The sequence below is a fragment of the Pseudomonas nitroreducens TX1 genome, from assembly GCF_000313755.1.
Classification (GTDB): domain Bacteria; phylum Pseudomonadota; class Gammaproteobacteria; order Pseudomonadales; family Pseudomonadaceae; genus Pseudomonas; species Pseudomonas nitroreducens_A.
Genome location: NZ_AMZB01000112.1, coordinates 1 through 57,671, shown reverse-complemented (window position 1 = coordinate 57,671; position 57,671 = coordinate 1). Strand labels below are relative to the sequence as shown.

Annotated in this window: 49 protein-coding genes (1 of these 49 running past the window's edge); 25 read left to right on the top strand and 24 right to left on the bottom strand. The window is 65.6% G+C overall.

All coding sequences use genetic code 11. The features are described from left to right. Window positions 1–70 carry the 5' portion of a LysR family transcriptional regulator gene (locus tag C167_RS0114770; protein ID WP_017519048.1) on the bottom strand. It extends 866 nt beyond the left edge of the window, so 70 of the gene's 936 nt are visible here — the first part of the coding sequence; its start codon is at window positions 68–70; the stop codon falls past the left edge of the window. 294 nt (window positions 71–364) lie between these two features. On the opposite strand from C167_RS0114770, the gene C167_RS0114765 reads away from it, so the two are divergent. From C167_RS0114765 to C167_RS0114750, 4 genes are read left to right on the top strand one after another with little or no spacing between them, the layout of a single operon-like run. Continuing rightward, window positions 365–1,873 carry an efflux transporter outer membrane subunit gene (locus C167_RS0114765; RefSeq protein WP_017519047.1) on the top strand — a complete coding sequence of 503 codons (1,509 nt, stop codon included), beginning with the start codon at window positions 365–367 and terminating at the stop codon, window positions 1,871–1,873. A 1-nt stretch (window position 1,874) separates the two neighbouring features. Beyond that, window positions 1,875–4,076: an FUSC family protein gene (locus C167_RS0114760; RefSeq protein ID WP_026079061.1), complete on the top strand. Its 2,202-nt coding sequence runs from the start codon at window positions 1,875–1,877 to the stop codon at window positions 4,074–4,076. A 1-nt stretch (window position 4,077) separates the two neighbouring features. Further along, window positions 4,078–4,278 (top strand): DUF1656 domain-containing protein, encoded by a 201-nt coding sequence (locus C167_RS0114755; RefSeq protein WP_026079060.1) that lies wholly within the window; start codon window positions 4,078–4,080, stop codon window positions 4,276–4,278. A 13-nt stretch (window positions 4,279–4,291) separates the two neighbouring features. Continuing rightward, window positions 4,292–5,197, top strand: a complete 906-nt coding sequence (locus C167_RS0114750; RefSeq protein ID WP_017519044.1) for an HlyD family secretion protein — start codon at window positions 4,292–4,294, stop codon at window positions 5,195–5,197. 406 nt (window positions 5,198–5,603) lie between these two features. On the opposite strand, the gene C167_RS0114745 is transcribed toward C167_RS0114750, so the two are convergent. From C167_RS0114745 to C167_RS0114650, 20 genes are all read right to left on the bottom strand, one after another. Beyond that, entirely contained in the window at window positions 5,604–5,855 is a 252-nt protein-coding gene (locus tag C167_RS0114745; RefSeq protein ID WP_017519043.1) for a hypothetical protein, read from the bottom strand. 31 nt (window positions 5,856–5,886) lie between these two features. Further along, on the bottom strand, window positions 5,887–6,774 hold the full coding sequence (locus C167_RS0114740; protein WP_017519042.1) for a TIGR01459 family HAD-type hydrolase: 888 nt from the start codon (window positions 6,772–6,774) through the stop codon (window positions 5,887–5,889). Window positions 6,775–6,848: 74 nt separating this feature from the next. Continuing rightward, window positions 6,849–7,499, bottom strand: coding sequence for a tyrosine-protein phosphatase (locus C167_RS32600; protein WP_017519041.1), 651 nt, complete (start codon window positions 7,497–7,499; stop codon window positions 6,849–6,851). 84 nt (window positions 7,500–7,583) lie between these two features. After that, complete coding sequence (locus tag C167_RS32595) at window positions 7,584–7,970, bottom strand: hypothetical protein (protein WP_017519040.1); 387 nt, start codon at window positions 7,968–7,970, stop codon at window positions 7,584–7,586. After that, entirely contained in the window at window positions 7,970–8,800 is an 831-nt protein-coding gene (locus C167_RS0114725) for an SDR family oxidoreductase (RefSeq protein WP_017519039.1), read from the bottom strand. Before C167_RS0114725 ends, C167_RS32595 begins: the two co-directional genes overlap by 1 nt. A gap of 61 nt (window positions 8,801–8,861) precedes the next feature. Then, entirely contained in the window at window positions 8,862–9,326 is a 465-nt protein-coding gene (locus C167_RS0114720) for a hypothetical protein (RefSeq protein WP_017519038.1), read from the bottom strand. 170 nt (window positions 9,327–9,496) lie between these two features. After that, the gene (locus C167_RS0114715; RefSeq protein ID WP_017519037.1) at window positions 9,497–10,939 is read right to left on the bottom strand and encodes a mannose-1-phosphate guanylyltransferase/mannose-6-phosphate isomerase; all 1,443 of its coding nucleotides are present in this window, start codon (window positions 10,937–10,939) and stop codon (window positions 9,497–9,499) included. A gap of 342 nt (window positions 10,940–11,281) precedes the next feature. Next, window positions 11,282–11,962, bottom strand: a complete 681-nt coding sequence (locus C167_RS0114710; protein WP_416774541.1) for an alginate O-acetyltransferase AlgF — start codon at window positions 11,960–11,962, stop codon at window positions 11,282–11,284. Window positions 11,963–12,025: 63 nt separating this feature from the next. Beyond that, window positions 12,026–13,213: an alginate O-acetyltransferase gene (locus tag C167_RS0114705; protein ID WP_017519035.1), complete on the bottom strand. Its 1,188-nt coding sequence runs from the start codon at window positions 13,211–13,213 to the stop codon at window positions 12,026–12,028. An 11-nt stretch (window positions 13,214–13,224) separates the two neighbouring features. After that, window positions 13,225–14,787 carry an MBOAT family O-acyltransferase gene (locus C167_RS0114700; protein WP_017519034.1) on the bottom strand — a complete coding sequence of 521 codons (1,563 nt, stop codon included), beginning with the start codon at window positions 14,785–14,787 and terminating at the stop codon, window positions 13,225–13,227. Between the two features lie 343 nt (window positions 14,788–15,130). Continuing rightward, a complete protein-coding gene (locus C167_RS0114695) occupies window positions 15,131–16,246 on the bottom strand; it encodes a mannuronate-specific alginate lyase (RefSeq protein WP_026079057.1) in 1,116 nt (371 codons plus the stop codon). Window positions 16,247–16,426: 180 nt separating this feature from the next. Next, on the bottom strand, window positions 16,427–17,839 hold the full coding sequence (locus tag C167_RS0114690) for an alginate O-acetyltransferase (protein WP_017519032.1): 1,413 nt from the start codon (window positions 17,837–17,839) through the stop codon (window positions 16,427–16,429). A 13-nt stretch (window positions 17,840–17,852) separates the two neighbouring features. Then, window positions 17,853–19,529: a mannuronan 5-epimerase AlgG gene (gene algG, locus C167_RS0114685; RefSeq protein WP_017519031.1), complete on the bottom strand. Its 1,677-nt coding sequence runs from the start codon at window positions 19,527–19,529 to the stop codon at window positions 17,853–17,855. A gap of 104 nt (window positions 19,530–19,633) precedes the next feature. Beyond that, on the bottom strand, window positions 19,634–21,067 hold the full coding sequence (locus tag C167_RS0114680) for an alginate export family protein (protein ID WP_037006159.1): 1,434 nt from the start codon (window positions 21,065–21,067) through the stop codon (window positions 19,634–19,636). A 101-nt stretch (window positions 21,068–21,168) separates the two neighbouring features. After that, window positions 21,169–22,566, bottom strand: coding sequence for an alginate biosynthesis TPR repeat lipoprotein AlgK (algK, locus tag C167_RS0114675; protein ID WP_026079055.1), 1,398 nt, complete (start codon window positions 22,564–22,566; stop codon window positions 21,169–21,171). A 13-nt stretch (window positions 22,567–22,579) separates the two neighbouring features. Next, a complete protein-coding gene (locus C167_RS0114670; protein WP_017519028.1) occupies window positions 22,580–23,752 on the bottom strand; it encodes an alginate biosynthesis protein Alg44 in 1,173 nt (390 codons plus the stop codon). 53 nt (window positions 23,753–23,805) lie between these two features. Next, entirely contained in the window at window positions 23,806–25,287 is a 1,482-nt protein-coding gene (alg8, locus tag C167_RS0114665; RefSeq protein ID WP_017519027.1) for a mannuronan synthase, read from the bottom strand. Window positions 25,288–25,518: 231 nt separating this feature from the next. Continuing rightward, complete coding sequence (gene algD / locus C167_RS0114660) at window positions 25,519–26,829, bottom strand: GDP-mannose 6-dehydrogenase (RefSeq protein ID WP_026079054.1); 1,311 nt, start codon at window positions 26,827–26,829, stop codon at window positions 25,519–25,521. A gap of 1,050 nt (window positions 26,830–27,879) precedes the next feature. Further along, the gene (yaaA, locus tag C167_RS0114655; RefSeq protein ID WP_017519025.1) at window positions 27,880–28,659 is read right to left on the bottom strand and encodes a peroxide stress protein YaaA; all 780 of its coding nucleotides are present in this window, start codon (window positions 28,657–28,659) and stop codon (window positions 27,880–27,882) included. Window positions 28,660–28,716: 57 nt separating this feature from the next. After that, complete coding sequence (locus C167_RS0114650) at window positions 28,717–29,673, bottom strand: LysR family transcriptional regulator (RefSeq protein WP_017519024.1); 957 nt, start codon at window positions 29,671–29,673, stop codon at window positions 28,717–28,719. 172 nt (window positions 29,674–29,845) lie between these two features. On the opposite strand from C167_RS0114650, the gene C167_RS0114645 reads away from it, so the two are divergent. The 12 genes from C167_RS0114645 to ubiT all read left to right on the top strand — a co-directional run bounded on the left by C167_RS0114645 (window position 29,846) and on the right by ubiT (window position 41,009). Further along, a complete protein-coding gene (locus tag C167_RS0114645; RefSeq protein WP_017519023.1) occupies window positions 29,846–31,135 on the top strand; it encodes an MFS transporter in 1,290 nt (429 codons plus the stop codon). 16 nt (window positions 31,136–31,151) lie between these two features. Then, window positions 31,152–32,381 carry a Zn-dependent hydrolase gene (locus C167_RS0114640; RefSeq protein ID WP_017519022.1) on the top strand — a complete coding sequence of 410 codons (1,230 nt, stop codon included), beginning with the start codon at window positions 31,152–31,154 and terminating at the stop codon, window positions 32,379–32,381. 11 nt (window positions 32,382–32,392) lie between these two features. Further along, window positions 32,393–33,409 carry a histone deacetylase family protein gene (locus tag C167_RS0114635; protein ID WP_017519021.1) on the top strand — a complete coding sequence of 339 codons (1,017 nt, stop codon included), beginning with the start codon at window positions 32,393–32,395 and terminating at the stop codon, window positions 33,407–33,409. A 328-nt stretch (window positions 33,410–33,737) separates the two neighbouring features. Beyond that, entirely contained in the window at window positions 33,738–35,129 is a 1,392-nt protein-coding gene (locus tag C167_RS0114630) for a PhoH family protein (RefSeq protein ID WP_017519020.1), read from the top strand. 358 nt (window positions 35,130–35,487) lie between these two features. Beyond that, window positions 35,488–35,979 carry a cyclic pyranopterin monophosphate synthase MoaC gene (gene moaC, locus C167_RS0114625; protein ID WP_017519019.1) on the top strand — a complete coding sequence of 164 codons (492 nt, stop codon included), beginning with the start codon at window positions 35,488–35,490 and terminating at the stop codon, window positions 35,977–35,979. Continuing rightward, window positions 35,976–36,224, top strand: coding sequence for a MoaD/ThiS family protein (locus tag C167_RS0114620; RefSeq protein ID WP_017519018.1), 249 nt, complete (start codon window positions 35,976–35,978; stop codon window positions 36,222–36,224). Before moaC ends, C167_RS0114620 begins: the two co-directional genes overlap by 4 nt. 4 nt (window positions 36,225–36,228) lie before the next feature. Continuing rightward, the gene (gene moaE, locus C167_RS0114615; RefSeq protein WP_017519017.1) at window positions 36,229–36,681 is read left to right on the top strand and encodes a molybdopterin synthase catalytic subunit MoaE; all 453 of its coding nucleotides are present in this window, start codon (window positions 36,229–36,231) and stop codon (window positions 36,679–36,681) included. 122 nt (window positions 36,682–36,803) lie between these two features. Beyond that, complete coding sequence (moaB, locus tag C167_RS0114610) at window positions 36,804–37,358, top strand: molybdenum cofactor biosynthesis protein B (RefSeq protein WP_017519016.1); 555 nt, start codon at window positions 36,804–36,806, stop codon at window positions 37,356–37,358. Further along, a complete protein-coding gene (gene glp / locus C167_RS0114605; protein ID WP_017519015.1) occupies window positions 37,355–38,590 on the top strand; it encodes a gephyrin-like molybdotransferase Glp in 1,236 nt (411 codons plus the stop codon). The genes moaB and glp overlap by 4 nt, the downstream gene beginning before the upstream one ends. 55 nt (window positions 38,591–38,645) lie before the next feature. Then, entirely contained in the window at window positions 38,646–39,641 is a 996-nt protein-coding gene (gene ubiU / locus C167_RS0114600; RefSeq protein ID WP_026079053.1) for a ubiquinone anaerobic biosynthesis protein UbiU, read from the top strand. A 10-nt stretch (window positions 39,642–39,651) separates the two neighbouring features. Next, window positions 39,652–40,542, top strand: coding sequence for a U32 family peptidase (locus C167_RS0114595; RefSeq protein WP_017519013.1), 891 nt, complete (start codon window positions 39,652–39,654; stop codon window positions 40,540–40,542). Then, the gene (gene ubiT, locus C167_RS0114590) at window positions 40,536–41,009 is read left to right on the top strand and encodes a ubiquinone anaerobic biosynthesis accessory factor UbiT (RefSeq protein ID WP_017519012.1); all 474 of its coding nucleotides are present in this window, start codon (window positions 40,536–40,538) and stop codon (window positions 41,007–41,009) included. Before C167_RS0114595 ends, ubiT begins: the two co-directional genes overlap by 7 nt. Before the next feature lie 51 nt (window positions 41,010–41,060). On the opposite strand, the gene C167_RS0114585 is transcribed toward ubiT, so the two are convergent. From C167_RS0114585 to C167_RS0114575, 3 genes are all read right to left on the bottom strand, one after another. After that, a complete protein-coding gene (locus tag C167_RS0114585) occupies window positions 41,061–41,429 on the bottom strand; it encodes a putative zinc-binding protein (RefSeq protein WP_017519011.1) in 369 nt (122 codons plus the stop codon). Between the two features lie 186 nt (window positions 41,430–41,615). After that, entirely contained in the window at window positions 41,616–42,269 is a 654-nt protein-coding gene (narL, locus tag C167_RS0114580; RefSeq protein WP_017519010.1) for a two-component system response regulator NarL, read from the bottom strand. Continuing rightward, window positions 42,266–44,128: a histidine kinase gene (locus tag C167_RS0114575; protein WP_026079052.1), complete on the bottom strand. Its 1,863-nt coding sequence runs from the start codon at window positions 44,126–44,128 to the stop codon at window positions 42,266–42,268. The genes narL and C167_RS0114575 overlap by 4 nt, the downstream gene beginning before the upstream one ends. 173 nt (window positions 44,129–44,301) lie before the next feature. Here C167_RS0114575 and C167_RS0114570 point away from each other — a divergent pair, with 173 nt between their 5' ends. The 9 genes from C167_RS0114570 to C167_RS0114530 all read left to right on the top strand — a co-directional run bounded on the left by C167_RS0114570 (window position 44,302) and on the right by C167_RS0114530 (window position 57,589). Beyond that, the gene (locus tag C167_RS0114570) at window positions 44,302–45,603 is read left to right on the top strand and encodes a nitrate/nitrite transporter (protein ID WP_017519008.1); all 1,302 of its coding nucleotides are present in this window, start codon (window positions 44,302–44,304) and stop codon (window positions 45,601–45,603) included. Window positions 45,604–45,615: 12 nt separating this feature from the next. Next, a complete protein-coding gene (locus C167_RS0114565) occupies window positions 45,616–47,022 on the top strand; it encodes a NarK family nitrate/nitrite MFS transporter (protein WP_017519007.1) in 1,407 nt (468 codons plus the stop codon). Between the two features lie 147 nt (window positions 47,023–47,169). Continuing rightward, window positions 47,170–50,949, top strand: coding sequence for a nitrate reductase subunit alpha (locus C167_RS0114560; RefSeq protein ID WP_017519006.1), 3,780 nt, complete (start codon window positions 47,170–47,172; stop codon window positions 50,947–50,949). An 11-nt stretch (window positions 50,950–50,960) separates the two neighbouring features. Next, window positions 50,961–52,508, top strand: a complete 1,548-nt coding sequence (gene narH, locus C167_RS0114555) for a nitrate reductase subunit beta (protein WP_017519005.1) — start codon at window positions 50,961–50,963, stop codon at window positions 52,506–52,508. Window positions 52,509–52,513: 5 nt separating this feature from the next. Continuing rightward, window positions 52,514–53,254 carry a nitrate reductase molybdenum cofactor assembly chaperone gene (narJ, locus tag C167_RS0114550; protein WP_017519004.1) on the top strand — a complete coding sequence of 247 codons (741 nt, stop codon included), beginning with the start codon at window positions 52,514–52,516 and terminating at the stop codon, window positions 53,252–53,254. A gap of 2 nt (window positions 53,255–53,256) precedes the next feature. Continuing rightward, window positions 53,257–53,943, top strand: a complete 687-nt coding sequence (narI, locus tag C167_RS0114545) for a respiratory nitrate reductase subunit gamma (protein ID WP_017519003.1) — start codon at window positions 53,257–53,259, stop codon at window positions 53,941–53,943. Between the two features lie 104 nt (window positions 53,944–54,047). After that, entirely contained in the window at window positions 54,048–54,866 is an 819-nt protein-coding gene (locus C167_RS0114540; RefSeq protein ID WP_017519002.1) for a peptidylprolyl isomerase, read from the top strand. A 173-nt stretch (window positions 54,867–55,039) separates the two neighbouring features. Then, the gene (gene moaA, locus C167_RS0114535) at window positions 55,040–56,026 is read left to right on the top strand and encodes a GTP 3',8-cyclase MoaA (protein ID WP_017519001.1); all 987 of its coding nucleotides are present in this window, start codon (window positions 55,040–55,042) and stop codon (window positions 56,024–56,026) included. Between the two features lie 786 nt (window positions 56,027–56,812). Continuing rightward, window positions 56,813–57,589 carry an ABC transporter substrate-binding protein gene (locus tag C167_RS0114530; RefSeq protein WP_017519000.1) on the top strand — a complete coding sequence of 259 codons (777 nt, stop codon included), beginning with the start codon at window positions 56,813–56,815 and terminating at the stop codon, window positions 57,587–57,589. Window positions 57,590–57,671 lie beyond the last annotated feature (82 nt).

The following is a 57,671-nucleotide window of genomic DNA, read 5'->3' as shown; positions in this document are numbered from 1 at the left end:
GCGCGGCGGCGGTGAAACTGCCGGTTTCCGCGACACAGGCGAACGCACGCATGGTCTGCAGTGTGTCCATTGGGGCCTCGTCAGTGGGCGTCTGTCCCGGGTGGCGACGCCGATGAAGCGTTACGTCGCCGCCGACGGCATGTCCTTGATGAGGGGCAATGCGCGGAGCAGAGCGGGGGCGTCCTATTGTCACATGGATGACGACACACATTGTTTCATTATTGGTAATAAACAATCACAAATCAGCCGGCTTATCCGTTCCCCTCCCCATCCCTAGAATTCAATCGCCGCCAGTGGCTTTGCCGGCACCTCCACGTTTAAAAGCCCCACGCTGAAAAGCTAGCCCACTTCCAGGACCTCCACCGTGTCGCGTCACCTCGTGAAAGGACTGACGTTCGTCGGCTCCTTTGTCATTTTTTCAACAATCGCCGGATGTATCAGCACCAACGGTATCGCTCCGCAGGAACAGCGCCTGGGCGACACCGAGCTGGCCACCGACGCCGCCATCGCGCATGCCAACCAAGAAGCTGGCTGGCCGGCCGAGCAGTGGTGGCGCGCCTATGGCGATCCGCAGTTGAATGCCTGGGTGCAGACCGCGCTGGAGGGCAGCCCTACCCTGGCCCAGGCCGAGGCGCGGGTGCGCATGGCCATGGCCATGGCCGGCATCGCCGAATCCGCCGAGTCGCCGCAGATCGGCGTGGACGCCTCGCTGACCCGCCACCGCTGGCCGACCGACTACTTCTACGGCCCGGGCGACCTGGCCGACAGCACCACCTTCAACAACAACGCCGCCCTGGGCTTCAACTATTCACTGGACCTCTGGGGGCGCGAGCGCAGCAATACCGAGCGCTACGTCAACATCGCCAAGATGACCGCCGCCGAGGCGCGCATGGCCCAGCTGGAGCTGGAGGGCAACATCGTCCGCGCCTACATCCAGCTGTCGCTGCAGTACGCCAAGCTGGACATCGGCAGGGCCATGCTGGCGCAGCAGCAGGGCATCCTGGCCCTCGCCCAGCGCCGCCTCGCCGGTGGCATCGGCACGCATTTCGAAGTCAGCCAGGCGGAGGTCCCGCTGCCGGAAACCGAACGCAAGATCGAAGCGGTGGACGAGGAAATCCAGCTCACCCGCAACCAGATCGCCGCCCTCGCCGGTAAAGGTCCCGGCGCCGGCGCCTCGATCCAGCGGCCGAGCCTGAAGCTTGCCGCAGGCCCCGGCCTGCCCAGCAAGCTGCCGATGGAACTGCTCGGCCACCGCCCGGACGTGGTCGCCAGCCGCTGGAAGGTTGCCGCCCAGGCCAAGGGCGTGGACGTCGCCCGCGCCGAGTTCTACCCCAACGTCGACCTGGTCGCGAGCATCGGCTACAGCGCGGTGGGTGGCGGCGTACTGGAATTCCTCAATGCCGAGAAATTCACCTACGGTGTCGGCCCGGCCATCTCCCTGCCGATCTTCGACGGCGGTCGCCGCCGCTCGCAGCTGAGCCAGGAATCCGCCGGCTACGACGCCGCCGTAGCGCAGTACAACCAGACCCTGGTCAACGCCCTCAAGGGCATCTCTGACCAGCTGATCCGCATGCACTCCATGCAACTGCAGGAAGGCTTCGCCGCCAAGTCCGTGGCCTCGGCCCAGCGCACCTACGACATCGCCACCAAGGCCTATCGCGGCGGCCTGACCGACTACCTGAATGTGCTCAACGCGCAGACCCGTCTGTTCCAGCAGCAACTGGTTGAGCAGCAGGTTCGCGCCGCGCGCCTGGCCACCCACGCCGGCCTCGTCGTTGCCCTGGGCGGCGGTCTGATGGACAAGCAGGAAGGCCCCAAAGAAGCGAAGATGGTCCCCGAGACCGTCGATGTCCGCGCGGCCGGCGAGCGCTGAGATGGCGGGCGATTCCTTCAACGGCAGCACCGCCACCCGCCAGCTGGCGCCGCTGGACGCCCTCCGCCGCGCGCTGCTGGAGTGGGGCCGCAGTGACGGCGTCACCTGGGTGTATATCGCCAAGGTGCTGCTCGCCGCGCTGCTGACCCTGTGGCTGGCGATGCGCCTGGAGCTGCCGCAGCCGAGCACGGCGACCATCACCGTGTTCATCGTCATGCAGCCGCAGAGCGGCCAGGTGTTCGCCAAGAGCTTCTACCGGATTCTCGGCAGCCTGGTCGGCCTCTCCGTGATGGTCGCGCTGATCGCTATCTTCGCCCAGCAGCGCGAGCTGTTCCTGCTGGTTTCGGCGCTGTGGATCGGCCTGTGCACCGTCGGCGCCGCACGCTACCGTGACTTCCGCTCCTACGCCTGCGTACTGGCCGGCTACACCGCCACGCTGATCGGCCTGCCCGCCACCCTGCACCCGGAAGCCGCCTTCATGTCGGCCATCTGGCGGGTGCTGGAAATCAGCCTGGGGATTCTCTGCTCCATGCTGGTCAGCGCCACGCTGTTCCCGCAGACCTCCAGTACGGCCATGCGCAGCGCTCTGTACCAGCGCTTCGGCGCCTTTGCCGGCTTCGTCCTGGACAACCTGGGGGGCGGTGATCGCAGCAAGTTCGAAGCGTCCAACGTGGCCTTCGCCTCCCAGGCCGTGGGCCTGGAAGCGCTGCGCAGTGTCACCCGTTTCGAAGACCCGCACATGCGCCTGCGTTCGGGCCGTCTGTCGCGCCTGAACAACGAATTCATGGTCCTCACCACCCGCTACCACGCGCTGCACCAGTTGCTCTCGCGCCTGCGTGCGCAGGACGCGGGGGCCGTGCTGCGCGCCCTGCAGCCGTGCCTGGATGAACTGACCCAGGTGCTCGCTCCGTGGCGCGGCCAGTCGGTCACCGACCGCGACGCCGAGCGCCTTGCCGCGCAACTGGAAAGCCACCGCACGCGGATGATGCAACGCATCCGTTCCGGGCGCACGCAACTGCTCGCGGAGCAGGACGACCCCGCCGCACTGCTGGACTACAACACCGCCGGCGAGCTGCTCTACCGCCTGGCCGACGACCTCTACAACTACGCCCTGACCCACGCCTCGCTGGCCGCGCACAAGCACGAGCGAGAGAACTGGAAGCATGGCTTCTCGCCCAAGGCCAACCTGGTCGCCTCGCTGGTGGCTGGCGGGCGCACCGCGCTGATGGTGCTGGTGTTCGGCCTCTTCTGGATCGAAACTGCCTGGCCCAGCGGCAGCACCTTCGTGCTCAACGCCGCCGCCGTCGCCGCGCTGGTCTCGGCCGCGCCGGACCCGGCGAAGATGGCCATGCAGATGGCCGTGGGCACCTTCTTCGCGGCGATCCTCGGCTTCTCGGAAACCTTCTTCGTGTTCCCGCACCTGGACGGCTTCGCCCTGCTGGCGTTCGCCCTGGCACCGGTATTCGCGGTGGGCGCGTTCTTCTCGATCAAGCCCAAGTACGCCGGCTACGGCCTGGGCCTGCTGGTGTTCTTCAGCTTCGGCGCGATCCCGGCGAACCTCACCGTCTACGATCCGGGTCGCATGCTCAACGAATACATCGCACTGGTGTTGTCGCAGAGCCTGGCCGCGGTGGTCGCCGCGGTGATCATGCCGCCCACCAGCGCCTGGCTGTGGCGTCGCCTGGAGAAGGACCTGCGCCTGCGCGTGGTGGAAGCCATCAGCGGCAAGCTCGACGGCCTGGTCTCCTCCTTCGAGAGCGGTACCCGCGACCTGCTCAACCAGGCGTACGGCGTCGCCGCGCGCAGCCCGCAGATGCAACGTCGCTTGCTGCGCTGGACCTTCGTCGTGCTGGAGATCGGCCATTCGATCATCGAGCTGCGCGTCGAGCAGGAGAACCTGCCGGCCGAGCCCTGCTACGCCGAATCCACGCCCTGGCGGCGGTCGATCCGCGCCATGGGCCGCGCCTTGATCCGCCTGTTCGTCAAACCCGGGCAGGCCAACCGTGAGCGCGCCCTGGCCGCCGTGGAGCAGGCCATCGATTGCGTGAAGACCACCGACGAGCCGCGCGCTCCGGACTTCGAAAGCTCACCGCTGCGCCGCGTGCTCAGCTACCTGCACTTCATCCGCAGCAGCCTGCTCGACCCGCAGTCGCCGCTGCGCGATGGCAAGACCTTTTCTGGAAGAACCACCCATGTTGCCTGACCTGCCCCGCGAGATCGCGTTCCACGGGGTCTACATGCCGACCCTGACCCTGATGTTCCTCGTCGCTGCGGTGATCTGCTGGGGCATCGACCGCCTCTTCGCCTCCATCGGCCTGTACCGCTTCACCTGGCACCCGGCGCTGTTCCGCGTGTGCCTCTTCGCCTGCCTGTTTGGCGGCCTGTCCCTCACTATCTACAAGTAACGAGCGTGCACCCATGACTCTCAAATCCATCATCAGCCTGCTGGCGACCCTGATCATCCTGGCGGTCGCCGCGTTGATCGGCCGCGCCCTCTGGGTGAACTACATGGATACGCCCTGGACCCGCGACGGCCGGGTGCGCGCCGACATCATCAACGTCGCCGCCGATGTCTCCGGCGTGGTGGTCGACGTACCGGTGCGCGACAACCAGCAGGTGAAGAAAGGCGACCTGCTCATGCAGATCGACCCGGACCATTACCAGATTGCCGTGAAGCAGGCCGAAGCCCTGGTCGCCTCACGCAAGGCCACCCTGCAGATGCGCCAGCTCAACGCCAAGCGCCGCCGCGCGATGGACGAGGAAGTGGTTTCCCGCGAGAGCCTGGACGACGCCAGCAACACCGCCGCTGCCTCCGAGGCCGACTACCAGCAGGCGCTGGCCGCGCTGGACGCCGCCAAGCTGAACCTGGAACGCACCCAGGTGCGCGCCTCGGTGGACGGCTACGTGACCAATCTCAACGTGCACCGTGGTGACTACGCCCGCGTCGGCGAGGCGAAGATGGCCGTGGTAGACGAGGACTCCTACTGGATCTACGGCTACTTCGAAGAGACCAAGCTGCCGCACATCCGCGTCGGCGACCCCGCCGAGCTGCAACTGATGAGCGGCGAGCGCCTGAAGGGCCACGTCGAGAGCATCGCCCGCGCCATCTACGACCGCGACAACCCGGAAAGCCGCGAACTGGTGGCCGACGTCAACCCGACCTTCAACTGGGTGCGCCTGGCCCAGCGCGTGCCGGTGCGCATTCACATCGACGACGTGCCAGAGGGTGTCCTGCTGGCGGCGGGTATCACTGCGACCGTGATCGTCAACCCGCAGAGCCGCCACGCGGAACACTCCGACGGTGCAGCGCCCGCGGCGCGGTGATCGGATCCAGTGAATGAAAACGGGAGCTTAGGCTCCCGTTTTTCTTTTGCAGCCGGATCGCGTGCATACGGCGAAGTCTGCCGCCGGGGTTGGTCGCGGAGTGCTTTTGCTCTCGTAGGAGCGGAGCTTCTCCGCGATCACCGCGAAAGCGGTGTCTGACCTGAACCGTCGAAGTGTTCGCAGGATTCGCGGATAAGATCCGCTCCTACGAAAGGCGAGCACCCGAGTTGCGTAGCGCGCATGACGCCCCAGGCGTTATCCGCCGGCAATGGCGGATAACCCGTTCCGGGTTATGCGCCCTACGGATTCCCAGTCGCGCGGGGCTTGTGCTTTTGTAGGAGCGAGCTTGCTCGCGAACCGCATGGCACCGGCGCTGGGCTGTTCGCGAGCAAGCTCGCTCCTACTGTTATCCTTCGGCCTGCTCCTGTCGGCGGTTCTTGTAGCTGCCACGGATGTTCATCGCCGCCAGGCACAGCTGCAACAGCACCAGTGCGTAGGCCTTGGCCGGCAGGCCCCAGGCGATCCACAACGCGTTGCTGGCGATGAATACCCAGAAGCCCAGCTTGCGCCGCCTCCTGTCGCGGGAGCCCACCAGCCCGGCGGCGAGGACGGTGACCAGCATGGCCGGCCATTGCAGCAGGTCGATCAGTTCGTTCATGGGCGCTCGAGCTCAGGTGGATGTCCTGAACTCAGACCAGCCCCGGGGCGGCAAAGTGCGGACGAACTGGATAGCCGTCGAGCAGCGCGTTGGTTTTCTGCGGGTCCAGCTCGCCGTTGAAAGGCACGCCCAGCGCCTGGCGATGGATGCCGGTGGACGCCAGCCACAGGGTGTCGATGCGCGCGGCCAGGGCTCCGGGGACGTCGGTCACCAGCGAGTCTCCGACGAACAGGATGTGCTTCGCGCCGCGCGCTTCCAACTGCCGTTGGGCGATGCGGAACGCGGAAGGGTCGGGTTTGCCGTACCAGTGAACCTTGCCGCCTTCCTCGGCGAAGGCCTCGGCCAGGCGGCCGGCGCCGAATACCGTCTGGCCGCCGGAGACCACCACACGGTCCGGGTTGGCGCAGAGGAACGGCTTGTCGGTGGCGCCGCGCAGCGGAGCGAAGCGCTCTTCCAGCTCGTCCTGCGGGAAGCTGCCGACGCCCAGGATCAGCGACGCGGCGTGGATGTCGTCGCAGAAACGCTCGCGGATCTCCACCGGCCAGGTGACCAGCGCGTCGCCGACGCCGACGGTGTAGATGCCGCCGCGCTGGAATTCCCGTTCGTGGGTGAAGGCATCGATGGCCAGCTGGCCGGAGGTGGTGATGCCGGCGAACAGCTCGCGGGAGACGCCCAGGCGTACCAGGGTGTCGGCCATTTCCGGGACGCTGCGCGAGGCGTTGCTGAGAAACCACACCGGCTTGCCTTCGGCAGCGCGGCGGGCGAGCCAGTCGAGGGCGCCGGGGAATACGTCCACGCCGTCGATCAGCACGCCCCAGAGGTCGAGCAGGAAACCGTCGTAGTCGGCGCAGAAGGTGTCCAGGCCGGCGTGGTCGATGTAGCGGGTATGGGTAACGGCGCTGAAGCGGGAGTTGGTCATGGCGTGCCTGTGAAGCGGTGGGAGTGCGCCCACGTTAGCGCACTCTCGCCATGACGGTGTGACCGATACGCAGATCAGTGCGCCGCGTGCCGCGGGCGCTCCTCGCCAAAGGTGTCCGCCAGCCAGGCCTTGAGCTGGCAGCCGGCGAAGGCCGAGGTGCTGCATTCGCCGCTGGCCAGGGCCTGCTGGAGCTTGCCGATGTCGGCCTTCTGCACGTAGGCGATGGCGTCGGTCATGTCGTCCTCGGCGCCGAAGCCGCCCTGGACCATTTCCTTGAGCGCATCTTCCTTGCTCCAGCCCTGGATCACCGTGCGGTACATGGCGGCGAACAGGCCAGTGCGGTCACGCCCGTGCTTGCAGTGCATGAGTACCGGGCCTTTCTGCTCGGCGCTCCGCAGGGTGCGCAGGACCTCCAGTACATCGGCGTCATCGACGCGGTCGGCGTGGGTCGGGAAGCTCACCGCCTGCATATCGTGCTGGCCGATCCATTCGTGGTCGTCGTCCTTGATGAAGCTCACCACGGTCTTTACCTGCAGGCGCTGCAGTTCGGGCAGGTCGGCGCTGCGTGGCAGGGCGCTGCGGAAGAGGGTTGGCGACATCTGGTAGAGGTTGAACGACTTGTCCACCGGCTTGGCCCAGTCGGCTGGCGTCTCGCCAGCGGCCAGGGCGAGCGGGGCCAATATCAGCAGGGCGGTGGTCATCGCGGCATGAAGCAGACGGGACATGGGCACTCCTCGAAAGTCCGCGCATCTTGCGCAAACCCGGGTCGTGCCGGGATGAAAAGGCGGTGAAGAAAGCGTGAAAAGCGCTCAGCGAGAACCGGCCGGCAAAAAGCGTGACAGCACGCCGGGGCGGAAGAACCACCAGACGCACAGCGGATAGCACAGGTAGTTCAGTGCGTAGATCAGCAGCGCTGCCGGGCTGGGGGTGTTCTTCCACGCGGCCATGCCGACCAGGATGGCATAGAGCAGCGCCAGCCCACCGCCGTACAGCGCGGTCAGCCGCCAGCGTTCGCCGGTATCCGCCAGCCGCTGGTGCCGACGGGCGAACCACAAGGCCATGGCGGCGGCGATCACCGCGGCCACCAGCAGCGTCGCCGGCACACCGCCGACCTTTAGCAGCCCGCGCGCCACCACGTTGAGGAAGAAGGCGGCGAGGATGCCGGCGAGGGCGAGGTAGCGGACCTGGACTGTCATCAGAGCTGCCCGTCCAGGCCGAAGCGCTTCTTCAGCACCCTGTCCAGCAGGCCGGTGGGCAGCCAGCGCGACAGCAATGGCAGGGCGCGGCTGCCGTTGCCGATGCGCACCAGGCGCGGGCGCGGCGATCGTTGTGCGGCGGCCAGCAGCGTGCGGGCGAAGTCGCTGGCGGGGGTGGGCTTGTCCTGGGAGGCGGCGGCACGCGCCTGGATGAACGAGCGCAGCGGCCACCAGGGCGACTGCTCGCCGACCACCGCGGCCATCTCGCGGCTGGCGTTGGCGCCGAAGTTGGACGCGATGGCGCCGGGTTGCACTTCCATCACGTCGATGCCGAAGGGCGCCAACTCCAGGCGCAAGGCGTCGTTCAGCGCGTGCACCGCCGCTTTCGATGCGCAGTAGGCGCCGGCGAAGGGGGTGACCAGCACGCCGGACACGCTGCCGATGTTCACCACCAGCCCGCGCCGCGCCCGCAGCGCCGGGAACAGCGCACGGGTGACGCCGACCACGGCGAACACGTTGGTTTCGAACTGCCGGCGGATCGCCTGGCTGCCGCCGTCCAGCAGCGGACCCATGGCGCCGTAACCGGCATTGTTGATCAGCACATCGAGGCCGCCGGCTTCGCGCTGCAGTCGCTCGGCGAGGCGCTCCACGGCGGGCTCGTCGTTGACGTCCAGCAACATGCCACGAAACCCCGCCTGGTCGAGCGCGGCGACATCTTCATCGCGGCGGGCGGTGGCCCAGACCTGGTAGCCGGCAGCCTGGAAGGCGTCGGCGAGGGCGCGGCCGATTCCGCTGGAGCAACCGGTGATGAGGGCGACGGGGTGGGGCATGGTCGGGCAGTCCTTGGGCTGTGGGCGGGACTACCGTACCGGATTGTGCCGGGCAGGTGAATCAGTTGCCGAAGCGGCCGCTCACCCGCTCGGCGCGAAACTCCAGGGTGCTGGCGCGGTAGCCGGGGCGCAGCGGCGGCAGCGGCAGGCAGTCGCTCCAGCTGTCGCCGGCCAGCAGCGCGCCGGGGCCACGGTAGCGCGGCGCTTCGTAGAGGTTTTCGGCCAGATCGGTGGTATCGCCGGGGCGGTAGGCGGCGACTTTCCAGCGTAGTTCCAGCAGTGGGCGATTGGCGCCGTTCTTCAGGCTGACCGCCAGCGGCCGGCCGGGCTGGCACTGCTCTGGCTGGTAGGCGATGCGCAGTTCCAGGTGCTCGAGCTGGCGGGCGTCGCTGTTGTCCTGCCAGATGGCGAGGCCGATCACACAGGCCAGCCCGACCAGACCGGCGCCCGAGATCGGCAGGGCGCGGGAGGGGTAGCGGATCAGCAGGATGATCCAGGTGACGATCAGCAGGATGCCGTACAGCATGGAGCGCTCCGCGCGGGGATTTCGAGCATTACCTTAGCAGGTGGCAGAGCGAGGTTCGCATGCAGCCGTACCCGACGAAAATGGCCCGCAGCGGCAGGCATAAAAAAGCCCCCGCACCGAAAGGTGCGGGGGCATTGGCGCCGATGGGGGAAAGCGCCAGGTCCCGGGGCTCAGCGAACCACGGCCTGCACTTCCACGTTCTCCGTGGTACGGCCGTAGACGTCTTCCAGACGTTCGATGTCGTCCTCGCCCAGGTAGCTGCCCGATTGCACCTCGATGATCTCCAGCGGGATCTTGCCCGGGTTGGCCAGGCGGTGGACCGAGGCGATCGGGATGTAGGTGGACTGGTTCTCGGTGAGCAGGAAGGTCTTGTCGTCACAGGTCACCTGGGCGGTGCCGGAGACGACGATCCAGTGCTCGGCGCGGTGGTGGTGCATCTGCAGCGACAGGCGTGCGCCGGGCTTGACGGTGATGTGCTTGACCTGGAAGCGGCCGCCCATGTCCACCGAGTCGTAGGAGCCCCACGGACGGTAGACCTGGCAGTGGTTCTGGGTTTCGCTGCGGCCGGCGGCGTCGAGCTGGTTGACCACCTTCTTGACGTCCTGCACGCGGTCCTTGTGGGCGATCATCATGGCGTCCTTGGTCTCGACCACCACGATGTCTTCCAGGCCCACCACCGAGACCAGCTTGCCATTGCCATGCACCAGGCAGTTGTGGCTGTCGTGCACCACCACGTCGCCCATGGTGACGTTGCCATCGGCGTCCTTGTCATGGACTTCCCAGATCGACGACCAGCTGCCGACGTCGTTCCAGCCGGCGGCCAGCGGGACCACGCAGGCGCGGCGGGTCTTTTCCATCACGGCGTAGTCGATGGAGTTGTCCGGGCAGCACTCGAAGGTGGCGGCGTCGATGTTGATCAGCTCGCCGTCGTGCTGGCTACGCTCCAGGGCGAGCAGGCAGGTGTCGTAGATGTCGGCGTCGTGCTTCTTCAGTTCTTCCAGGAAGCGGCTGGCGCGGAACAGGAACATGCCGCTGTTCCAGAAGTAGCCGCCGTCCTCGACGAACTGTTGGGCGCGGGCTTCGTCGGGCTTTTCGATGAAGCGTTCGACGCGGATAACGCCATCGGGCAGGCCGCGCTCGTCGCCGGCCTTGATGTAGCCGTAGCCGGTTTCCGGGCGATTGGCGGGGATGCCGAAGAGCACCATTTCGCCTTTTTCCGCGGCGTTGGTGGCCAGCGCCAGGGCACGCTGGAAGGCGCGCTGGTCATCGATCACGTGGTCGGCCGGGAGCACCAGCAGCAGTTCGTCACGGCCTTCGGCGAGCAGCTTCATGGCGGCGATGGCGACTGCCGGAGCCGTGTTGCGGCCGAAGGGCTCGAGCAGGATGGACTGGGTCTTCAGGTTCAGCGCTTCGAGCTGCTCCTGGACGATGAAACGGTGTTCCTGGTTGCTCACCACCACCGGCGGCTCCATGCCTTCGAACACCAGGCGCTCCAGCGTCTGCTGGAACAGGGTGTGTTCGCCGGTCAGGGCCAGGAACTGCTTGGGATACTGTTTGCGCGAAAGAGGCCAGAGTCGCGAGCCGCTACCACCGGAAAGAATTACTGGGATCATCGGGTTTCTCCTAAAGCGTTTGCGTACTGTGGGCCGGACCGCGTCATGCGGGCCGACGTGCCGTTTGGGTGACCTCTCCTGTGCGTGCCGTGGTTGCGGCGCACGGGTGTTTCTGCCGGTGTGGGGCCGGTCTTGTTGTTCTGGCTGGGGATCAGGCGCGATGTGGAGCGCCCTCTCCCTAACCCTCTCCCTGAAGGGAGAGGGGACTGTTCGGAGCGAATCGGGACATTCCCGCTCGCCGGGCAGTACTGAAATTTCCGTGCGCACGGATGGCGCCCTCTCCCTTCAGGGAGAGTGGCGGGATTCGCCCCCAGTTCGAAGAACGCCATCCGCTGCAAGGACTCAGTCCGCCTTCACCGGGCGCTTGACCCACACCGGGTTCAGCTTGGCGCCGTCACCGGTGACGTAGAGGCAGACCACTTCGCCGCGCTCGAGGGCCACCGGCTTGAGGTCGCTGACCTTCTTCGCGCCGTCGAACAGCGCCAGGTTCACTTTCACCGGGTTGATCTCGCGGTCGCCGTGGCTCTGCGGGGCGACGTTGCTGACGACTTCGGTCTTGCCGTCGGCGGTCTTCAGGGTGAGGGCCTTGCCGCTGAGGTTCTGTACGCGGACCAGGGCCTTCTGCTTGTTCTTGAAGGGCGGCTCGGGCACCAGGCGCGGCTGGCCGCCGGGTTGGCTGACCAGGGTGTAGTAGGAATCCGGGTCGAGTTTCACCGGCAGGCTCTGGGAGCCGACCTTGGCGGTGTAGTTGCCCGGCGGGAGGAACTTGAAGTCGCTGGAGCCCAGCGGCGAGATGTCGTTCAGGGTGGCGTTGCCGACGCTGACGGACAGCTCGCCGCTGCCCGCGTTGTAGGCCCGTACGAAGGTGGAGCCCTTGGGAGCCTGCGGGCCGTAGAGTGCGCCTTCCCCACCGGCGAAGGCGCCGAAGGATGCGGCGCCCAGGGCCAGTGCCAGGGCGGACGACTTCAGGGTGCGAATGCTCAGTCGGTTAAAGGTCATGCGGTTCATGGGGTGTACCTCCATCTTCTCTCTGGTGGGCACGGGTGGTGCCCCTTTCAGCGCTCGGTGCGCCGTGGGTTCTGTGGTTCAGTGCGCTGCGCCCTGGTTGGAAGCCAGGCGTTCGTCGCGGCTGCCTGCTGCCCGCAATTGCGCCACCCAGTCCGGGTTGAACTGGCTCAGGTCGCTGTGCATCGGCAGGTAGCGTTCGGGGAATTCCCACACCAGCAGTTGCGCCGGCTTCTGCTTGAAGCCTTCGTCCTGCAGGAGTTCGAGCATCGGTTCCAGCGGACCCTTGCCCTCCTTGGCGTAGTTGATGACATCCGCCGAGAGCGCCTGCTTGAGGGCGCCGGCGAAGTTCCAGCGCGGATTGGCGCTGTAGCTGGTGCCGACCAGGGCAACCTGCGGCTGGGCGCTATCGCCGAAGAGGTCGCCGCCGCCGTTGTCGGTGGCGCCAGCGGCGTCCTCGGCCGGGTGGGTCTGGCGCTGCTGCAGCTGGTCTTCTTCAGGCAGCAGGTTGGTGAACAACGGGTCCAGGGGCAGGAACGTCAGCAGGTCGCCCTTGTGCGCGCTGCTCTTGCCGGCCTCGGTGACGAAGCTCTGGGTCGGCAGCTCGGAGCCGACGCTGGCGCGGATGCTTTCGCCCAGGCGCTGGGCCACGGCTTCGGCACCCAGCGGGGTCCAGTGGGTGTCGGTGCGCAGGAACACCTGGCCGTTGTCCTTGGCTTTTTCCATCGTTTCCAGCAGCTCGGGCGCGGCCATGCCGGCCTGGCGGGCGCGCTGCAGGAAGTCGGTGTAGAGCGAGGCGTGCAGGGCCGCCGGTTGCTCCTTGCCGACGTACTCGGGGTAGAGGCGGGTCTTGGCCGGGATGATCGCCAGCACCAGCTTCACGCCGCGGCGTTCGAGCTCCTGCTGCACGCCGCGCACCAGCGCCCAGTTGTCCTCGAGCTGCTGCTGGGTAGGGGCGGGCTTGAACTCTTCATCGGTGAACAGCCAGCCGTCCTTGCCGATCACCACGCCCGGGCGGCCTTCGTCGAAGAGGGTGTAGTCCAGCGCAGCCCAGAGGTTGGTGCCCAGGCGCTTGATGGGGAATTCGTCGTCGTAGTGGCCTTCGAAGGCGTGGGCCAGCTTGCCATTGAGCACGGTGGTGCCTTCGGCGGCGGAGAAGCTGGGGAATGCCTTCAGCGACCAGCCGGCCAGGCCCAGCAACATCCCGCCGAAGGCGGCGATGTAGGCGTACTGGAGGGGTTTGGCGATGCTCTTGGTTTCTACTGTCATGATGGCCTCGCTCAGAACTGGAAGTAGAGGAACGGCGAGTAGCTCTGCGCCGAGAGCTTGAGCACCGAGGCGGCGAACAGCAGGAGCAGGGCGACGCGGGTGGCCAGCACCGGCAGCTGGGTCATCCAGTGCGGCTGGTAGACGGCGGCGCCGCTGGGCGAATAGGCGATGGCCGCCGGGTCCTGCTGGGCCATGGCCGGGGTGCGCGGCTGGGCGCTGGCCGGGCCGTCGGCGTCAACCGCTTCGGCCTTCGCCGCGGCCTTGGGCGCCTTGCTCTGCATCGGCTGGTTGTAGAACTGGCGCAGGCCGAAGAAGGCGAGCACAAGGTAGGCGATGACCAGGGTGCCGACCTGCAGACCGGTGAGGCTGGCGCGGTTGAGCTCGGAGAGTTTCCAGTCGCCGAAGCTGAACATGGCTTCGTACATGCGCCAGGCCACGTGCAGGTTCTCGGCGCGGAAGATCACCCAGCCGACGATCACCAGCAGGAAGGTGAAGGCCCATTTCAGCGGGTTGAGCACGCGCGGCGCGGCGTTCACGCCCAGGGCGCGCTCGATGGCCAGCCACACGCCGTGCCAGGCGCCCCAGATGATGTAGGTGACGTTGGCGCCGTGCCACAAACCGCCCAGCAACATGGTGAGGAACAGGTTGCGGTAGGTCTGGAAAGTGGTGCCGCGGTTGCCGCCCAGGCTGATGTAGAGGTAGTCGCGCAGCCAGGTGGACAGGCTGATGTGCCAGCGCCGCCAGAACTCGGTGATGGACTGGCTGATATAGGGCTGGTTGAAGTTCTCCATGAAGCGGAAGCCCATCATCAGCCCCAGGCCGATGGCCATGTCGCTGTAGCCGGAGAAGTCGAAGTACAGCTGCGCGGTGTAGGCCAGCGCGCCGAGCCAGGCGTCGCCCGTGGTCGGGTCCTGCAGGGCGAAGCAGTGGTCGGCCACCGCCGCCAGGGTGTCGGCGATGAACACCTTCTTGACGAAGCCCTGCATGAAGCGGGTGCAGCCTTCGGCGAACTTGTCGACGGTGTGGGTGCGGTGGTTGAACTGGTCGACCAGGTCCTTGAAGCGCAGCACCGGGCCGGCGATCAGGTGTGGGAAGATCGCCACGAACGCCGCGAAGTCGATCAGGTTGTGCGTGGCCGGCGTATCGCCGCGGTACACGTCGATGATGTAGCTGATCGATTCGAAGGTGTAGAAGCTGATGCCGATGGGCAGCAGGATGTGGGTCAGCACGAAGGGCTGCATGCCGAACGAGGTGATGATCTCGTTGAGGCTGTCGACGCCGAAGTTGGCGTACTTGAAGTAGCCCAGCACGCAGAGGTCGACCACCACGCCGAGGACCAGCCAGCGCTGTGCGGCCTTGGTGCGTACGCCGGCCGCGCCGATGCGCAGGCCGATCCAGTAGTTGAACACGGTGACGCCGGCGAACAGCAGGAGGAAGTCCACCCGCCACCAGGCGTAGAAGATGTAGCTGGCGACCAGCAACAGGAGGTTCCGGTAGCGGTTCCCGCTCAGGTAGTACAGGCCGAGGAAGACCGGCAGGAACAGGAACAGGAACACGTTGGAAGAAAAGACCATTCCGCGTCTCTCTCTGGAGCTTCAAACCTTGAGTGGCTCCGGACCTTCCGGCGTCTTCTCGACGCCTTGAGGAAAGGCCGGGGCAACCCGCCAATTCCTCCCCTGGTGGTGCTTAATCTGTTGCGCCCGCCCGCGTCTTTGTTGCGCGGGTCGGGGGTGTTGCTTGCCGGTATTTCGGCGTTGGGGGTTCCCTCTCCCCAGCCCTCTCCCTGAAGGGAGAGGGGGTATCCGTGCCGGCGGTTGTTTTCGTGCCGGCCGGCTGACTCAGTGCTTCCCGAACACTCGGAAAGCTCCCTCTCCCTTCAGGGAGAGGGCGGGGGAGAGGGGCTCTTGCCTTTCGGCTTCAGCTCCCCGCCCCCTGTCGGTTGAAAACCTTGGTCACTTCACCTCCCAGGCGGAAGCTGTTGAACGGCTCCATCTTCTTCTTCCAGTCCTGGGTCTTGGGCGCGCAGCTGTAGAGCGCGCAGTAGGGTTCCAGCCAGGCGAACTTGCTGTTCTCCTTCAGGTCGGCCATGTCCTGGTCGTTGCCGGTCTTCTCGTCGAAGGCGTCCTGGTCGTCCACGCCTTGCATCACGCGGTTGGCCAGGCGCTGCAGGGCGCCGTTGTTCTCCTGGCGCAGGTCGACGCCGTTCACCTGGGCGAAGGCGGCGATCATGGTCAGCGGCGGCAGCGAGTAGTTGTGGTAGGAGAGGGCGCGCTGGCGACGCTTGAGTTCGTTGGGCAGGTAGCCGTCGGCGTCCACCTGGTTGGCGGCCACCTTGAATTCCTCCACCGACCAGTCGAACAGGTCGCGGCGGTTGGTCACCACGGCGGTGGACATCACCGACCAGGCGGCCCAGTAGGAGTGGTTGTTGATCTTCTTCAGCGGCAGGTCGCTCCAGTCGCGCACCACCTGGCTGCCCAGGGTGCTGAACCAGTTCTCGATCGCCTTCGACTGCTCGGTGTAGGCCATCAGCGGGCGGCTGCTGGAGAACTTCAGGCGCATGTAGGAGGACGACAGGCTGCCAAGTGCCCATTTGCGCATGGACTTGCCGGTATGGTTGTAGTCGCTGCTTTCCAGCGCGCCGGCTTCGGCCCAGGACGTCAGCCAGTTCATCGCGCAGTCCAGATCGCCCTTGTTGCCGCTGCGCATGTACTGGGTGATGAGCTTGGTGGCGCCGCGCTCCATGTCGGTGATGTCCTTGATCTGGCTGCGGAACTCTTTCTCCGCATCCGCATTCAGGGTCGCGCGCGCCGAGTCCGAGCCCTTGTACTTGCTGGTGAACTGCAGGCTGCCGGTGTAGGGCGTCGGCGGAGTCGGGCAGTTGCCCGAATCCTTCTTGCTGCCCTTGTCGCCGACGGCGGAGAAGTAGCCCGGCGGCGGCATCAGGTCGGCGGCATAGGTGGTGGCCTCGCCACCGAACAGGGCGCCTAGCACCGCGACGGTCAGGCCGATGCGGGCGGCAACGGGTGTCTTGATCTTGCGTAGGCTGGGCATGGAATTAACTCCCTCGAGTCTGAGCCTGTTCGATGTCTGCCTGTGCTTGCTCAGGCGGCGTTGAAAGCAGGCTCGAAATGCTCATTTACCACTCGTAAACTGCGCTTCCTCGCCTGCTCTCGCCTTGCCTGAGCTGCGCTCGGCGAGACCCTGAGCAGGCTCCTAGTTGGCGGCCACGTCGGCCGACTTGGCTTTGGGCGTCTGACAGAGCTTGGCCTCGACTTCCAGGCCCGCCGGCATGTCTTCCGGCGCCTCGATCTCCAGGGAGAGGAACTGCTGGTTCGACCAGTCCTCGTCGTTGCGCAGCTCGAAGACGTAGCGTCCGCCGGTGTCCACGGCCTTGGACTGCTCGATCTTCAGCTGCTCGCGACGACCGTTCATGTACCAGATGGTGTTCTTGAGTTCGTGTACACCGGGGTCGGAATAGGTGACGTCGGCGGTGTAGCTGCCCGAGCGGATCGGCAGCGCGCCGCTGTTGAGCAGCACTTCGTTGCTGCCCGCATGCAGCTTGACCTTGCGGCTGATGGCCGGCTTGCCGTCGGCGCAGCCGTTGTCCACCAGTGGCATGGCCTGGCGGTAGAAGCTCTTCTGCGCCATGTCGTAGTGGGTGGCGAATTCCCAGATGAGGATCTTCGGCGGCTTGTCGTGGAATTCCTTGCTGGTCATGTAGGCCAGCAGGGAGCTGTCGAAGCCGCCGCCGGACACGGCGTTGTTGAGGATGTCGACCTTGCCGTACTGCTCCAGGAAGCCGGCGAAGTTGTAGGCCGGGCCGCTGTTGGAGGTGCCCACCAGCGCGACCTGGGCATCGCCGCCTTCACCGAACAGATCGCCGCCGCCCGAATCGCCCACCGGTTCGGTCTCGAAGCGATCGACGTATTGCGGTGCGTAGCTGCTGCCGCACAGCTGCGCGGCGGCCTTGTGGAAGGTGCCCAGCTTGGACAGCAGGCCCACGCGCTTGCTCTCGAATTCCTTCTTCGGAATGTCGTTGTAGGCGGGGATTTCCTTCAGCGTCTCGGCCACGATCTTCGCGCTGCGCATCGCGCCGTAAGGCGTCCAGTGGTGGTCGCCCTTGAAGTAGTAGGGGTGCTCTTCCTTCTCGTCGAACAGCGGCGAGAAGTCCGGGGTGTAGATGCCGGCCTTGCGGAACTGCGCGATGGTCGCCTGGTAGTTCTTCTTCGCCAGTTCGAAGTTGAAGCTGGCCTTCTCCTGCGGGTTGAGCTTCTCGCGGTTCACCAGGCCGCGGGTGGGCTGGTAGACCACCACCAGGTCGATGCCCTTGCGCTTGAGTTCGTCGCGCAGCTGCTTGAGCTCGCGCCAGCCCTCGGGTGTGGTGCCGAAGTCGGTGCGCAGGTCGTAGGTGGTGCGGAACAGCCAGTCTTCCTGGGCGGGCACCAGGTGAGTGAAGAAGCCCAGATACTTGGTGTTGTACGCTGCCTCGTTGGCGGCGGTGGGGCAGAGCCCGGCGGCCGGCTGCGCGGAATAGCTCGGCGCATCGGCGGCGCCGGCCTGGTGGGCGAGCAGCAGGGCGGCGGAGAGGCCCGACAGGCGCAGCAGGTTGATGGTCAGTCTTTTCATGGTCGTCGGGTCCTCAGTTCTGCAGTTCGGCCTGGCTTTCGACGGGGTCGATCAGCACCGCGCGTTGCTGGCGCACCAGCAGGTCCAGGATCTGGTCCTGCTTCTCGCCGAGCACGCCGTTGAAGGAGATGCCGGAAGATTTGGTCGGGCCGAGCATGGCCACCTTGTAGAGCTCCAGCGACAGCGGCGAATCCACCGACAGCGGGCCGGAGCCGTTGCCGGCCAGCTTGCCGCCGACCACGATCAGCGAGACCTTGGTGTCGAAGGGGTCGAGATCGATGTTGCGGTCGGTGTCGGAAAGGTCCTTGATGTGCCCGTAGACGCCGATCAGCTTGTTGCCGGCCGCGAGGTTCTCGTACAGGCGGATGTTCACGCTGTTACGGATGCGGATGCCGTGGCGCAGGTTGGCCAGCACCTGGTTGCCGTAGATGAGGTTGTCACCCGACTCGTAGAGGGTGATGCCGTCGGAGTGGTTGCGGTACACCTCGTTGTAGGCCACCAGGTTGCGCTCGGAATTACGGTCGAGGACGATCCCGGAGAGGTGGTTGTCGTAGGTCTTGTTGTGGATGATCCAGCTGTCGTTGACCTCACGGGAAACGATGATGCCGTGCTTCTTCTTCGTCCCGTAGACGGTGTTCTCGGCGATGATCAGCCGATGCGAACGGTCGTGCGGGTCGATGCCGTAGACGATGTTGTTCTTGTAGGTATTGCCGCGTACCACCAGGTCATCCGCCTCGTAGCAGTAGAAGCCGTACCAGGCGTCCTCGAATGTCGAGTTGAGCACCCAGCCCTGGGGACGCGGGCGCTTCATGGTCTTGTCCATGCCCGGGCTGTACTGCGAGATGGAGATGCCGTAGGCCTTGGACGCGTTGTAGCCGAAGCTCGTGAAATGGCTGTTGACCAGGTAGGCCTCGGCGCCGCCCCAGGAGATCAGGAAGGGGCGGAACTCGTTGGGCTCCTTGAACCAGGCCGGTTCCTTCTTCGCCTCGTTCCAGGCGGTGACCCTGGTGTCACGCACGAACAGCTTGCCGTCGTTGACCAGGAACGCGCCGCGGTCCTGGGACAGGCGCAGTTCCTTGACCTTGCCGTCGATTTCCAGGGTCGCGCCCTGGCTGACGACGATGGGCAGGCGGGCGATGAATACGCCGGGCTCGGTCTGTTCCAGGGCCGTCTTGGGCAACTTGCCGGCCAGCTCCGTGAGGTTCACGTAGCCGCCGTCGATGAAGATTGCCTGGGGCATCTGGCGCTGGCGTTTCACCCATTCGCCGAGACGGTTCTTGCCGCCGGTGAACTCCTTCAGCGGCTGCTGCTGCACCATGCGCTGGATCTGCGCCTTGCCGCGCTTGTTGCGCACGATCTTCTTCTCCACCGCCTCGGCGGTGTAGCCGGAGAGGTCGGGCAGCTTGGGCGGCTCCAGGTGCAGCGGTTCGCTGGGGGCGGCGGTGACGGTGTAGTTGCCCGATTGCTTGAGCGTCTGGGTGTGGCCCGGCTCGGCGCCCGGTTGTTCGGCCGGGGCGTTTTCGTCCTCGGTGGCCGTGCCTGCTTTCGCGGCGTCGGCCTTCTTGGCCTGGGCGGCGCTGGTTTCGGCCTTGGCCGCGGGCTGCGCCGCCCAGGCCGGCGCGCCGGCGCTGAGCAGGCCGCCGAGCAGCAGCGCGGTCAGCGGCAGGGCGTGTATCGGGTGGCGGTTCATGGCCGTGTCTCCTTGCGCGCGGGCCTCCGCCGGATACCCGGCCACGCAGCGGGAGCGGCGTAAAGCGAGCTGGGGAATCCGGTGGAGGGTCATCGCTACAGTCCTCAGAAGTGCCAGATCACGTCGACGAAGGCGTGGTGCATGGTCGAGTCGACGTGGCTGCCGTAGGCGTCGCCGGGCTTGAACACGCCGCCGCGGAAGCGGATCAGCGCAGACGGCTCGTCGATCGCCTGGCTCATCGAAGCCGGCAGCAGGCCCTGCTTGAAGTACTTGGTCACGACGAGGTCGACTTCCTGGCCGATGTCCTTGGAATCGTTGACCAGCGGAGCGGTGATGCCGCTGTTGCCGATATCCGAGTCGCTGTCCACACGGCGGAACTTGTTGTAGATGACGCTGGCGTCGTAGTCGTCGCGCAGCTGCCAGGAGCCGAACAGAGTGGCAGCCTCGAGGTTCGACAGTTCGCCGCGGAACGCCTCGCCGAAACGGTGCGCGCGGGCGCGGGTGCCGGTGAAGTTGGAGCGGTTGCTCTCCAGGCCGGTCTGTTCGAACTGATCTTCGCCGTTCTTGCCGCCGCCACTGCCGCGGGCGTAGGCGCCGCCGACGCGCCATTGCTCGTCGATGTTCCAGCGCAGGCCCAGGTCGGCGCCGTAGGCATCCACGTCGCCGCTCTGCTTGCCGGCGGCGACGCGCTCGCCGTTCACCGGGACAGTGGTCAGGCGGTCGCGGTTGCCGGTCAGCCAGGTGGCGCTGGCCCAGTAGTTGATGGGCATCTGCGAGCGCCAGTTGTAGCCGTCGCCGTTGGCCTCGATGCCGACCCAGGTGAGGTCGCCGGTGGAGCGCTTGTCCAGCGAATCGACGGTCTCGCCCGGATCCGGCAGGCTGCCGCTGTCGTCGGAATGGTGCAGGCGCAGGCCGACCCAGTGCTGTGGCATCCACTGCGTGGAGATATCGCCGAAGACGTGGGTGCGGTCCTTGTCTTCCGGCGCGAGGTCGGTGATGTCGGTGCGGTAGTCGGAGAAGCGCTGGGCAGCGCCGAGGTGGGCACGCAACAGGGTGGTGTCGAAGGTCCAGTTCAGCGCTTCGATGTTGGTGTCCTGCCACATGCCGCTGTCTTCGCGCAGGCGCTGGCGACCGAAGCGCAGGTGCTCGCCGGGGTATTGGGTGAGGCCGGCGTAATCGACCCAGAATTCGCGCAGGGCCAGGTAGGCGTCGTCGGGCTCGCGCTTGTTGTCGCTGCTGCCGCGGCTGGTGTCGTTGACGTCGTCGTTCTGCAGGGTGTCGGTCTGGATGGTGTCGGTGGCGGCGACCGCCTGGCCCATCACATAGGCGCTCCAGTCACCCCACTGGCCGAAGGCCCAGGGGCGGACGTCCAGGCCGATGCCATTGAGGTCGCCGCCGCGGGCGGTGCCCAGGTCGCGGTCGTCCTCGGATTCGGCGGTCACCTTGATGTCGAGGCCGAAGTTCTTCGGCGGCTCTTCTGCCGCGTGGGCGAGGCTGCCCAGGAGGGTGCTGGCCAGGCTCAGGCCGGCGCCGACCATGACGGGGAACAGGCGTGCGCGGCGAACAGCGGTAGCCAGAGCTCGCGGCTTAATCCCTTCGATAAGAGCAAACGGCGGGGTGGTCATCGGGTCAATGCGCTTCATAGGTTTTCTTGTTCCTGATTGTTCTGCAGGAGGCTGACGGTGGCTTGCCAGTTGGCCCCGCGCGCTTGTTCTTCGCGCTTGAGCAACTGCTGGGCCGCAGTGCGGTCGGCCGGTTGTATCTGCGGCTCGATCTGCGCCATCAGGTCACTGGCGGTGGGGACCTGCTGGCGCTGGGCGAGCTCGCCGAACACGTAAGCGTTGACCAGATTCGGCCGAATGCCACGGCCCTGCGAATACAGCTGTGCCAGGGCCATGTCGGCGCTCGCCTGACCGGCGCGCGCGGCGATCAGCAGGTGGTCCACGGCCTTTTGCGGGTAGACCTTGCCGAGGAAGCCACGGCGGTAGATCTGGCCCAGGTAGTAGTGCGCCTGGGGCTCGGTGGCGGCGGCCTTGAGCAGGTGCTGTTCGGCCTTCTGCGGCTCCTGCGGCGCCCACTTGCCGTCGTAGTAGAGGCGGCCCAACAGCAGTTCGGCGCGGGGCTGCGCGGCGTCCTGGGCCTTTTTCAGGTAGTCGAGCATCTGGTCGAGGTCGCCCAGGTCGGGGTTGTCGTATTGCAGCTTGGCCAGGCTGACCCAGGCGGCCGGGTAGGTCGGCGCGATCTCGTTGAGCAGCGCTTGCGCGGCCTGCGAGTCGGCGGTGCCGATGTTCGGGTCGGCCAGCACGCCGGCCACCGACTCGACGCGCTCGGACGGAACGCGGCCGGCCTTCCAGCCTGCCTTGAGCGCTTCGATGTGGGCCTTCTGCTTATCCGCGTTGCCCTGTTTCTGGTACACGGTGGCCAGTTCCATCCAGCACACGTCCATGCGGGTCAGCCAGCGTTGGCAGACCTGCTCGACTTCGCCCAGGTGCTGGTCGTAGGTGCCCTGGGTGCGATACAGGATGATCTGCGCGAGGTCGGCCTGCGGCAGACCCTGGGCGCGCCACTGGTCGATGCGCTGCTGCGGATTCACGTTCGGCCAGGCCTGTGGGTACTGCAGGTAGAGGACGATCAGCGGAACCAGCGCGCTGTCCTCGCCTTCGTCGAAGGCGCGGGTCAGTAGCTGCTCGGCTTCGCGGTGCTCGGCGTCGGTACCGCCGGGCTTGGCCGCCAGCCACTTGCCCAGGCGGGCGCGGGCGCGCGGCGAGCTCTCGGCGGCTTCGCGGTAGAGCTTCTCGGCGCGGGCCTGTTCCTCGGGATCGCCGGTGGCGGCCTGCATGTCGGCCAGTCCGACCTGTGCGTCGGCGTAACCCAGGGTCGCCAGGGACTGGAAGTTGGCCTGGGCGGTGGCGATGTCGCCGCGTTCCAGGGCTTCCTGGGCCAGCCGCTGGTCGGGCAGGCCGGCGCAACCGGCGGCCGCGGCGATGGCGAGCGCCAGGGCCAGGTGCGGGGCGTGTCGCAAGACAGGTCGATTCATGCGGGCGGTCCTCTTAGCGGGCGGTGGCCAGGGCCATCGCCTTGTTCAGCAGGGTGCGGCCCGGCAAGCCGCCGATGCTGACTTCAGTCGGGCGGCCAGCCATCTGGCTGTCGAGCGGCTGGTCGGGGGTGATCTGCACACGGATTTCCGAGGACAGGTCGCCGTCCACCGGGGCAGTGCGCAGGATGCGGCCGCCGCGCACTTCGGCGTCGCCAGCGACCTGGAAGTTCACGTGGGTGCCGGGGGAGAGCTCGGCGGCGTTGCGGTAGGGGAAGCGCGCCTCGATGGTGGCGTTGCTGTCGCGCGGGGTCAGGGTGAAGATCACGTCTCCCTTGTTGGCGAACTGGCCGTTGGCGACGCGCTGCTCGACCACACGGCAGTCGCACGGGCTGGTCAGGGTGCCTTTCATCTGGTGGCCGAAGAGCTTCTCGATGTTGCTCGGGTTGAGCTGTTCTTCGGTCAGGTTGCCCTTGAGCAGGTCCAGCAGGTTGGCGGAGAAGGAGGCGATGGGCGCGCCCTTGGCGACGTCGGCGCCCGGCTCCACCAGGCTTTCCACGGTGCCCTCGCGCGGCATGGTGATCTGCTGGCTGGCGACGCTCACCACGCCCGAGTCGGCGTGGGTGACGAAGTACAGGTTGTAGATCTGGTTGAGGATCACCGCGAAGGCGCCGACGCCAACCACGAAGATCGCGGTGCTCACGGTGACCGCGCGGAAGCGGCCGAAGAAGCCCATGCCGCCGGAACCTGCGCCGTGCTTGCGGGCCTTGGTGAAGTTCTCGCGCTGCAGGGTATTGAGCATGTCGCCGACGCTCACGACTTCACCGGCCAGGTAGGAGGTGATGAGGTAGCGCAGGGCGGCGATCTCGCGCGGCTTCAGGTGCTGGAATTCGCAACCCACGCGGGCGCTTTCGCGATCGTACGAGCGCACTTGGAACTCCACTTCCAGGGAGAAGCTGATGCTGTCGATCTGGAACAGCAGCTTGCCCTTGTGCAGGTCGCCGACCTGCACGGGTGTGTTGTTCGCGGCAGTGAACGCGAAGCCGCCGGCGGAGAGGTCCAGCAGACGGGCGTCGACGCCCTCGCGATGGGATCCGATGAAGCGGATGCGGGCGGGCAGCTTCACCCGCGCATGCTGGCGCTGGGCTTCGGATTCGTGCACGACATTGACGTTGACGGCGGTATTCATGAGGTCGAGTCCTGTTCGTAGCTAAATGGGGGAAGGCTTTGCCAAAAGTGTCTTCAGACGATGGTCAGCAGTACGGCGACGAAAATACTGGCCGCGGAGAAGGTCATGGCTCGCGAGGACCAGGTGTTGAACCAGCGCTGGAAGCTGGCCAGTCCGCGGTCGAGCTTGGTGTTCTGGCGGGTCCACGACTGCTGGTCGAGGCGGAAGAACACGTAGATCTTCACCAGGGCACCGACGATCTGGTTGTAATAAAGAATGGCGGGGTAGGCCGGCCCGATGTGGTGGCCCGACAGCGACAGCAGCAGGGTCAGCACGAAGCGGGTGATGCCGATCCACAGCAGGTAGATGAGCAGGAAGGCGATGCTGTACTTGATGCTGGCGATGATCGCGGCCACCAGGCCCAGCAGGCAGGTCCACATCGACAGGCGCTGGTCGAACAGCACCACGCTGGTGAACCAGCCCAGGCGTTGCGGGCCCAGGGCCAGGGCGCGGGAGTTCTGCCGCAGATTGTTGCCGTACCAGCGGAACATCAGCTTGCGGCTGGCCTTGATGAAGCTCTTCTCCGGCGGGTGCTCGACCGTGTTGATCGCCGCATCCGGCACGTAGAAGGTGTCGTAGCCCAGGCGCATCAGGCTGTACCAGCTGGACTTGTCGTCACCGGTGAGGAACTGGAAACGGCCCAGGCGCCAGTGGTCCAGGTGGTCGCTTTCCACGTCGGTGATGAAGTCCGGATCGGTGACCACGGCGGCACGGAACACCGACATACGCCCGGTCATGGTCAGCACGCGCTTGGACAGGGCCATGGAGCACATGTTGATGTGGCGCTGGGCGAAACGCAGCTTGTGCCACTCGCTCATCACATAGCTGCCCTGCACTTCGCAGAACTCATTGGTGGTCAGGCCGCCGACATTGGGGAAGAGCTTGAACCAGGGCACGGTCTTCTTCACCACGCCGGGCTCCAGCACGGTGTCGCCATCGATCACCGCGACCACCGCGTCTTCGTCCGGCAGGTGACGCGAGATGGCGCGGAAACCATGGGCCAGGCCGTCGCGCTTGCCGGTGCCGGGGATGCGCACGAAGTCGAGCTTCACGTGCTCCGGCGGGTTGAGCTTCTGCCACTGCTGCTTGATCAGCACCTCGTCGGACATCTCGACGATGGAGCACACCACGGTGGTGGGGTAGCCGCAGTGGATGGCTTCTTCGATGACCGAGCGATAGACCATGGAGGTGGTCAGCGCGTCGATACGGAAACTGGTGACCATCAGGAACACGTGGGACGGATCGGCCGCCTCGCCCAGCTTGCGGACCTTGCGGCGGTAGTGCGGATAGACCACGTAAAGGAACAGCATGCCGCGCAGGAAGTGCAGGCCGCCCATGGAGTAGCGCCAGATGCCGACCGCGCCGATCAGCAGCAGGAAGTCCTTGGAGTTGGCGTCGAACACGGTCGGTGGCACCAGCAGTGCCAGCAGCATCAGCAGGCTGAGGAAGACCAGCCAGCCCGTGGCTTCACCGATCACTCGTTTGTAGGTATCCATCGTCGAAATCCGTCTGTCGCATTTTGAGGGCAAGGGAGTGGTATGCGCGCTGGGCGGCCCTCTCCCTAACCCTCTGACTAGGCGTCCCCCCCATGAAGGGAGAGGGGACCTGTTCGGTGCAGGATGAAACCGTGGTGTCAGCCGGCACGGACAACTCCCTCTCCCTTCAGGGAGAGGGCGGGGGAGAGGGCATGCGCTTGCACCCATCTCCCCCGCGGGTGGTAATGGCGCTTACCAGCAGATGCCTTCGGCGCGCTCGTCTGTGACGCTTGGCATGAAGCCGATCAGGTCGACGACCTTCTTGCCTTCGGGCGCCTGCTTCACCACGTCGACGAACAGTTCGTCGCCGTTGCCCAGTACCAGGACGTCGGAGGACTTCACGACGGCGTCCAGGTCGGAGACCAGCAAGGAAGAAACGTGCGGGATCTTCGATTCGATGTACTCCTTGTTCGCGCCATGGACGCGGGCGTACTCGACGTTGCGGTCGAAGATCTGCAGCTCGTAGCCCTTGCCGATGAGCATTTCGGCCAGTTCCACCAGCGGGCTTTCGCGCAGGTCGTCGGTGCCGGACTTGAACGACAGGCCGAGCAGGCCGACCTTGCGGCTGCCATGGGCGGCGATGATGTCGAAGGCCTTCTGCACCTGGTGCTGGTTGCTGCGCATGATCGAGCCGAGCATCGGGTGCTCGATGTCCAGCTGGCTGGCGCGGTAGGTGAGGGCGCGCACGTCCTTGGGCAGGCAGGAGCCGCCGAAGGCGAAGCCGGGCTTCATGTAGTAGCGCGACAGGTTCAGCTTGCGGTCCTGGCAGATCACGTCCATCACTTCGCGGCCATCGACGCCGACGGCCTTGGCGATGTTGCCGATCTCGTTGGCGAAGGTGACCTTGGCGGCGTGCCAGACGTTGCAGGTGTACTTGATCATCTCGGCGACCTCGATGGTCTTGCGGATGATCGGCGCGTCCAGCTCGCGGTAGATCTCTTCGAGCAGGTCGCCGGTCTGGGCGTCCAGTTCACCGATGACGGTCATGGGCGGGAAATCGTAGTCCTTGATCGCAGTGGATTCGCGCAGGAACTCCGGGTTGGTGCCCACGCCGAAATCGGCGCCGGCCTTCTTGCCCGAGCAGTCCTCGATGATCGGAATCACTACGTTGTTCACGGTGCCCGGCAGCACGGTGCTGCGCACGACCACGGTGTGGCGCTCCTTCTTCTCGCGGATGGCGTAGCCGATCTCGCGGCAGACGGACTCGATGTAGCCCAGGTCCAGATCGCCATTCTTCTTGCTCGGGGTGCCGACGCAGATGAACGACACGTCGGTGTCCAGTACGGCCTTCTTGAAGTCGGTGGTGCCCGACAGGCGACCGGTGCGGATGCCCTGCTCGAGCAGAGGCTCCAGGCCCGGTTCGACGATGGGCGACTTCCCGTTGTTGATCAGATCGATCTTGGTGGTGGAGACATCCACCCCAACGACTTCGTGGCCTCGTGCGGACAGGCAGCCGGCACATACTGCGCCAACATACCCAAGACCAAAGATGCTGATACGCATCGCATTCACCTCTTCAATGGTCGAACTGTTTAGAGTTGCCCTGTGGGGCGCTTTTTAAAGGTTGCAAGAACCCGCGAAGTTCACTGTTCAAGTGTCCTTCGTACTTCCTTCCAGGCAGGCATGGGAATCGAGTGCTAAACTTTCGAGCACAGTCTCGGTGCAAACTCTGAATGTTTGCCCTGTTATGTTTCAGACGGGTTGCAAAGTTGGTGCAAAGTCCGCCTGGCGTGCTCCAGTCTGGTTAGATGATTGCCTCGTCATCTGAAAAGTTCAGTTATTTCATGGGGTTGCAGTTCTGGTTAGGGAATGGCTAGTGCCAGACGGAATAACCTTGGAACTGAAACTCCAACTTCCCATCGAGGCACTTTCGCATTGCCATCGATGGTCGTTGCGCAAATAGGATTTATCCGTAAGTCGGTTAGTTCCTTCCGCCCATCCCGCCTCTGAAATCATTTGAAATATCCAATTGATATCACTTGATGCTGCGCTGATGGCAAACCACGGCTTTTTTTGCTTAATGCAAAGTGCATGGTGCGTTAAAGTTCCATTGAATTTTTCGTTAAAAACGACCGGCTATCGTCGTCAACACATTCGTTCAGCTCCCGTTCAGCTTTCCATCTTGCAAACTGCAATCGTGAAATGCATGTCATGGCCAAGGGCTGTTACTGGCCAATGGATTACAAGGGGGGTAGCGAATCAGGACGATTTCCATCCTTAGGACCGGTCCGGACGCTCGAAAAAATTTCTCACGATTAATCCTGAAGCAGACGAACGGTCATTTTGCCCCTTTTGTACGTAGGGTCTTTAAGGGGTGTTTTGGGCATAAAACGTACAGTTCCGCCACTCCGGAGCGGGTGGTCTTATGGTCAATGGCTTACAGGCCACTTGGAATCAGCGGCGATTCAGGAGGCGAACCGGCGTGAGCAATCTGCGCTGGGCGCCCTGTGTACGAGCTTGCTGGCGAATCGAACAGACGCCCCTGCTGGTTTTGGGCGCGGAAACGAAAACGGGAGCCTCAAGGCTCCCGTCTGGTGCAGCAGGTAGGGCGAATCAATCGTCGGCGTGGTCGCGCAAAAATACCAGCTGGTCGGCCTTGGAGTGCTCGGCGCTGTACGCGTAGCCTGCGTAGTTGAAGTCCTTCAGGCCTTCGGGGTGGGTCAGGCGTTCCTTGATCACGTAGCGCGCCATCATCCCGCGGGCCTTCTTGGCGTAGAAGCTGATGATCTTGTACTGACCGTTCTTCAGGTCCTTGAACTCGGTGTCGATCACCCGTGCGTTGAGGGCCTTGCGCTTCACCGCACCGAAGTATTCGTTGGACGCCAGGTTCAGCAGTACGTCATCGCCCTGTTCAGCCAGGGACTCGTTCAGCCAGCTGCTGATGCGCTCGCCCCAGAAGGCGTAGAGGTCCTTGCCCCGGCCGTTGGCCAGTTTGGTGCCCATTTCCAGGCGATACGGCTGCATCAGGTCCAGCGGGCGCAGCACGCCATAGAGGCCGGAGAGCATACGCAGGTGGCGCTGGGCAAAAGCGAAGTCGGCTTCGCTGAAGTCCTCGGCCTGCATGCCGGTATAGACGTCACCCTTGAAGGCCAGCAGCGCCTGCTTGGCGTTGGCGGGGGTGAAATCCGGGTGCCAGCTACCGAAGCGCGCGGCGTTGAGGCCGGCCAGCTTGTCCGACAGGTGCATCAGTTCGGCGATCTGCGCCGGGGTCAGTTCCCGCAGGATGCCGATCAGCTCCTGGGCATCGTCCAGATGCTCGGGCAGGGTGAAGCGCTGCGTCACCGGCGCGGTGTCGTAGTCCAGGGTCTTGGCGGGGGAAATCACCATCAGCATCGTGCGGTCTCCTACAAGCGAGCGGCGATTGTAGGGATTCGCGGCCGCCGGCTCCACCTATGGGGACGATAGGAGTCGCTGCTCCACCGGGACCTGTTCCATGCGCTTGAGCAACTCGCCGAGGAAACAGCGCTCGGCCTGCGTGTGTTTCTGTTCGCGGTTCCACAGTAGATGGATATCCACATCGGCCACGCCTTCTTCGGGCGGCAGTGCCCACAGGCGCCCCTGTGCCAGGTCGTCGGCGACTATGTGGCGCGGCAGGCAGCCGATGCCGAAGCCGCAGCAGACCAGGCGGCGGACTTCCTCAAGACTGGGGGAGGAGGCCACCAGCTTGCCGGTGAAGCCTTGTTGGTCACGGAAGATGGTCAGCGGCGAGAGCACTTCGCCGATCTGGTCGCTGGTGAAGGTGACGTAGTCCTCGCCCTGCAGGTCGGCCAGGTGCAGCTCGCGACGGCCATAGAGCCTGTGGTGGCGGCCGCAGAGGAACACGTAGCGCTGGCGCAGGAAGGCGCGCTGCTCCAGGCGTGGCGAGGGCTGTCGGCACAGGGCCAGGCCAAGGGTGGCGGTCTTCTGTTGCAGGGAGCTGAGCACGTCGGCGCTGCGCATGACCTCTACATCCAGCTCCACGCCGGGGTGCGCGCGGTGGAAGTCGGTGAGGAAGTCGTCGTAGAAATCCGACTGGATGCGGCTGATGCTGAGCAGACGAACCTTGCCGACCACCTGGTCGGCAGGTTGCTCCAGGGCGGCGGCCAGGCGCGAGACATTACCGTTGACGTCGCCGGCGATGCGCAGGATTTCCTCACCCAAGGCGGTGATCTCGAAGCGTGGTCCACGCCGCTGCACCAGGTCCGCTCCCAGTTGTTCCTCCAGCCGGCGCAAGGCCTGGCTGACCGCCGGCTGCGTCAGGTGCAGGCGTGCGGCGGCGCGGCTGATGCTGCGTTCCTGGCCGATCACCAGCCAGGTGCGCAGTAGGTTCCAGTCCAGGCGGTCATTGAGAAAGCGGCCAAGCTCCATCGCAGGGCTCCAGCGGGTGAATTCTTCGATTATAAGCTGTAATTATTCTTTGAATAACGATTAGAAAATTGACTGATTATCCGGCCGGGGGCGATAACGCCCGCAGGCGCCGGAGAGCGCCGAGACCTTGCATACGCTGCCCAAAACAATCGACAAGATCCGGGAGCCTGAGATGTCCCAGCCCGCACCGCAGCCGGTCCGCGCCGCCACGGCCGCTTTCATCGGTACCATGATCGAGTGGTACGACTTCTATATCTACGCCACCGCCGCCGCCCTGGTGTTCGGCACCCTGTTCTTCCCCTCCGACAGCCAGTTCCTCAGCACCATGGCGGCCTTCGGGACCTTTGCCGTGGGCTTCTTCGCCCGACCGCTGGGCGGCCTGATTTTCGGCCATCTGGGCGACCGCATCGGCCGCAAGAAGGCACTCCTGGTCACCCTGGTGATGATGGGGGTTGCCACCGTCTGCATCGGCCTGTTGCCGACCTATGGACAGATCGGCCTGCTCGCCCCGGCGTTGCTGGTGTTGCTGCGCATTGTCCAGGGCATCGCCGTTGGCGGCGAGTGGGGCGGCGCGGTGCTGATGGCGGGCGAACACGCGCCCAGTGGCCGACGCACCTTCTTCGCCTCGTTCGCGCAACTGGGCAGCCCTGCCGGGCTGATTCTCTCGTTGCTGGCGTTCAAGGCCGTGACCAGCATGGATAACGCAGCGTTCCTCGACTGGGGCTGGCGCCTGCCGTTCCTCGCCAGCGCGCTGATGTTGGTGGTCGGCCTGGCGATTCGCCTGGGCGTCAACGAGTCCCCGGAATTCGCGCGGGTGAAGGAGCAGGCCCGACAGCACAAGCTGCCGGCGCTGGAAGTCGTGCGTACGGCCTGGCGGCCGTTGCTGTTGTGCATCGGCGCCAACACCATCGGCATCGCCGGGGTCTATTTCACCAATACCTTCATGATCTCCTACTCCACCCAGAACCTGGCCATCGACCGCAAGCTGATCCTCGATTGCCTGTTCTACGTGGCACTCATCCAGTTCTGCGTGCAGCCATTGGCCGCACGCCTGGCCGAGTCCATCGGCGCGGCGCGCTTCCTCAAGCTGGCGGCGCTGCTGGCGGTGGCATCTCCCTACCCGATGTTCGTGCTGGTCAGCCAGGGCCACACGCTGGCCATTGTGCTCGGCATCGCCACGGCCGTGGTCTGCATGTCCAGCTTCTATTCAGTGATTGCCGGCTACGTCAGCGAGGTGTTCGACACCCGGGTGCGCTACTCGGCAATTTCCATCGCCTACCAGGTCTGCGGCGCCATCGCCGGTGGCCTGACTCCGCTGATCGGCACTTGGCTGGCGCACCGTTTCGAGGGCCAGTGGCTGCCGCTGGCGCTCTTCTATTCGCTGCTGGCCGGCCTTTCGCTGTTGTGCATCGTCGGTCTCGACCGCCGTTTGCGCGTGCGCACAGCGTCTGCCGCGGCGTGATTTCCAGGAGACTGCAATGCTGAAGATCGATGGAGCCCGCCTGTGGGCAAGCCTGATGGACATGGCCAAGGTCGGCGCCACCGCCCGTGGTGGCTCGCGGCGGCTGGCGCTGAGCGAAGAGGATCGGGCCGGCCGTGAGCTGTTCGAAGGCTGGTGCCGCGATGCCGGCCTGAGCCTGCGCCGCGACCCAGTGGGCAACCTCTTCGCCCGCCGCGCGGGTGAAGACGACAGCCTCGAGCCGGTGGTGATGGGCAGCCACCTCGACACCCAGCCGGAGGGCGGCCGTTTCGACGGCGTCTACGGTGTGCTGGCCGGGCTGGAGGTGCTGCGCAGCCTGAACGACCGCGGTATTCGTAGTCGCCGTCCGCTGGAAGTCGCGGTCTGGATCAACGAGGAGGGCGCGCGCTTTACCCCGGCCATGCTCGGCTCGGCCGCCTTCACCGGCACCATGCCGCTGGAGGCCGCGCTGGCCTCTCGGGATGCCGAGGGCGTGAGTGTCGGCGAAGCGCTGCAGAAGCTTGGCTGGCGGGGCGATCTGCCGCTGGGCCGGCGCCTGGATTCTTATTTCGAGGCGCACATCGAGCAGGGGCCGATCCTCGAGGACAATGGCGTCGACGTCGGCGTGGTCACCGGGGGCCAGTCGATTCGCTGGCTGGACGTTCGCGTCAGCGGCCAGGCCGCCCACGCCGGCACCACGCCGATGCCGCTGCGCCATGATGCTCTGTTCGGCGCTGCCGAGATGATCCAGGCCCTCGAGGCGTTGGCCCAGCGCTTTGCGCCCCACGGGCTGGTGACCGTCGGCCAGCTGGAAATTGCCAAGTCCTCGCGCAACACCATTGCCGGTCTGCTGGACTTCACCATCGACCTGCGCCACCACCGTGACGATGTGATTGCCGCCATGGAGCAGGAGGTTCGCGCGTTGCTCGACGCCATCGCCGTGCGCCGCGGACTGGCGCTGGAGATCGGCCTGCACTGGATCAGCCCGGCCACACCCTTCGACGCCGACTGCGTGGGGCATGTGCGCGAGGCCGTGCGGACGCTGGGCTACTCGCACCAGGATATCGTCAGCGGCGCCGGTCACGACGCTATCCACCTGGCGCGTATGTGCCCGACCGCCATGGTGTTCATCCCCTGCGTCGGCGGCCTGAGCCACAACGAGGCCGAGGACGTGATTCCCGAACAGGCGACCCAGGGCGCCGACGTACTGCTCAATGCCGTGCTGGCCCGCGCCGGCCGGATCGACTGAAGGAGACACCGATGCAGACCTTCTTCCATCCCGACCAGTTGCTTCACATCCCGCGCAGCTACTTCTCCCGCGGCCAGATGCGCACCCCACAGGAGGTGCCGCAGCGCGCCGAGCACCTGCTGGCCGCCGTGCGCGCGCTGGGCTTTCCGCTCGCCGCACCGCAGGATGCTGGTCGCGAGCCGCTGTTGGGCGCACACAGCGCAGCGTACCTGGAGTTTCTCGAACACGCCTACGAGCGCTGGCACGAGGTGCCGGAGGACTGGGGCGACGAGGTGATGTCCAACGTGTTCATCCGCGAGGGTAATCCGCTGCGTGGAATACTCGCCCAGGCGGCGCGTTACCTCGCCGACGGCAGTTGCCCGGTGGGCGAGCACACCTGGCGCGCGGCCTACTGGTCGGCGCAGAGCGCGGTGGCGGCAGCACGGGCGGTGCGTGATGGCGCCCCGGCGGCCTATGCCCTGTGCCGCCCTCCGGGACACCATGCGCGGGAGGAGGGCGCCGGCGGCTTCTGCTACCTGAACAACGCCGCTATCGCCGCCTCCGAGCTACGCGCGCGTTTCGGCAAGGTCGCCATCCTTGATACTGATATGCACCACGGCCAGGGTATCCAGGAAATCTTCTACGGCCGCGACGATGTTCTCTATGTCTCGGTACACGGCGATCCGACCAACTTCTACCCCGTGGTTGCCGGCTTCGACGACGAGCGCGGCGAAGGCAGCGGCGAAGGGTTCAATCTCAACCTTCCGATGGCCCATGGCGCCAGCGAGCAGGACTTTTTCGTCCAGGTCGGCAAGGCGCTGCGGGCTGTGCGTGAGTTCGGCGCACAGGCGCTGGTGTTGTCCCTGGGTTTCGACATCTATAAGGAGGACCCGCAGTCCAAGGTGGCGGTGACGACCGAAGGCTTCGCCCGGCTTGGTCGCGAGGTAGCAGCCCTGGGTTTACCGCAGGTCATCGTGCAGGAAGGCGGTTATCACCTGGCGACGCTGGAGCGCAACGCACAGGCCTTCTTCGGTGGGCTGAGGGGCTGATTCGCGGAAAAAAGGAGATGCTGCAGCGGTAGGTGTGACCCCTAAAACTAGCGCTGTCCGAGGCCGTCGCCAAGGTATTTCGTCGTACGACGAAAAAAACCTTCTTAGGAAGGAAAAAGACTTTTTATCGTCATGTTTTTTCCTGTATTTCTGGAGTCGTAGACCGCCGAACCCTGCAGACAGGTGGCGGCCCCGGCCCGGCCAGTCCCTTGTATGCAGTGCTCTCGAATCCTGCCGATCCCAGGAGCCCGAGAGCCGGTGGCTCACCGCACGGCGGAGCGCTGTAAAGGCATTCCGTCGTAACGCTCCTACAAGAGGTGACCTGCGTATGGATGACCACGGACGCTCCCGCCCCACCCAGCCCACCCTGTACGTCCTCGACACCAACGTCCTGATCCACGATCCCAACGCCTTGCTGAACTTCCAGGAGCACCACGTCGCGATCCCGATGACGGTGCTGGAGGAACTGGACAAGCTCAAGACCGGCAAACACACCGTGGCCGCGGAATGCCGCCAGGCGATCCGCCTGATCGATTCGGTGCTGGGCGAAGCCTCGCCCGAGCAGGTAGAGGATGGCGTGCCCATCCAGCGCGGCAAGAGCGGGCCGTGCGGCAGCCTGTCGATCCTCATGAGCAAGCGCGCCGAGCCGATCACCTGGCTGCCCGAACACCTCAACGACAACAAGATCATCAACCAACTGGTGGAGCTGAAGAGTCGCCATAGCAGCAAGCGCGTGGTGCTGGTGACAAAAGACATCAACATGCGCCTGAAGGCGCGTGCCTGTGGGGTATTCGCGGAGGACTACCACACTGACCAACTGGTCGACGACATCAACCTGCTGTCGCGTGGCTACCACTCGCTCAGCGGGTCGTTCTGGGATCGCGTCAGCAAGGTGGAGACTCGCCAGGACCGCGGTCGCACCTGGCACCGCGTGCAACTCACCGACAACCTGCCGGCGGTGCACATCAACGAGTTCATCGTCGATGAGCAAGGCTTCGTCGGCTGGATCAAGGGCATCGATCAGGACGAGCTGACCATCCTCGACCTGCACCAGGAACCGCTGCTGCACCAGGAAGCCTGGGGCCTGCGCCCGCGCGATGTGTATCAGTCGCTGGCGCTGTATGCACTGCTGGACCCGGACATCCACCTGGTCAACCTGTCCGGCGCTGCCGGCTCGGGCAAGACCATCCTCGCCCTGGCCGCCGCCATCGAGCAGACCATGGTCACCAAGCGCTACAAGCGCATCATCGCCACCCGCAGCGTGCAGGGCCTGGACGAGGACATCGGCTTCCTGCCCGGCACCGAAGCCGAGAAGATGGAGCCCTGGCTCGGCGCGATCACCGACAACCTCGAAGCGCTGCATTCGGACGATGAATGCACCCATGGCAGCGTCGACTACATCCTCAGCAAGGTGCCGCTGCAGTTCAAGTCGCTGAACTACATCCGCGGCCGCAGCTTCCAGCAGAGCCTGATCCTGATCGACGAATGCCAGAACCTCACCCCGCACCAGATGAAGACCATCATCACCCGCGCGGGCAACGGTTCGAAGGTGGTCTGCCTGGGCAACCTGGCGCAGATCGATACCCCCTACCTGTCGGCCACCAGCTCCGGCCTGACCTACCTGACCGAACGCTTCAAGGACTTCCCCCACGGCGTGCACGTGACCCTGCAAGGGGTGCCGCGCTCGGTGCTGGCGGAATTCGCCGAAGCCCACATGTAAGCGTCATCGGGCAACCGGCTTCTACCAATTCAACCTCCCCACTCCGGACGACCCCCTCTCCCTTCAGGGAGAGGGCTGGGGAGAGGGCGGCGGGGGTTCGCCCACACCTCGGCGTTGGGGCCGATTCCGTTCCCCCTCCCTAACCCTCCCCCGCAAGCGGTGGAGGGGACCGCTGGGCCGTATTTGCAACCGAGCAGCCAGCTGGATGCCTTACCCGCGAACCCGTCCCGGCTCCCGGCCATCCCGCTTCTACCTCTTCTTGTATACAATCCTCCCCCCAACGCGCCGTTCGCCGGTCCGCCGGCCGCGCCCATGGGGAGTACACTGTTTCCCCTGATCCACCGGAGAGTTCCCAGCCGTGCTGACCCATCTCGATTCCCAGGGCCGCGCCAACATGGTCGATGTCACCGAAAAAGCGGTGACGTCCCGTGAGGCCGTGGCCGAAGCCCGGGTGCGCATGCTCCCGGCCACCCTGCAACTGATCCAGGACGGCGGCCACCCCAAGGGCGACGTGTTCGCCGTGGCGCGCATCGCCGGCATCCAGGCGGCGAAGAAGACCCACGAACTGATCCCGCTGTGCCACCCGCTGCTGCTCACCAGCGTCAAGGTCGAGTTGAACGCCGAGGGTGAAGACACCGTGCACATCGTCGCCCGCTGCAAGCTGGCCGGGCAGACCGGCGTGGAGATGGAAGCGCTGACCGCCGCCAGCGTCGCCGCGCTGACCATCTATGACATGTGCAAGGCCGTGGACCGCGGCATGACCATCGAGGGCGTGCGCCTGCTGGAGAAGCTCGGCGGCAAGAGCGGGCACTACGTCGCTGCACAAGGCGCAGCAGGAGACACCCCATGATCCGCGTGCAGTACTTCGCCCGCTACCGTGAGGCCCTCGGCCTGGATGGCGAGCAACTGAACTGGAGCCAGTCCCTGGGCAGCCTGGACGACCTGCGGCGCCTGCTGCTCGAGCGCGGCGGAGCCTGGGACGTGCTCGGCGAGCAGAACCTGATGTGCGCGCGCAACCAGGAGCTGTGCTCCCTGGACGAGCCCCTCGCCGACGGCGACGAGGTGGCGTTCTTCCCCACCGTGACCGGAGGCTGAGCCCATGGCGATCCGCGTCCAGCTGGCGGCGTTCGATCCGGGCGCCGAACTCAACGCGATGCATGCCGCCAACGTCGGCGTCGGTGCGGTGGTCGGCTTCGTCGGCTACGTGCGTGATTTCAACGACGGCCGCGAAGTGGGGGGCATGTTCCTCGAGCACTACGCCGGCATGACCGAGAAGGCGCTGGCGAAGATCGAGGCCGAGGCCAACGAGCGCTGGCCGCTGTTGCGCCTGGAAATCCTCCACCGCATCGGCCGCCTGGAGCCGGGCGAGCCGATCGTCTTCGTCGGCGCCGCCAGTGCGCACCGCCAGGCGGCCTTCGATGCCTGCAACTTCGTCATGGACTACCTGAAGACCCGCGCGCCGTTCTGGAAGAAGGAAGACACCACCGACGGCCCGCGCTGGGTCGAGGGCCGTTGCAGCGACCAGGCTGCCGCCGACCGCTGGGAGCGCTGAGCCCGCGCTGATGGCGATGCCCCGCACGCGCCGGGGCAGTACCTCCTAGGAGGAATGGGCTGTAGGGAGGAAGGGGCGCAGGCTGGCGCCAGCCCTTTTTGCTCCGCATCGGAGAGCCCCTCATGAGCCATCTCAGCACCCCGGACTTCCAGCCGCTGGAGATCGCTGTCCTCACCGTCAGCGATACCCGCAGCCTGCACAACGACACCTCCGGCCAGGCCCTGGTGACCTCGCTGCAACGCGCCGGACATGCCCTTGCCGAACGCCAGCTGGTGATCGACGACATCTACCAGATCCGCGCCGTGGTTTCGGCCTGGATCGCCGACCCCAAGGTCCAGGTCGGCCTGATCACCGGCGGTACCGGCTTCACCGCCCGCGACAACACCCCGCAAGCCGTCGCACCTCTGCTCGAGCGCACCGTGGACGGCTTCGGCGAGCTGTTCCGGCAGATTTCCCGCGAGGACATCGGCACCTCCACGATCCAGTCCCGCGCCATCGCCGGCATCACCAACGGCACGCTGATCTGTTGCCTGCCCGGTTCCACCGGCGCCTGCCTGACCGCCTGGGAAAAGATTCTCTTGCAGCAGCTCGACAGCCGCACCAAACCCTGCAATTTCGTCCCCCATCTCAAGCGCCTGCCCGAGCGCCCGGTGCTGGCCTGCGGTACGCGCTCATGAGCGCCTGCGGCTGTTCCGGCACCGGGCTGCGCCCGGTGGACGAGGCCATCGCCGCGCTGATGGCGTTCGTTCCCTTGCCGCCGCCCACCGTGCGTGTCGACCTGGAAAGCGCCCTGGGCCGCATTCTCGCCGAGGACATCCACTCACCCATCGACCTGCCGCTGTGGGACAACAGCGCGATGGACGGCTACGCCCTGCGCAGCGCCGACATGGGACCGGCTGGCGCACGGCTGAAAATCGCCGGCTGCATTGCTGCCGGCGATGCTGCCCGGGCCGAGCTGCAGCCCGGACAGGCCATGCGCATCTTTACCGGCGCGCCTTTGCCGCCGGGAGCGGACAGCGTGATCGCCCAGGAAGATTGCGAGGTCGAAGGCGACTGGCTGCAGGTACCCCTGGTCGAGCACGGCAGCCATGTTCGCCGTCGCGGCGAAGAACTGTGTGAAGGCGACGCCTTGCTGAGTGCCGGAAAGAAACTGCGGGCCCAGGACCTCGGCCTGATGGCCAGCGTCGGCCTGGACCGCGTCAGCGTCCATCGTCCGCTGCGCGTCTGCCTGCTGAGCAGCGGCGACGAGCTGCGTGAGCCCGGCGAGTCGCTTGCCCCAGGGCAGATCTACAACGCCAACCGCTTCAGCGTCGGCGCGCTGCTGCGCGGCTGGGGCATCGAGGTGCACGACTACGGTGTGCTCGCCGACACCCTGGCAGCCAGCCGGGATGCGCTGAGCCTCGCCGCGTCCGAATGGGATGTGCTGATCACCAGCGGCGGGGTATCGGTGGGCGACCGCGACTACCTCAAGCAGGCGATCCGCGAGCTGGGCGAACTGCACCTGTGGAAGCTGAAGATGCAGCCGGGCAAGCCGCTGGCATTCGGCAGCATCGCCGGCAAACCGTGGATCGGCCTGCCGGGGAATCCGGCTGCCGCACTGGTCACGGCACTGGTGGTGGCGCGACCGTTCCTCTGGCGTGCCCAGGGACGTAGCGTGGTCGATACCCTGCCGGTCACGTTACCGGCGGGCTTCGACTGGCCCAAGGCCAACTCGCGGCGCCAGTATCTGCGTGCGCGCCTGGAGCTCGGCGGCGATGGCGTCGCACGCATCTGCCTGCACCCGCAGCAGGGTTCGGCCATGCTGCGCGCGGCGAGCTGGGCCGATGGCCTGGCGGTGGTGGAGGCCGGGCGCACTGTGTACGCCGGTGAGCCGCTGCCCTTCCTGTCTTTCAGCGAACTCGGCGCCTGACGCCGTTCCCGGCTGCCGGCGGGGGCCGGCGGCCTCCGCACTGCCCGGGGGAAGCATGCAACTGGTCTGCCCGGCGGGAAGTCTGCCCGCCTTGAAATCGGCCCTGCGCGAAGGCGCCGACGCGATCTACGTCGGCTTTCGCGATGACACCAACGCCCGGCACTTCGCCGGCCTCAACCTCGATGACCGCCAGCTACGCCAGGGCGTGGAACTTATCCACAGCGCCGGCAAGCAGATGTACGTGGCGGTCAACACCTATCCCGGCGCGGACGGCTGGGCCCGCTGGCAACGCGCGGTGGACCACGCCGCGGACCTGGGCGTGGATGCACTGATCGCCGCTGACTGTGCGGTGCTCGGCTACGCCGCCAGGCGCCACCCGAACCTCGCGCTGCATCTCTCGGTGCAGGGCTCGGCCACCAATGTGGCGGCGCTGGCGTTCTACCACGAGCGCTATGGCATCCGCCGCGCCGTGCTGCCGCGCGTGCTGTCGCTGGCACAGGTGCGCCAGGTGGCAGCGAACAGCCCAGTGCCCATCGAAGTCTTCGCCTTCGGCAGCCTGTGCATCATGGCCGAGGGACGCTGCCACCTGTCGTCCTATGTCACCGGCGAGTCGCCGAATCTCTGCGGCGTCTGTTCGCCGGCCAAGGCGGTGCGCTGGAGCGAGGAGCCCGAAGGCCTGACCTCGCGACTCAATGACGTGCTGATCGACCGCTATGCGCCGGATGAGCCGGCGGGCTACCCGACCCTGTGCAAGGGCCGCTTCGTGGTCAACGGCGAACGCTTCCATGCCCTGGAAGAACCCACCAGCCTGAACACCATCGACCTGATTCCGCAGCTGGCGGAAATCGGCGTCGCAGCGGTGAAGATCGAGGGTCGGCAACGCAGCCCGGCCTATGTCGAGCAGGTTACCCGCGTCTGGCGCCAGGCGCTGGATGCGTGGCAGCGCGCCCCCGAGAACTACCGCGCCCTGACGCAGTGGCAGGACGCCCTGGACAAGCTTTCCGAAGGCCACCAGACCACCCTGGGCGCCTACCATCGTTCCTGGCAGTGAGGACCTCATGATGAAACTCAGCCTGGGACCGGTGCTGTTCTACTGGGACCGCCGGACACTCCTGGATTTTTATGCGCAGATGGCCGAACAGCCGCTGGATGCCATCTACATCGGCGAAACCGTCTGCTCCAAACGCCGCGCCATGTCGCTGGACAACTGGTTGGGCCTGGGGCGCGAGCTGCAGCAGCAGAGTGGGGCGCAGATATTCATCTCGGGCCTGGCGTTGATCGAGGCGGCGTCCGAGCTGTCGTCACTGCGTCGCCTCTGCGCCAACGGCGAGTTGCAGGTCGAGGCGAGCGACATGGGCGCGGTGCAGATACTTTCCAGTCTGGGCGTCGAGTTCGTCGGCGGCCCCGCGCTCAACGTCTACAACGGCTACACCCTGGCGGAGCTGCATGGCGCCGGGCTGCGTCGCTGGGTGCCGCCGGTGGAGTGCTCGGGCGAGCAGATCCACGCGGTGATCGAACAGGTCCGCAGGCTGGGCATCCACGATGTGGAAACCGAAGTGTTCGCCTACGGCCACCTGCCGTTGGCCTACTCGGCGCGCTGCTTCACCGCGCGGGCGGAGAACCGTCCCAAGGATGACTGCCAGTTCTGCTGCCTGAACTACCCCGAAGGCATGCCGATGCTGAGCCAGGAAGGCATGCCGCTGTTCACGCTCAACGGCATCCAGACGATGTCCGGCGAGGCCAGCAACCTGCTGGCGGACTATGCCTCGCTGCGTGATTGCGGCGCCGACCTGCTGCGCCTGAGCCCGCGTGCCGAAGGCATGGTGGACGTCGTGCAGGCCTTCGACCGCGTGCGCAAGGGTGCCACGCCGCCGCTGGCGGTGGAGGGTTGCAATGGATACTGGCATGGCCGGCCGGGCATGCTGCGCAGCGATGAGGTGAACCTGTGCTGACACTCGAATCCGGCGCCCTGCGCGCCGCCGACCGCCTGCTGCCGCTGGCCGCGCGCGTCCCCTCCGGCGTGCAGCGAGCGGTGCTCCAGCGTGCCGCCAACCGCCTGTTCGCCGAGCCCTTGGCGGACGGTGCTTTCGACATCCTCGACGGCCACTGGCTGCGTCTGCAGGTGAGCGATCTGGGGCTCGCCTGGAGCCTCACGCGTGGCCGTGACGGCCTGCGTTTCGCCGATGCCTGCGCGCCCAGCGTGACCATCCGCGGCAGCTGGCGCGACTTCCTGCTGCTGGCGGGCCGGCAGGAAGACCCGGATACGCTGTTCTTCCGACGTCGCCTGGTGATCGAGGGCGACACCGAGCTGGGCCTGGCGGTGAAGAACCTGATCGACAGCCTCGACCCGGACAGCCTGCCGGCCTGGCTGTGGAACGCTATGCGCCGCGCGAGCCGGGTGGTGCAGGAGAACGCCTGAGCGGCGTTTCGGAGGATGGGCGTCTGTTCTTTCGTCCTGCGCGGTGGCGGCTCAGGCCGGGGTGCGCACGAGGAACTGCAGTTCCTCGTAGAGCATCTCGAAGTCCTGTACCGGCGCGTCCTGGCCGTAGCGTTTCTTCAGGCCGTATTCGGTGAGGGTGATTTCGTGCTCGGCCTTCACCCCATGGCGTGCCAGGCAGTTCTGCACGCAGTGCAGGTGGCAGCCGTCCACGGCGATGATTCGCCGACCTGAGCAGGCCTTCTTCACCAGCGCCGGTACGTCGCCGCCCACGCCGGCGATGCAGGACATTTCCGCCAGGCCGTCGCGGTCCAGGCGCAGGGCGAGGTCATTGGCCAACTGTGCGAGGTTGGAGCAGCCGGAGCAGGAATAGACGAGGGGCAGGTGCGGCGAGGGCGGCATGGGGACCTCCTGGGTGAGTCCCGCAGTGTCCTGCCGCCATGGGCTGGCGCGACATGATCTGAATCAAGTCGGCGAGCGGACAGTTAGGTAGGGCGGATAAAGCGGAACGCTTTATCCGCCTTCAGACCCGATGGCGGATAACGCCGTTGGCGTTATGCGCCCTGCAAATTGCGTTTGGCGTCGAGGTCAGACCAGATGGTTCTCCACCGCCCACACCGCCGCTTCGACGCGTGAGCGCATGCCCAGCTTGTGCAGCACTCGCTTCACGTGGACCTTCACGGTGCCTTCGGTGATGTCGAGTTTGCGCGCGATCATCTTGTTGCTGTAGCCGTGGGCGAGTTGGCGGAGGATCTGCCGCTCGCGGTCGGTGAGCTCCTCGATGCCCTTGGGGCGGTCGTCGCCGCGCAGGGCCTGGGCCAGCACCTGGGTCAGCTGCGGGCTGATGGTGAGCTGGCCGGTGGCGGCCTGGCGGATGTGCTCCAGCAGGCGCTCGGGCTCCATGTCCTTTAGCAGGTAGCCGTCGGCGCCGGCGCGCAGCACGTTGATCACGTCGTTGCGGTCATCGGAGACGGTGAACACCACGATGCGCGCGTCCTCGCCGTTCTCGCGCATCGCGCGCAGGGTGTCGAGGCCGGTCATGCCCTTCATGTTGAGGTCGAGCAGGATCATGTCCGGTTCCAGCTCCGCGGCCATGCGCAGCGCTTCCTCGCCACTGCCGGCTTCGCCCACCACATCCAGGTCGTCCTCGAATTCCAGCAGCTGGACCACGCCCTTGCGCATCATCGGGTGGTCGTCGACGAGCAGGATGCGCGCGCGGTCATCGGTGGGGGCGGCCGTCATGGGTGGTTCTCCGGATACTGCGACAGGGGTTTGTGGGTGAAGCGCACGCTGACCCGAGTGCCCTGCGGTTCGCGCGGGGCGATGGCGAAGGTGGCCTCCAGGGTCTGGCTGCGCTCACGCATGATGCTAAGCCCGTAGTGCCCATTGCGGCTCTGCGCTGGGTCAAAGCCGACGCCGTCATCGTCCACGGTGATGCACACCTGGTCCTCGGCATCCTCGAACAGGGTGACTGTCGCGTGCTGCGCCTGAGCATGCCGTACCACGTTGGACAGGGCTTCGCGGACAATCTGCAGGATGTGGATTTCCTCGTTGGGGTTGAGCGGAATGTGTGCCAGGCGATTGTCCAGCTCGATGGCGAGGCCGCCGCGTTCGCCGAACTCTTCCACGGTCTTCACCAGGGCCGCTTCAAGGCTGGATTGCTCAAGGCTCAGGCGGAAGGTGGTGAGCAGTTCGCGCAGCTGGCGGTAGGCGCTGTTGAGGCCCTCGCGCAGTTCGTCGAGGGTCTCGTCGATCTTCTCCACCGGCACGTCGCGCTTGAGCAGGGTGGCCAGGCGGCTGACCTGGATCTTCAGGTAGGACAGCGACTGCGCCAGCGAGTCGTGAAGCTCGCGGGCGATGGTGCTGCGCTCGGCGAACAGCGCGAGGCGGTTCTCCTGTTCCTGCTGCAGGGACAGGGCGAAGGTGCGCGCGATGTTGTCGCAGAAGCCCTCGACGAACTGCTGCTGCCAGTCTTCCAGATGGCCGTCGGGAGTCTCGATGAACAGCTCGCCGAAGCGATGTTCGCCGATGGACAGCGGCTGCATCAGCAGCGGGTTGATGCCGCGGATCGGGTTGTTGCAGTGATCGGCCTGGGCGCGGCACTCGCCGCAATTGCCCTGCAGGCAGAAGCTCCCGGTGATGCCGTCGGTGGTCAGGGAGGAGTAGGCGCGCTCGACCCCGTCCTTGTTCAGGCACAGCGTTACCTTGCCGGCCTGCAGCACGCGTTCGAGCTGGTTGAGCAGCGGCTGCAGCGAGCGTTCGTCGTACGGATCCTGGCCCAGGCGGCGGGCGCTGTCATAGAGCAGCTCCAGGCGCTGGTGACTGTTGGAAAGATCGCGGGTCTTGTCTTCTACCCGTGCTTCCAGCTCGCGATAGCTGGCCTGCAGCTCTTCGGCCATCTGGTTGAAGCGTTCGCCCAGTTGGCTCAACTCGTCCTCGCCGCTGCTGCTGACCCTGGCGTCGAGGTCACCCTCGCCCAGGCGGCGGGCCGTGGTGGTGAGCTCGCGCAGCGGGCCGACGACGTGGTAGCTCAGGTCGTAGAGACTGATGAATACCACCAGCAGACTGAGAAACAGGCACAGGCCCTGCACCGTGCTGAGCAGTTGCGAACGGTATTCGGCGTTGCGCTGTAGCGTGCCGACAAAGCCGTCGATATGCCCGACGAAGGTGTCGAGGGTGGCCAGGGCTGGCGCTTCGGAGAGATCGAGGCTCCGCAGTTCCTTGCGCAACTGGTCGTGCTGCAGGCGGATCGGCGCGTCGGCGTTGGAGCGGCGCAGCAGGCGGGTGATTTCATCGTTGTCCAGGCGTGCGGCGAGGGTTGACTGCAGGGCATGGCGGTTGATCGGCGAGGGATCCAGCGCCAGGCGGTAGGTGAGCATCCGCAACGAGCCGGCCTGGTTGATCACCGCCGCGTCCTGGTGCGAGTAGTCGGCGAACAGCAGTGCGCTGAACATGCCGGCCAATGCCAGGGAGACCAGCAGGGTGAGGTAGCAGCCGAAGCGCACGACGATGGATTTGCGCAGGGAGGGGCGTCCAGCGGGGGGACTACCCACAAAGAATCGGTCGTTGCCGGAAGGCTCGGCAGTGTGTGCCGTATTCATAGTAAATGCCTTTTAAAACAATAAGTTAAGCATTCATATCGGGGATACCCACTAGGAGGTAGCGGCGCGCATCTGCTCATGAATCGCCCTTTCGCTCATTGATGACGATCAAGAGAAGGCGACTAGTCCTTACCTAACGTGCGGGCAAAGGCTGTCAGGAAGTGAGCTTAGCCATGTTGTCCCACCGTCAGAAACAGTACTCCGTGCTCGGTATGAGCACACTGGCGTTCGCCGTGAACTTCGCGGTCTGGACGATGTTTTCGATCATCGGTATCCGCATCAAGGAGGAACTGGGGCTGTCCGAAGCCCAGTTCGGCCTGATGGTGGCGCTGCCGATCCTTACCGGTTCGCTGGTGCGCCTGCCGCTGGGGCTGATCACCGACCGCTTCGGCGGGCGCATCGTGTTCTTCATCCACATGCTGCTGGTGGCCATCCCGATCTACGGCCTGGCCTTCGCCACGCTCTACTGGCACTACCTGGTGCTGGGCCTGTTCGTCGGCCTGGCCGGCGGCTCCTTTGCGGTGGGCATCGCCTACACCTCCTCGTGGTTCGAGAAGGAACGCCAGGGCACTGCCATGGGCATCTTCGGCGCCGGCAATGCGGGCGCGGCGATCACCAACCTGGTGGCGCCGATGATCGTGGTCGCCTTCGGCTGGCGCATGGTCCCGCAGATCTACTCGGTGGCCATGCTGGTGACCGCGCTGCTGTTCTGGTTCTGCACCTGGACCGACCCGGCCCACGCCAAGGGCGGCGACGCCGACCCGAGCCGCCCACGGCCGACCCTGGCCAAGCAGCTGGCGCCGCTGGGCGAGCTGCGCGTGTGGCGCTTCGGCCTGTACTACTTCTTCGTCTTCGGCGGCTTCGTTGCCCTGGCCCTGTGGCTGCCCAAGTACTACATCGCCGAATACGGCCTGGACCTGCGCACCGCGTCCTTCATCACCATGCTGTTCACCCTGCCGTCGGGCCTGATCCGCGCCCTGGGCGGCTGGTTCAGCGACCACTACGGCGCTCGGGCGGTGAACTGGGGCGTGTTCTGGATCTGCCTGGTCTGCCTGTTCTTCCTGTCCTACCCGCCGACCACCATGACCATCCACGGCATCAAGGGCGACGTCAGCCTCGGCATCGGCCTGAACGTCTGGCTGTTCACCTTCCTGGTGTTCGTCGTGGGCATCGCCCAGGGCTTCGGCAAGGCCAGCGTGTACCGGATCATCCACGACTACTACCCGCAGAACATGGGCACCGTCGGCGGCATGGTCGGGGTCATCGGCGGCCTTGGCGGCTTCTGCCTGCCGATCCTGTTCGGCTACGCCGCCGACCACATCGGCGTGCGCTCCTCCTGCTTCATGTTGCTGTTCGGCCTCACCGTGATCTGCATGGTCTGGATGCACTACGCGATCAAGCAGCAGCAACGCCTCGACGGCCAGGCCCGCGCGGCCGACGTCGACGCCGATCCCACTCTTTCCCGTCAATCCTGAGGTAATGCCGTCATGGGCATGATCGCCAATCCCCAACTCAAAGCCGCCAGAGGACCGCTGCTGGTCGACTGGCGCCCGGAAGACCCGGAGTTCTGGGCCCGCACCGGCAAGCGCATCGCCGCGCGCAACCTGTGGATTTCCATCCCTGCGCTGCTGCTCGCCTTCGCCGTGTGGATGATCTGGAGCACCGTCACCGTTCGCCTGAACGCCGCCGGCTTCAGCTTCAGCAACGATCAGTTGTTCCTGCTTGCCGCGCTGCCGTCGATCTCCGGTGCGACCCTGCGGATCTTCTATTCCTTCATGGTGCCGATCTTTGGCGGCCGGCGTTGGACGGCACTGTCCACGGCCTCGATGCTGATTCCGTGCATCTGGCTGGGCTTCGCCGTGCAGGACCCGACCACGCCGTACTGGGTGTTCGCGACCATCGCCCTGCTGTGTGGTTTTGGCGGTGGCAACTTCGCCTCCAGCATGTCCAACATCAGCTTCTTCTACCCGAAGAATCAGCAGGGTACCGCCCTGGGCCTGAACGCCGGCCTGGGTAATCTGGGCGTCTCGGTGATGCAGTTCGCCGTACCGCTGGCCGTGGCCGGCGGTCTGTTCGGCGCCTTTGGCGGCGAGCCGGAAACCCTGTCCGACGGCACTCGCCTGTGGCTGCAGAACGCCGGCTGGATCTGGGTGCCCTTCATCGCCGCAGTCTCGGTGGCCGCCTGGTTCGGCATGAACGATATCGCCGATGCCAAGGCCTCGTTCCGCGAGCAGTCGGTGATCTTCAAGCGCAAGCACAACTGGCTGATGTGCTGGCTGTACGTGGCCACCTTCGGCTCGTTCATCGGCTTCTCCGCTGGCTTCGCCATGCTCAGCAAGACCCAGTTCCCGGACATCAACCCGCTGCAGTACGCCTTCCTCGGCCCGCTGGTAGGCGCCCTCAGCCGGCCGCTGGGCGGCTGGCTGGCGGACAAGTTCGGCGGCGCGCGCATCACCCTGTGGAACTACGCGGCGATGATCTCCGGCGTGTTCGCGGTGATCAGCTTCCTGCCGGGCGCGAACGGCGCCGGCAGCTTCTTCGGCTTCCTCGGTTCCTTCATCGCGCTGTTCTTCTTCGCCGGCATCGGCAACGGCAGCACCTTCCGCATGATCCCGGTGATCTTCCGCAACGAGTGGGCCGCACGCCTGAAAAAGGGCGGCTTCAGCGAAGCCCAGGCCGCCAAGGGCGCGAGCATGGAGTCCGCCGCGGTGATCGGCTTCTCCGCCGCCATCGGCGCCTTCGGCGGCTTCTTCATTCCCAAGGCGTTCGGCACCTCGCTGGCCATGACCGGCAGCGCCGAGGGCGCCCTCTACGTCTTCGTCGCCTACTACCTGACCTGCATCGTCGCCACCTGGTGGTGGTACGCGCGCAAGGGAGCCGAGAGCCCTTGTTGACCCCTTCGGCGGATAACGCTGCGCGTTATGCGCCCTACGGATCGCGACTTGGCGTAGGGCGGATGAGCTCTACCCATCCGCCGAAAAGAATCCGCTCCACCTGATTTGAGTTTGAACGCCCGGCGCAGACCGGGTGAGGAGATACCGATGAGTTACCTGCTCGACCGCCTGCAATTCTTCAAGAAGAAGCAGGGTGAATTCGCCGATGGTCACGGCGAGGTCACCAACGAAAGCCGTGCCTGGGAAAACAGTTACCGGCAGCGCTGGCAGCACGACAAGATCGTTCGCTCCACCCACGGGGTGAACTGCACCGGCTCGTGCTCCTGGAAGATCTATGTGAAGAACGGCCTGATCACCTGGGAAACCCAGCAGACTGACTACCCGCGCACCCGCCCGGACCTGCCCAACCACGAGCCGCGCGGCTGCCCCCGTGGCGCCAGCTACTCCTGGTACATGTACAGCGCCAACCGCCTGAAATACCCCAAGGTGCGCAAGCCGCTGCTCAAGCTCTGGCGCGAGGCCCGCGCCGCCCACAACGATCCGGTGGACGCCTGGGCCAGCATCGTCGAGGACTCTTCCACGGCGAAGAGCTACAAGAGCGAGCGCGGCCTGGGCGGCTTCATCCGTTCGAGCTGGAACGAAGTCACCGAGATCATCGCCGCCGCCAACGTCTACACCGCCAAGACCTACGGCCCGGACCGCGTGATCGGCTTCTCGCCGATCCCGGCGATGTCGATGGTCAGCTACGCGGCTGGCGCCCGCTACCTGTCGCTGATCGGCGGTGTTTGCCTGTCCTTCTACGACTGGTACTGCGACCTGCCGCCGGCCAGCCCGCAAATCTGGGGCGAGCAGACCGACGTGCCGGAATCGGCCGACTGGTACAACTCCAGCTACATCATCGCCTGGGGCTCCAACGTCCCGCAGACCCGTACCCCCGACGCGCACTTCTTCACCGAAGTCCGCTACAAGGGCACCAAGACCGTGGCCGTCACCCCGGACTATTCCGAGGTGGCCAAGCTCACCGACCTCTGGCTCAACCCCAAGCAGGGCACCGACGCCGCGCTGGGCATGGCTTTTGGGCACGTCATCCTCAAGGAATTCCACCTCGAGAAACCCAGCGCGTACTTCGTCGACTACTGCCGCCAGTACACCGACATGCCGATGCTGGTGCTGCTGGAGCCGCACGAAGGCGGCGTGCTCAAGCCGACCCGCTACCTGCGCGCGGCGGACCTGGCGAACAACCTCGGCCAGGACAACAACCCCGAGTGGAAGACCATCGGCCTGGACGAAATCTCCGGCGAGCTGGTCTCGCCCACCGGCGCCATCGGCTACCGCTGGGGCGAGTCGGGCAAGTGGAACATCGAGGAAACCGAGGGCGGCGAGAAGCGTGAAACCCGCCTGGCCCTGACCCTGATCGACGGCCCGGAAAACGCCTGCGACGTCGGCTTCCCGTACTTCGCAGGGCAGGAACACCCGCACTTCAAGGGCGTGGACAACGACGAGGTGCTGGTGCGCCGCGTGCCCTTCCGCGAGATCGTCGGCGCCGACGGCAAGACCCTGCGCGTCGCCACCGTGTATGACCTGCAGATGGCCAACTACAGCGTCGACCGTGGCCTGGGTGGCCGCAACGTCGCCGCGTCCTATACCGACGCCGACGTGCCCTACACCCCGGCCTGGCAGGCCCGCATCACCGGCGTGCCGGCTGCGCGCGCGATCCAGGTGGCCCGCGAGTTCGCCGACAGCGCCGACAAGACCCACGGCAAGGCCATGGTCATCATCGGCGCGGCGATGAACCACTGGTACCACATGGACATGAACTACCGCGCGGTCATCAACATGCTGATGATGTGCGGCTGTATCGGCCAGAGTGGTGGCGGCTGGGCGCACTATGTGGGCCAGGAGAAGCTTCGCCCGCAGACCGGCTGGGTTCCGCTGGCCTTCGGCACCGACTGGAGCCGTCCGCCGCGGCAGATGAACGGCACCAGCTTCTTCTACCTGCACAGCTCGCAGTGGCGCCACGAGAAGATCTCGATGCACGAGGTCCTCTCGCCGCTGGCCGATACCAGGCAGTTCCCCGAGCACGCGCTGGACTACAACATCCGCGCCGAGCGCATGGGCTGGCTGCCGTCCGCACCGCAGCTCAACCGCAACCCGCTGCACATCGCCGCCGACGCCGAGCGCGCCGGCATGCCGGTGCAGGACTACGTGGTCCGCGAGCTCAAGGCCGGCAACCTGCGTGTGGCCAGCGAGCAGCCGGACGATCCGCAGAACTTCCCGCGCAACATGTTCATCTGGCGCTCCAACCTGCTCGGCTCCTCGGGCAAGGGCCACGAGTACATGCTCAAGTACCTGCTGGGCGCGAAGAACGGCGTGATGAACGACGACCTCGGCAAGGCCGGCGGGCCGTGCCCGGGCGAAGTCGACTGGGTCGACGAAGGCGCCGAAGGCAAGCTGGACCTGGTCACCACCCTGGACTTCCGCATGTCCTCCACCTGCATGTACTCGGACATCGTCCTGCCGACCGCGACCTGGTACGAGAAGGACGACCTCAACACTTCCGACATGCACCCCTTCATCCACCCGCTGTCCGCCGCCACCGATCCAGCGTGGGAAGCGAAAAGCGACTGGGAAATCTACAAGGCCATCGCCAGGAAGTTCTCCGAGGTTTCCGTCGGCCACCTGGGTGTGGAGAAGGACCTGGTTACCGTGCCGCTGCTGCACGACACCGCCAACGAACTTGCGCAGCCCTTCGGCGGCAGCGACTGGAAGAAGGGTGAGTGCGAACCGGTTCCCGGCCGGACCCTGCCGACCCTGCATGTGGTCGAGCGTGACTATCCCAACACCTACAAGAAGTTCACGTCTCTCGGCCCGCTGCTGGACAAGCTCGGCAACGGCGGCAAGGGCATCGGCTGGAACACCGACAAGGAAATCAAGCTGCTCGGCGAGCTGAACCACAAGGTCACCGAGCCTGGCACTAGCTTCGGCCGCCCACGCATCGAGAGCGCCATCGACGCCGCCGAGGTGATCCTCGCCCTGGCGCCGGAAACCAACGGCCAGGTCGCCGTGAAGGCCTGGGAGGCGCTGTCGAAATTCACCGGCCGCGACCACACCCACCTGGCGCTGCCCAAGGAAGAAGAGAAGATCCGCTTCCGCGACGTCCAGGCGCAGCCGCGCAAGATCATCTCCAGCCCCACCTGGTCGGGCCTGGAAGATGAGCACGTGAGCTACAACGCCGGTTACACCAACGTCCACGAGATGATCCCGTGGCGCACCCTCACCGGTCGCCAGCAGTTCTACCAGGATCACCCCTGGATGCAGGCCTTCGGCGAGGGCTTCGTCAGCTACCGGCCGCCGGTCAACACCCGCAGCACCGACAAGCTGTTCAACAAGAAGCCCAACGGCCACGCCGAGATCACCCTGAACTGGATCACCCCGCACCAGAAGTGGGGCATCCACTCCACCTACAGCGACAACCTGCTGATGCTCACCCTGTCGCGCGGTGGCCCGATCATCTGGATGAGCGAGAACGACGCGAGAAGCGTCGGCATCGAGGACAACGACTGGGTCGAGGTCTTCAACGCCAACGGCGCCGCGACCTGCCGCGCCGTGGTCAGCCAGCGGGTGAAGGACGGCATGGTGATGATGTACCACGCCCAGGAACGCATCGTGAACCTGCCGGGCAGCGAGACCACCGGTACCCGTGGCGGCCACCACAACTCGGTGACCCGCGTGGTCCTCAAGCCTACCCACATGATCGGCGGCTACGCCCAGCAGGCGTGGGGCTTCAACTACTACGGCACCGTCGGCTGCAACCGCGACGAGTTTGTCGTGGTGCGCAAGATGAACAAGGTCGACTGGCTCGACGAGCCGGAGCAGGGCGGACTGGGCGGTGACGCCCTGCCGCAACCGCTGCCCCAGGACATTTGAGGATTACTGCCATGAAAATTCGTTCGCAAGTCGGCATGGTGCTGAACCTCGACAAGTGCATCGGTTGCCACACCTGCTCCATCACCTGCAAGAACGTCTGGACCAGCCGCGAAGGCGTCGAGTACGCCTGGTTCAACAACGTCGAAACCAAGCCCGGCATCGGTTACCCGAAGGAGTGGGAAAACCAGGAGAAGTGGAAGGGCGGCTGGAAGCGTAACGCCGACGGCTCCATCGTCCCGCGCATCGGCGGCAAGTTCCGCGTGCTGGCGAACATCTTCGCCAACCCCGACCTGCCGGAAATCGATGACTACTACGAGCCCTTCGACTTCGACTACCAGCACCTGCACACCGCGCCCAAGGCCCAGCACCAGCCGGTCGCCCGTCCGCGCTCGCTGGTCTCCGGCCAGCGCATGCAGAAGATCGAGTGGGGCCCCAACTGGGAGGAAATCCTCGGCACCGAGTTCGCCAAGCGCCGCAAGGACAACAACTTCGACCAGGTCCAGGCGGACATCTACGGGCAGTTCGAAAACACCTTCATGATGTACCTGCCGCGCCTGTGCGAGCACTGCCTGAACCCGGCGTGCGTGGCCTCGTGCCCGAGCGGCGCGATCTACAAGCGCGAGGAAGACGGCATCGTCCTCATCGACCAGGACAAGTGCCGCGGCTGGCGCATGTGCATCAGTGGCTGCCCGTACAAGAAGATCTACTTCAACTGGAAGAGCGGCAAATCCGAGAAGTGCATCTTCTGCTATCCGCGCATCGAGGCCGGCCAGCCAACCGTCTGCTCGGAGACCTGCGTGGGCCGCATCCGTTACCTTGGCGTGCTGCTCTATGACGCCGACCGTATTCACGACGTGGCCACCTGCGAGAACGAGCGCGAGCTGTACCAGAAGCAGCTGGAGATTTTCCTCGACCCGTTCGACCCGAAAGTGATCGAGCAGGCGCGCAAGGATGGCGTACCGGACAGCGTCATCGAGTCCGCGCAGAAGTCGCCGGTGTACAAGCTGGCCATGGACTGGAAGCTGGCCCTGCCGCTGCATCCGGAATACCGCACACTGCCGATGGTCTGGTACGTGCCGCCGCTGTCGCCGATCCAGAACGCTGCCGCCGAAGGCCACATCGGCAGCGACGGGGTGATCCCGGATGTCGAGTCGCTGCGCATTCCCGTGCAGTACCTGGCCAACCTGCTGACCGCCGGCGACACCGCGCCGGTGTTGCTGGCCCTCAAGCGCCTGCTGGCCATGCGCGCCTACAAGCGTGCCGAGCACGTGGAAGGCAAGCAGGATCTGGACGTGCTGAAGAAGGTCGGCCTGACCGTGAACCAGGTGGAAGAGATGTACCGCTACCTGGCGATCGCCAACTACGAAGACCGCTTCGTCATCCCCACTGCGCACCGTGAAGAGGCGCTGTCGGATGCCTTCGCCGAGCGTTCGGGTTGCGGCTTCAGCTTCGGCAACGGTTGCTCCAGCAGCTCTGGCAGCAATTCAGGCGTCAACCTGTTCGGCGGCAAGGCCGTGGACAAGCGCAACGTCATCCAGACCGTGCAGATACAGGAGTGATCGATATGGACACTCATAGCCAATTGCTCAAGCTCAGTGCGCTGATGCTCGACTACCCGCGCGTCGAGCTGCGCGAGGAAAGCCTGGCGCTGCATGCCCTGATCCGCACCTGCGACCTGCCGGAAAAGCAGCGCGACGGCCTCGCCGCGCTGCTCAACGAGCTGTGCAAGGGCGACATCCTCGACGTCCAGGCCCGTTACGACGGGCTGTTCGAGCGCGGTCGCTCGGTCTCGCTGCTGCTGTTCGAACACGTCCACGGCGAAAGCCGTGACCGTGGCCAGGCAATGGTCGACCTGATGGACCGCTACACCCGGGCGGGCCTGGTCATCGACGTCAACGAGCTGCCGGACTACCTGCCCCTGTACCTGGAGTTCCTCGCCCTGCAGGACGCCGAGTCGGCGCGTGTCGGCCTGGCCGAAGTCGCGCATATCCTCGCGCTGATCGCCCTGCGCCTGGAAGAACGCGGCAGCAGCTACGCGGCGGTCTTCCACAGCCTGCTGGAACTGTCCGGCGAGCAACCCGACCTCGGCGCGCTCAAGCGCGACCGCGAGCAGGAAGTGCGCGACGACAGCCTGGAAGCCATCGACAAGGCCTGGGAGGAAACCCCGGTGAGCTTTACCGAGCCCGCCGTCGGTTGCCCGTCCACCAGCGCCCGGCGGATTTCCTCCGCCGCCGAACAACCCATGCAGTGGGTCGCCCAGCCGGTGCCGCAGATGCAGTACCGGGCGGCCCGAGAAGGAGTCTGAACATGTCCCTCGATCTTCTAGCCTTCGGGGTCTACCCCTACGTTGCGCTCGCCATCTGCCTGATCGGCAGCTGGGCGCGCTTCGACCTCTCGCAATACACCTGGAAAGCCGGCTCCAGCCAGATGCTGAGCAAGAAGGGCATGCGCGTCTACAGCAACCTGTTCCATGTGGGCGTGCTGTTCATCCTCGCCGGCCACTTCGTCGGCCTGCTGACCCCGCACTCGGTCTACGAGCACCTGATCAGCACCGAGCAGAAGCAACTGCTGGCGATGGTCTCCGGCGGCTTCTTCGGCATCCTCTGCTTCATCGGCCTGACCGGCCTGATCCTGCGCCGCCTGACCAATGAGCGTGTCCGTGCCGCCGGCAACGCCTCGGACCTGATGATCCTGCTGGTGCTCTACGTCCAACTGATCCTCGGCCTGTCCACCATCGTCGCATCGACTCATCACCTGGATGGTTCGGTGATGGTCATGCTCGCCAACTGGGCGCAGTCCATTGTCACCTTCCAGCCGCTGGCCGCCGCCGAAGCCATCGCGCCGGTATCGCTGGTCTACAAGCTGCACGTGACCCTCGGCCTGACCCTGTTCGTGCTGTTCCCCTTCACTCGCCTGGTGCACATCGTCAGCGCCCCGGTGTGGTACTTCGGCCGCCGCTACCAGGTGGTCCGTACCAAGCGTCGCGCAGCGTGATGAAGCGGCGGATGACGCTGGCGCGCCGTCCGCCCCACCTGAAGCTCTTCCCCCCTCTCCTTTGAGGGAGAGGGCAGGGGAGAGGGTTACCGGAGGTAAGCGAAATGAGTTGCTCCCACTACGAAGCCAAGGTCGAACACGTCGACCTGCCTGCCATCTCCGTCAACGGCGTCGCCATCGCCGAGGACGAACTGGCCCGCGAGCTGCAATACCACCCTGCCGCCAGCCACGCCGAGGCGCTGTACTCTGCCTGCCGTGCGCTGGTCGTGCGCCAGCTGCTGGTTCAGCGTGCCGATGCTCTGGGCCTTGCGGCCGACGCGGAAGCGGGCGAGGCCCCGGAAGAAGCGCGCATCCGCGCCCTGATCGACCGTGAAGTCGGCGTGCCCGAAGCCGACGAGGCCAGCTGCCGCCAATGGTACGAAGCCAACCCGGCCCGCCTGACTTCGCCGTGGCGCATGCGTCTGCGCCACGTGCTGCTGGGCTGCGCGCCGGACGACCTGGAAGGCCGCGCCAAGGCCCGCGAACAGGCCGAGGAACTGCTCGCCGAACTGCGTGGGCACCCCGAACGCTTTGCCGAAAAAGCCATGCGCTTCTCCGACTGCCCGTCGAAAGACGACGGCGGTGACCTGGGCTGGATCGAACCGGGGCAGACCGTCCCCGAGTTCGAGAAACGCCTGCTGCAACAGCACCCTGGCCTGCTTGGCCATCCGCTGGAAAGCCGCTACGGCCTGCACGTGGTCGAGCTGCTCGAGCGTGATGGCGGCGAGCCGCTGGACTTCGCCGAGGCGCATCCACGCATCGCTGGCTACCTGCGCGCCCAGGTGCTGCAGCGTGCCGTCAGCCAGTACATCAGCGTGCTGGCCGGTGAAGCCCGGATCGACGGCTTCGTCTTCGACGGAGCGGAGTCGCCGCTGGTGCAGTAGAGCCAGAGCCCATCTCCCTAGCCCTGGCAACGCGCCCTGCTCCGAAGGCAGAGGGGACTGTTCAGTACCGGCTGAAGCCATGGCATCAGCCGGTACGTACGGCTCCCTCTCCCTTCAGGGAGAGGGGGGGGAGAGGGAACGCCCAACGCCGATCTGCCATGGAGCGAGATCAGATGTCCGACTGGATCGACGGCCAAGGCCGCAGGATCGACTACCTGCGCCTGTCCGTAACCGACCGCTGCGACTTTCGCTGCGTCTACTGCATGTCGGAGAACATGCGCTTCCTGCCGCGCCAGCAGGTGCTCACCCTGGAAGAGATCGAGCGGGTGGCGCGTCTGTTCGTCGAGCGCGGCGTGAAGAAGCTGCGCCTCACCGGCGGCGAACCGCTGGTGCGGCCCGGCATCGTCCACCTCTGCGAACGCCTCGCGGCGCTGCCCGGCCTGCGCGAACTGTGCATGACCAGCAACGGTTCGCAGCTCACCCGATTGGCTGGCGATCTAAAGGCCGCTGGCCTGACCCGCCTGAACATCAGCCTCGATACCCTGGATGCGCAACGCTTCGCTGCCATCACCCGCACCGGCCGGCTGGAGCAGGTGCTGCGCGGCATCGACGCCGCCCAGCACGCCGGCTTCGAGTGCATCAAGCTGAACTGCGTGGTGATGAAAGGCCGCAACGCCGACGAGGTGCCGGCGCTGGTGGGCTACGCGATCGCCCACGGACTGGATATCAGCTTCATCGAGGAAATGCCCCTGGGCCAGGTCGGCCGCGAGCGCGAGGAAAGCTTCTGCTCCAGCGACGAAGTCCGCGCGCTGATCGCCGAGCACCACGAACTGCTGGACAGTGCCGAGCACAGCGGCGGGCCGGCGCGCTACGTGCGCCTGGCTCAGCACCCGGGCACTCGCATCGGCTTCATCTCGCCGCACTCGCACAACTTCTGCGCCACCTGCAACCGCTTGCGCCTGACCGCCGAAGGCCGTCTGCTGCTGTGCCTGGGCCATGAGCATTCCCTCGATCTGCGTGGCCTGCTGCGCCGCCATCCGCTGCACGACGAACCCATCCTCGAAGCCCTGCGCGGCGCCTTGCAGCGCAAGCCGGCGCGCCACGAATTCAGCGTTGGCGATGTGCAGGTGCTGCGCTTCATGAATCTCAGCGGCGGCTGAAACAGTCCTCCCTTGGCGGGCAACATGCCCGCCGCGTGCCTTGCGTCCCTGACTAAATCCGTAGGGCGAATAACGCGCAGCGTTATCCGCCACTTCGGTGCGCGCCAACCGTATGCCCTTCTGTAGGAGCGAGCTTGCTCGCGAACCGCCTTGGCTTCACGGCCTGAGATTCTTCGCAAGCAAGCTCGCTCCTACGAAGAGCACATCGCTCCCTGAAAACAGACACAAAAAAGCCCCGGCGACATGAGCGTATCGCGGGGGCTTCGGGCATCTGCCAAAGGTAAAACCGTGGAAGCTACGGTACATCATGCGAAAGAATCGTTTGGAGTCCTCCTCGGATCGCTTCGGGACGTTTCCAGACTAAGGCGCCAGCGCGGTGCGCGACATTCCTCCGAAGGAGTAGCGGCGGGGTAGCAAAGGGGGGCGCCGGGCTGTCGTAGGTCGAGCGGTTCCATCCGTCGGGCGAATACAGCGGAACGCTTTATCCGCCTCCTGGGTATCCATGAACGGTGGATGGCGGATAACGCCTGAGGCGTTATCCGCCCTACGGTCGGGGCACCGCAGGGGTGATTGACGTTGTGTACTTTTTAGTCCAGATTGGATTTTAAGTTTACGCGCGCTCGCGCGTGGACGGACCAGAACAAGAAGTCGTTCGCCTGGGTCAGGGCAAGGCAATGCCGCTGCGACCCCCAGTGTTGCGCCCCTGGACGAACAAGACATGCCGTACTCACTGCCAAGACGTAACGGCCGGCGCTCGCCCCGGCGACCACATAACGGAGTTCATCGATGAATCGCAAAGCCCTGCTGGGCGGCCTGATGCTGGCCGCCTTCGCCACCTTCTCCCACGCCGACGACAAGCCGCTGCGCATCGGCATCGAGGCGGCCTATCCGCCCTTCGCCTTCAAGACCCCGGAAGGCGGTATCGCCGGCTTCGACTACGACATCGGCAACGCGCTGTGCGAAGAGATGAAGCGCAAGTGCCAGTGGGTCGAGCAGGAATACGACGGCCTGATCCCCTCGCTGAAGGTGCGCAAGATCGACGCCGCGCTGTCCTCCATCACCATCACCGAAGAGCGCAAGCACTCGGTGGACTTCACCCACAAGTACTACTTCACCCCTGGCCGCCTGGTGATGAAGGAAGGCTCGCAGCTGGACGAGCAGTTCAGCCAGCTCAAGGGCAAGAACATCGGCGTGCAGCGCGGCTCCACCGCCGACCGCTTCGCCACCGAGGTACTGGGCAAGGCTGGCGCCAACGTGGTCCGCTACACCAGCCAGGACGAGATCTATCTGGACCTGCTGGCGGGCCGCCTGGATGGCACCTTCGCCGACTCCATCCCGCTGCAGATCGGCTTCCTGGATACCCCGCGCGGCAAGGGCTTCGCCTTCATCGGGCCGGAATTCAAGGACCCGAAATACTTCGGCGAGGGTGCCGGCATCGCGGTGCGCAAGGGCAATACCGAGCTGGTCGGCCAGCTCAACGCCGCTATCGATGCATTGCGCGCCAACGGCAAGTACAAGGAAATCGAAGGCAAGTACTTCAAGAGCGATATCTACGGGGACTGATCTGCCCGTCGCGTTGCAACAAAGGCCGCCTTCGGGCGGCCTTTTTATTTTGCCTTTCGTAGGAGATTCTATGTCTACCCCG

Coding starts and splice junctions, on each gene's coding strand:
- C167_RS0114630 (WP_017519020.1), top strand. CDS start 33,738: ATGGATGACCACGGACGCTCCCGCCCCACCCAGCCCACCCTGTACGTC.
- C167_RS0114670 (WP_017519028.1), bottom strand. CDS start 23,752: ATGAATACCGCCGTCAACGTCAATGTCGTGCACGAATCCGAAGCCCAG.
- C167_RS0114650 (WP_017519024.1), bottom strand. CDS start 29,673: ATGGAGCTTGGCCGCTTTCTCAATGACCGCCTGGACTGGAACCTACTG.
- C167_RS0114585 (WP_017519011.1), bottom strand. CDS start 41,429: ATGCCGCCCTCGCCGCACCTGCCCCTCGTCTATTCCTGCTCCGGCTGC.
- C167_RS0114560 (WP_017519006.1), top strand. CDS start 47,170: ATGAGTTACCTGCTCGACCGCCTGCAATTCTTCAAGAAGAAGCAGGGT.
- alg8 (WP_017519027.1), bottom strand. CDS start 25,287: ATGGATACCTACAAACGAGTGATCGGTGAAGCCACGGGCTGGCTGGTC.
- narJ (WP_017519004.1), top strand. CDS start 52,514: ATGGACACTCATAGCCAATTGCTCAAGCTCAGTGCGCTGATGCTCGAC.
- C167_RS0114710 (WP_416774541.1), bottom strand. CDS start 11,962: ATGGAGGTACACCCCATGAACCGCATGACCTTTAACCGACTGAGCATT.
- C167_RS0114570 (WP_017519008.1), top strand. CDS start 44,302: ATGTTGTCCCACCGTCAGAAACAGTACTCCGTGCTCGGTATGAGCACA.
- C167_RS0114745 (WP_017519043.1), bottom strand. CDS start 5,855: ATGAACGAACTGATCGACCTGCTGCAATGGCCGGCCATGCTGGTCACC.
- narH (WP_017519005.1), top strand. CDS start 50,961: ATGAAAATTCGTTCGCAAGTCGGCATGGTGCTGAACCTCGACAAGTGC.
- C167_RS0114595 (WP_017519013.1), top strand. CDS start 39,652: ATGAAACTCAGCCTGGGACCGGTGCTGTTCTACTGGGACCGCCGGACA.
- ubiU (WP_026079053.1), top strand. CDS start 38,646: ATGCAACTGGTCTGCCCGGCGGGAAGTCTGCCCGCCTTGAAATCGGCC.
- narI (WP_017519003.1), top strand. CDS start 53,257: ATGTCCCTCGATCTTCTAGCCTTCGGGGTCTACCCCTACGTTGCGCTC.
- algG (WP_017519031.1), bottom strand. CDS start 19,529: ATGAACCGCCACCCGATACACGCCCTGCCGCTGACCGCGCTGCTGCTC.
- C167_RS0114725 (WP_017519039.1), bottom strand. CDS start 8,800: ATGCCCCACCCCGTCGCCCTCATCACCGGTTGCTCCAGCGGAATCGGC.
- C167_RS0114760 (WP_026079061.1), top strand. CDS start 1,875: ATGGCGGGCGATTCCTTCAACGGCAGCACCGCCACCCGCCAGCTGGCG.
- C167_RS0114740 (WP_017519042.1), bottom strand. CDS start 6,774: ATGACCAACTCCCGCTTCAGCGCCGTTACCCATACCCGCTACATCGAC.
- C167_RS0114530 (WP_017519000.1), top strand. CDS start 56,813: ATGAATCGCAAAGCCCTGCTGGGCGGCCTGATGCTGGCCGCCTTCGCC.
- algK (WP_026079055.1), bottom strand. CDS start 22,566: ATGAATCGACCTGTCTTGCGACACGCCCCGCACCTGGCCCTGGCGCTC.
- C167_RS0114540 (WP_017519002.1), top strand. CDS start 54,048: ATGAGTTGCTCCCACTACGAAGCCAAGGTCGAACACGTCGACCTGCCT.
- C167_RS0114750 (WP_017519044.1), top strand. CDS start 4,292: ATGACTCTCAAATCCATCATCAGCCTGCTGGCGACCCTGATCATCCTG.
- C167_RS32595 (WP_017519040.1), bottom strand. CDS start 7,970: ATGACAGTCCAGGTCCGCTACCTCGCCCTCGCCGGCATCCTCGCCGCC.
- C167_RS0114565 (WP_017519007.1), top strand. CDS start 45,616: ATGGGCATGATCGCCAATCCCCAACTCAAAGCCGCCAGAGGACCGCTG.
- C167_RS0114690 (WP_017519032.1), bottom strand. CDS start 17,839: ATGAAAAGACTGACCATCAACCTGCTGCGCCTGTCGGGCCTCTCCGCC.
- narL (WP_017519010.1), bottom strand. CDS start 42,269: ATGACGGCCGCCCCCACCGATGACCGCGCGCGCATCCTGCTCGTCGAC.
- C167_RS0114640 (WP_017519022.1), top strand. CDS start 31,152: ATGCTGAAGATCGATGGAGCCCGCCTGTGGGCAAGCCTGATGGACATG.
- C167_RS0114645 (WP_017519023.1), top strand. CDS start 29,846: ATGTCCCAGCCCGCACCGCAGCCGGTCCGCGCCGCCACGGCCGCTTTC.
- algD (WP_026079054.1), bottom strand. CDS start 26,829: ATGCGTATCAGCATCTTTGGTCTTGGGTATGTTGGCGCAGTATGTGCC.
- C167_RS32600 (WP_017519041.1), bottom strand. CDS start 7,499: ATGTCCCGTCTGCTTCATGCCGCGATGACCACCGCCCTGCTGATATTG.
- C167_RS0114620 (WP_017519018.1), top strand. CDS start 35,976: ATGATCCGCGTGCAGTACTTCGCCCGCTACCGTGAGGCCCTCGGCCTG.
- C167_RS0114680 (WP_037006159.1), bottom strand. CDS start 21,067: ATGGTCGGCGCCGGCCTGAGCCTGGCCAGCACCCTCCTGGGCAGCCTC.
- C167_RS0114700 (WP_017519034.1), bottom strand. CDS start 14,787: ATGGTCTTTTCTTCCAACGTGTTCCTGTTCCTGTTCCTGCCGGTCTTC.
- C167_RS0114720 (WP_017519038.1), bottom strand. CDS start 9,326: ATGCTGTACGGCATCCTGCTGATCGTCACCTGGATCATCCTGCTGATC.
- C167_RS0114575 (WP_026079052.1), bottom strand. CDS start 44,128: ATGAATACGGCACACACTGCCGAGCCTTCCGGCAACGACCGATTCTTT.
- C167_RS0114705 (WP_017519035.1), bottom strand. CDS start 13,213: ATGACAGTAGAAACCAAGAGCATCGCCAAACCCCTCCAGTACGCCTAC.
- yaaA (WP_017519025.1), bottom strand. CDS start 28,659: ATGCTGATGGTGATTTCCCCCGCCAAGACCCTGGACTACGACACCGCG.
- moaB (WP_017519016.1), top strand. CDS start 36,804: ATGAGCCATCTCAGCACCCCGGACTTCCAGCCGCTGGAGATCGCTGTC.
- C167_RS0114715 (WP_017519037.1), bottom strand. CDS start 10,939: ATGATCCCAGTAATTCTTTCCGGTGGTAGCGGCTCGCGACTCTGGCCT.
- glp (WP_017519015.1), top strand. CDS start 37,355: ATGAGCGCCTGCGGCTGTTCCGGCACCGGGCTGCGCCCGGTGGACGAG.
- C167_RS0114635 (WP_017519021.1), top strand. CDS start 32,393: ATGCAGACCTTCTTCCATCCCGACCAGTTGCTTCACATCCCGCGCAGC.
- moaE (WP_017519017.1), top strand. CDS start 36,229: ATGGCGATCCGCGTCCAGCTGGCGGCGTTCGATCCGGGCGCCGAACTC.
- moaA (WP_017519001.1), top strand. CDS start 55,040: ATGTCCGACTGGATCGACGGCCAAGGCCGCAGGATCGACTACCTGCGC.